The organism is Arthrobacter sp. zg-Y1219 (genome assembly GCF_030125545.1).
GTDB lineage: Bacteria > Actinomycetota > Actinomycetes > Actinomycetales > Micrococcaceae > Arthrobacter_B.
The window spans coordinates 57,672-111,616 of sequence record NZ_JASKLY010000021.1; the positions used below are offsets into that span (position 1 = coordinate 57,672).

Annotated in this window: 43 protein-coding genes, 1 tRNA gene, 1 pseudogene and 2 riboswitches (1 of these 47 only partly in view); of the genes and pseudogenes, 20 read left to right on the forward strand and 25 right to left on the reverse strand. The window is 66.6% G+C overall.

Going from position 1 to position 53,945, the window contains the following annotated elements:
• The 3 genes from QNO00_RS16145 to speB all read right to left on the reverse strand — a co-directional run.
• Nucleotides 1-81, reverse strand: the 5' end (the start) of a protein-coding gene (locus QNO00_RS16145) for a MarR family winged helix-turn-helix transcriptional regulator (RefSeq protein ID WP_229968151.1). Its footprint begins 414 nt before the window's first position; the window shows 81 of its 495 coding nt (coding positions 1-81); the start codon lies at nt 79-81; its stop codon lies off the left edge, out of view.
• 875 nt (nt 82-956) lie between these two features.
• A complete protein-coding gene (locus QNO00_RS16150; RefSeq protein ID WP_284025277.1) occupies nt 957-2,636 on the reverse strand; it encodes a thiamine pyrophosphate-binding protein in 1,680 nt (559 codons plus the stop codon).
• A gap of 98 nt (nt 2,637-2,734) precedes the next feature.
• Nucleotides 2,735-3,703 carry an agmatinase gene (gene speB / locus QNO00_RS16155; protein ID WP_229968149.1) on the reverse strand — a complete coding sequence of 323 codons (969 nt, stop codon included), beginning with the start codon at nt 3,701-3,703 and terminating at the stop codon, nt 2,735-2,737.
• 165 nt (nt 3,704-3,868) lie between these two features.
• Here speB and QNO00_RS16160 point away from each other — a divergent pair, with 165 nt between their 5' ends.
• The gene (locus QNO00_RS16160) at nt 3,869-5,554 is read left to right on the forward strand and encodes an FAD-dependent monooxygenase (RefSeq protein ID WP_284025250.1); all 1,686 of its coding nucleotides are present in this window, start codon (nt 3,869-3,871) and stop codon (nt 5,552-5,554) included.
• Nucleotides 5,555-5,582: 28 nt separating this feature from the next.
• Here the strand turns inward: QNO00_RS16160 and QNO00_RS16165 are convergent, their stop codons facing one another.
• The gene (locus QNO00_RS16165; protein WP_229968145.1) at nt 5,583-6,158 is read right to left on the reverse strand and encodes a helix-turn-helix domain-containing protein; all 576 of its coding nucleotides are present in this window, start codon (nt 6,156-6,158) and stop codon (nt 5,583-5,585) included.
• A gap of 197 nt (nt 6,159-6,355) precedes the next feature.
• On the opposite strand from QNO00_RS16165, the gene QNO00_RS16170 reads away from it, so the two are divergent.
• The gene (locus QNO00_RS16170) at nt 6,356-7,936 is read left to right on the forward strand and encodes a sodium:solute symporter family protein (protein WP_284025251.1); all 1,581 of its coding nucleotides are present in this window, start codon (nt 6,356-6,358) and stop codon (nt 7,934-7,936) included.
• A gap of 90 nt (nt 7,937-8,026) precedes the next feature.
• Here QNO00_RS16170 and QNO00_RS16175 read toward each other — a convergent pair whose 3' ends face one another.
• Both QNO00_RS16175 and QNO00_RS16180 read right to left on the reverse strand, forming a co-directional pair.
• Nucleotides 8,027-9,181, reverse strand: a complete 1,155-nt coding sequence (locus QNO00_RS16175) for an AI-2E family transporter (protein WP_284025252.1) — start codon at nt 9,179-9,181, stop codon at nt 8,027-8,029.
• 50 nt (nt 9,182-9,231) lie between these two features.
• Nucleotides 9,232-11,067, reverse strand: coding sequence for a long-chain-fatty-acid--CoA ligase (locus tag QNO00_RS16180; protein WP_502863491.1), 1,836 nt, complete (start codon nt 11,065-11,067; stop codon nt 9,232-9,234).
• Between the two features lie 285 nt (nt 11,068-11,352).
• On the opposite strand from QNO00_RS16180, the gene QNO00_RS16185 reads away from it, so the two are divergent.
• The 6 genes from QNO00_RS16185 (at nt 11,353) to QNO00_RS16210 (ending at nt 19,091) form a co-directional block, all read left to right on the forward strand.
• On the forward strand, nt 11,353-12,477 hold the full coding sequence (locus QNO00_RS16185; RefSeq protein WP_284025254.1) for a VIT1/CCC1 transporter family protein: 1,125 nt from the start codon (nt 11,353-11,355) through the stop codon (nt 12,475-12,477).
• 99 nt (nt 12,478-12,576) lie between these two features.
• Nucleotides 12,577-13,404 carry an aldo/keto reductase gene (locus QNO00_RS16190; RefSeq protein ID WP_229968137.1) on the forward strand — a complete coding sequence of 276 codons (828 nt, stop codon included), beginning with the start codon at nt 12,577-12,579 and terminating at the stop codon, nt 13,402-13,404.
• A 194-nt stretch (nt 13,405-13,598) separates the two neighbouring features.
• Complete coding sequence (locus QNO00_RS16195; RefSeq protein ID WP_284025255.1) at nt 13,599-14,558, forward strand: DUF6507 family protein; 960 nt, start codon at nt 13,599-13,601, stop codon at nt 14,556-14,558.
• Nucleotides 14,555-15,112 carry a hypothetical protein gene (locus QNO00_RS16200; protein ID WP_284025256.1) on the forward strand — a complete coding sequence of 186 codons (558 nt, stop codon included), beginning with the start codon at nt 14,555-14,557 and terminating at the stop codon, nt 15,110-15,112. The genes QNO00_RS16195 and QNO00_RS16200 overlap by 4 nt, the downstream gene beginning before the upstream one ends.
• 290 nt (nt 15,113-15,402) lie before the next feature.
• Entirely contained in the window at nt 15,403-17,376 is a 1,974-nt protein-coding gene (locus QNO00_RS16205; RefSeq protein ID WP_229968132.1) for a BCCT family transporter, read from the forward strand.
• A 167-nt stretch (nt 17,377-17,543) separates the two neighbouring features.
• Nucleotides 17,544-19,091 carry an alpha/beta hydrolase gene (locus QNO00_RS16210; RefSeq protein ID WP_229968130.1) on the forward strand — a complete coding sequence of 516 codons (1,548 nt, stop codon included), beginning with the start codon at nt 17,544-17,546 and terminating at the stop codon, nt 19,089-19,091.
• A gap of 118 nt (nt 19,092-19,209) precedes the next feature.
• On the opposite strand, the gene QNO00_RS16215 is transcribed toward QNO00_RS16210, so the two are convergent.
• The 5 genes from QNO00_RS16215 to QNO00_RS16235 all read right to left on the reverse strand — a co-directional run bounded on the left by QNO00_RS16215 (nt 19,210) and on the right by QNO00_RS16235 (nt 26,426).
• Nucleotides 19,210-20,619 carry a sugar porter family MFS transporter gene (locus QNO00_RS16215; protein WP_229968128.1) on the reverse strand — a complete coding sequence of 470 codons (1,410 nt, stop codon included), beginning with the start codon at nt 20,617-20,619 and terminating at the stop codon, nt 19,210-19,212.
• Nucleotides 20,620-20,704: 85 nt separating this feature from the next.
• The gene (gene sucD / locus QNO00_RS16220) at nt 20,705-21,607 is read right to left on the reverse strand and encodes a succinate--CoA ligase subunit alpha (RefSeq protein ID WP_229968126.1); all 903 of its coding nucleotides are present in this window, start codon (nt 21,605-21,607) and stop codon (nt 20,705-20,707) included.
• 38 nt (nt 21,608-21,645) lie between these two features.
• Nucleotides 21,646-22,815: an ADP-forming succinate--CoA ligase subunit beta gene (sucC, locus tag QNO00_RS16225; protein WP_229968124.1), complete on the reverse strand. Its 1,170-nt coding sequence runs from the start codon at nt 22,813-22,815 to the stop codon at nt 21,646-21,648.
• A gap of 210 nt (nt 22,816-23,025) precedes the next feature.
• A complete protein-coding gene (pcrA, locus tag QNO00_RS16230; RefSeq protein WP_284025257.1) occupies nt 23,026-25,569 on the reverse strand; it encodes a DNA helicase PcrA in 2,544 nt (847 codons plus the stop codon).
• 56 nt (nt 25,570-25,625) lie between these two features.
• Complete coding sequence (locus tag QNO00_RS16235) at nt 25,626-26,426, reverse strand: inositol monophosphatase family protein (protein ID WP_284025258.1); 801 nt, start codon at nt 26,424-26,426, stop codon at nt 25,626-25,628.
• A gap of 108 nt (nt 26,427-26,534) precedes the next feature.
• Between QNO00_RS16235 and QNO00_RS16240 the strand changes: the two genes are divergently transcribed.
• Entirely contained in the window at nt 26,535-27,167 is a 633-nt protein-coding gene (locus QNO00_RS16240) for a hypothetical protein (RefSeq protein WP_284025259.1), read from the forward strand.
• A 219-nt stretch (nt 27,168-27,386) separates the two neighbouring features.
• On the opposite strand, the pseudogene QNO00_RS16245 reads toward QNO00_RS16240, so the two are convergent.
• Nucleotides 27,387-29,399 (reverse strand): annotated as a pseudogene (locus QNO00_RS16245) (MMPL family transporter); the annotation flags it as partial.
• Between the two features lie 83 nt (nt 29,400-29,482).
• Between QNO00_RS16245 and QNO00_RS16250 the strand changes: the two are divergent.
• The gene (locus QNO00_RS16250) at nt 29,483-30,046 is read left to right on the forward strand and encodes a MarR family winged helix-turn-helix transcriptional regulator (RefSeq protein ID WP_229968114.1); all 564 of its coding nucleotides are present in this window, start codon (nt 29,483-29,485) and stop codon (nt 30,044-30,046) included.
• A 29-nt stretch (nt 30,047-30,075) separates the two neighbouring features.
• Nucleotides 30,076-30,152 (forward strand) — tRNA-Arg (locus QNO00_RS16255).
• An 18-nt stretch (nt 30,153-30,170) separates the two neighbouring features.
• Here QNO00_RS16255 and QNO00_RS16260 read toward each other — a convergent pair.
• Nucleotides 30,171-32,117: an ABC transporter ATP-binding protein gene (locus tag QNO00_RS16260; RefSeq protein WP_284025260.1), complete on the reverse strand. Its 1,947-nt coding sequence runs from the start codon at nt 32,115-32,117 to the stop codon at nt 30,171-30,173.
• A 255-nt stretch (nt 32,118-32,372) separates the two neighbouring features.
• On the opposite strand from QNO00_RS16260, the gene QNO00_RS16265 reads away from it, so the two are divergent.
• Nucleotides 32,373-34,046 carry a sensor histidine kinase gene (locus tag QNO00_RS16265; RefSeq protein ID WP_284025261.1) on the forward strand — a complete coding sequence of 558 codons (1,674 nt, stop codon included), beginning with the start codon at nt 32,373-32,375 and terminating at the stop codon, nt 34,044-34,046.
• Nucleotides 34,047-34,069: 23 nt separating this feature from the next.
• Here QNO00_RS16265 and fdhD read toward each other — a convergent pair whose 3' ends face one another.
• The 9 genes from fdhD to QNO00_RS16310 form a co-directional block, all read right to left on the reverse strand.
• Nucleotides 34,070-34,897, reverse strand: a complete 828-nt coding sequence (gene fdhD, locus QNO00_RS16270) for a formate dehydrogenase accessory sulfurtransferase FdhD (protein WP_284025262.1) — start codon at nt 34,895-34,897, stop codon at nt 34,070-34,072.
• Between the two features lie 111 nt (nt 34,898-35,008).
• Nucleotides 35,009-36,307 (reverse strand): molybdopterin molybdotransferase MoeA, encoded by a 1,299-nt coding sequence (locus tag QNO00_RS16275; RefSeq protein ID WP_284025263.1) that lies wholly within the window; start codon nt 36,305-36,307, stop codon nt 35,009-35,011.
• Complete coding sequence (locus QNO00_RS16280; protein WP_229968104.1) at nt 36,297-36,587, reverse strand: DUF6457 domain-containing protein; 291 nt, start codon at nt 36,585-36,587, stop codon at nt 36,297-36,299. Before QNO00_RS16280 ends, QNO00_RS16275 begins: the two co-directional genes overlap by 11 nt.
• Nucleotides 36,588-37,394 carry a molybdenum cofactor guanylyltransferase gene (gene mobA / locus QNO00_RS16285; RefSeq protein ID WP_229968102.1) on the reverse strand — a complete coding sequence of 269 codons (807 nt, stop codon included), beginning with the start codon at nt 37,392-37,394 and terminating at the stop codon, nt 36,588-36,590.
• Nucleotides 37,394-37,894, reverse strand: coding sequence for an HNH endonuclease (locus tag QNO00_RS16290; protein ID WP_229968100.1), 501 nt, complete (start codon nt 37,892-37,894; stop codon nt 37,394-37,396). The genes mobA and QNO00_RS16290 overlap by 1 nt, the downstream gene beginning before the upstream one ends.
• Before the next feature lie 254 nt (nt 37,895-38,148).
• Entirely contained in the window at nt 38,149-38,985 is an 837-nt protein-coding gene (locus tag QNO00_RS16295; RefSeq protein ID WP_284025264.1) for an NlpC/P60 family protein, read from the reverse strand.
• A 33-nt stretch (nt 38,986-39,018) separates the two neighbouring features.
• Nucleotides 39,019-39,888 (reverse strand): NlpC/P60 family protein, encoded by an 870-nt coding sequence (locus QNO00_RS16300; RefSeq protein ID WP_284025265.1) that lies wholly within the window; start codon nt 39,886-39,888, stop codon nt 39,019-39,021.
• A 3-nt stretch (nt 39,889-39,891) separates the two neighbouring features.
• Nucleotides 39,892-40,054, reverse strand: a riboswitch (cyclic di-AMP (ydaO/yuaA leader).
• A 120-nt stretch (nt 40,055-40,174) separates the two neighbouring features.
• Nucleotides 40,175-40,948, reverse strand: coding sequence for a M23 family metallopeptidase (locus QNO00_RS16305; protein WP_284025266.1), 774 nt, complete (start codon nt 40,946-40,948; stop codon nt 40,175-40,177).
• A 2-nt stretch (nt 40,949-40,950) separates the two neighbouring features.
• Nucleotides 40,951-41,162, reverse strand: a riboswitch (cyclic di-AMP (ydaO/yuaA leader).
• Between the two features lie 65 nt (nt 41,163-41,227).
• A complete protein-coding gene (locus QNO00_RS16310; protein ID WP_229968092.1) occupies nt 41,228-41,926 on the reverse strand; it encodes an iron-dependent transcriptional repressor DtxR in 699 nt (232 codons plus the stop codon).
• A gap of 244 nt (nt 41,927-42,170) precedes the next feature.
• On the opposite strand from QNO00_RS16310, the gene serC reads away from it, so the two are divergent.
• Nucleotides 42,171-43,298, forward strand: coding sequence for a phosphoserine transaminase (gene serC / locus QNO00_RS16315; RefSeq protein WP_284025267.1), 1,128 nt, complete (start codon nt 42,171-42,173; stop codon nt 43,296-43,298).
• Between the two features lie 139 nt (nt 43,299-43,437).
• Here serC and QNO00_RS16320 read toward each other — a convergent pair whose 3' ends face one another.
• From QNO00_RS16320 to QNO00_RS16330, 3 genes are read right to left on the reverse strand one after another with little or no spacing between them, the layout of a single operon-like run.
• A complete protein-coding gene (locus QNO00_RS16320) occupies nt 43,438-44,712 on the reverse strand; it encodes an MFS transporter (protein ID WP_229968088.1) in 1,275 nt (424 codons plus the stop codon).
• Nucleotides 44,713-44,767: 55 nt separating this feature from the next.
• Nucleotides 44,768-45,373 carry a DUF3027 domain-containing protein gene (locus tag QNO00_RS16325; RefSeq protein ID WP_284025268.1) on the reverse strand — a complete coding sequence of 202 codons (606 nt, stop codon included), beginning with the start codon at nt 45,371-45,373 and terminating at the stop codon, nt 44,768-44,770.
• Nucleotides 45,374-45,393: 20 nt separating this feature from the next.
• Nucleotides 45,394-45,777 (reverse strand): cold-shock protein, encoded by a 384-nt coding sequence (locus tag QNO00_RS16330; RefSeq protein WP_284025269.1) that lies wholly within the window; start codon nt 45,775-45,777, stop codon nt 45,394-45,396.
• Between the two features lie 259 nt (nt 45,778-46,036).
• On the opposite strand from QNO00_RS16330, the gene QNO00_RS16335 reads away from it, so the two are divergent.
• The 7 genes from QNO00_RS16335 to QNO00_RS16365 all read left to right on the forward strand — a co-directional run bounded on the left by QNO00_RS16335 (nt 46,037) and on the right by QNO00_RS16365 (nt 53,796).
• Complete coding sequence (locus QNO00_RS16335; RefSeq protein ID WP_229968081.1) at nt 46,037-46,300, forward strand: hypothetical protein; 264 nt, start codon at nt 46,037-46,039, stop codon at nt 46,298-46,300.
• Nucleotides 46,301-46,339: 39 nt separating this feature from the next.
• Nucleotides 46,340-48,772 carry a helicase-associated domain-containing protein gene (locus QNO00_RS16340; RefSeq protein WP_284025270.1) on the forward strand — a complete coding sequence of 811 codons (2,433 nt, stop codon included), beginning with the start codon at nt 46,340-46,342 and terminating at the stop codon, nt 48,770-48,772.
• Nucleotides 48,765-50,411, forward strand: a complete 1,647-nt coding sequence (locus QNO00_RS16345) for a DNA repair helicase XPB (RefSeq protein WP_284025271.1) — start codon at nt 48,765-48,767, stop codon at nt 50,409-50,411. Before QNO00_RS16340 ends, QNO00_RS16345 begins: the two co-directional genes overlap by 8 nt.
• Before the next feature lie 131 nt (nt 50,412-50,542).
• On the forward strand, nt 50,543-51,097 hold the full coding sequence (locus QNO00_RS16350) for a hypothetical protein (RefSeq protein ID WP_284025272.1): 555 nt from the start codon (nt 50,543-50,545) through the stop codon (nt 51,095-51,097).
• Nucleotides 51,094-51,807, forward strand: a complete 714-nt coding sequence (locus QNO00_RS16355; RefSeq protein ID WP_229968073.1) for a response regulator transcription factor — start codon at nt 51,094-51,096, stop codon at nt 51,805-51,807. The genes QNO00_RS16350 and QNO00_RS16355 overlap by 4 nt, the downstream gene beginning before the upstream one ends.
• A gap of 3 nt (nt 51,808-51,810) precedes the next feature.
• Nucleotides 51,811-53,262 carry a sensor histidine kinase gene (locus QNO00_RS16360; protein WP_284025273.1) on the forward strand — a complete coding sequence of 484 codons (1,452 nt, stop codon included), beginning with the start codon at nt 51,811-51,813 and terminating at the stop codon, nt 53,260-53,262.
• Between the two features lie 243 nt (nt 53,263-53,505).
• A complete protein-coding gene (locus tag QNO00_RS16365; RefSeq protein WP_229968070.1) occupies nt 53,506-53,796 on the forward strand; it encodes a WXG100 family type VII secretion target in 291 nt (96 codons plus the stop codon).
• The last annotated feature ends 149 nt before the right edge of the window (nt 53,797-53,945 follow it).

Below are 53,945 nucleotides of genomic sequence, written 5' to 3' on the forward strand. Positions count from 1 at the left end.
TTGTGCCACACAGCGCAGCTGACGCTGCAGCCGGAATATCTGGGTGATCAATTCTTCAGCGGTCTGCTGGTCTACTGCCACGAAACACCTGTCGGGGAAATTGGTTGTTTGCCTTAGGCAACAATAAACCTGTTGCTTGCCTCAGTCAACCAATTACTCGACTACTTGACCGCCCAGGGAAATCGTCCAGGGCAAATCGTCCAGGGAAACCAGAGGCCTGCAGGCGTCCCGGGGTCACATTCAGTGTGCCCGTGGTGGGATCTGGGGTGCCTCTGTGGGCGTCCGGAACCGGGGTGCCTCTGTGGGTGGGCGGAACCTGAGCGACTGCAGGCGACCGGAACCGGGGTGCCTCTGTGGGTGGGCGAGCCGCGCCTCCAACGCGATGCCTGGCACCCTCGACGATTCTCTCGGGCAGATAACGGCCCCTAACGACCCCGGAGAAAAATCTCTCGTGCAGATAATGCGCTCAAAAGGGCTGATTTCGAGGGTTGGACGACCTGATCTGCCCGAGAGAATTCCACCGAGGCTGCGCGCCCCCTCGGCTCCTCTGCGCACCCCCTCGGAGCACCCGAAGTCGTTCCTAGGGTTTCGCAACTGCCGGAAAATCGTCCGTTTCGGGCAGATTCTTCCGTTCCGGGCATTTCCTGCCGCTGCGGACCGGCAGTAAATGCCCGAAATGGCAGTAAATGCCCGGAATGGCGGCAGAACCACGACCAACGCGCTCAGGCCGTCCGCACGAAGGATCAGCCAAGGCCGCGCCATCCCGGCACCAGCGAACGCCAACGCCGGCCGAAACAAAGGCGCACCATCCCGGGACCAGTGAACCCCGGCCGGAGCACAGGGTACGGAGGAACCTCGGAACCAGCGAACGCCGGCCGGAAACAAGGAGTGCGGGGGAACGGCGGCGCCGAGAAACGGTCGAAGCTGCCCGAAACGGACGATTTTCCGCCAGGGCCTTAGACTCCCAGATGCGTCGGCGCAAACAGGCCGATCGTGGCTTCCACCACCACGACGTTGGGCCCCTCGGCGGCGAGCGATTCCTCCAAGGCCTGCCGGACGCCGTCGGGCGCCGTCCGGCGTGCCGGAACGCCGAACGACTCGGCCAGCTTCACGAAGTCAGGGCCGGCAAGTTCCGTGGCGGTGGCCTTGCCGAAGGCCTCGACCATGTACTCGCGCAGAATCCCGTAACCGCCGTCGTCCACGATCAGCCAGGTGACCGGAAGGTTGTGCTGCCGGGCGGTGGCCAGTTCGGCAATGGAGTACATGGCCGAACCGTCGCCGGAGACGGCCAGCACCCGCTCCCCCAGACCCACCGCACCGCCAATGGCCCCCGGATAGCCGTAGCCCAGCCCGCCGGCGCCCTGGGCGGAATGGAACTGGCCGGACTTCGCGTCCCAGCAGCTCCAGGCCCAATACGCGGAGATGGTCATGTCCCAGAAGGTCTGCATACCGGCCGGAACCGCGGCCCGGATGTCAGCCATGAACCGGCGTTCCATGGCCAGGTCCTGGGCGTCCAACCGTGCGGCGACCTTGGCCAGGGTTTCCGCCACCAGCTGCTCCGGACCCTGCCCGTGCCAGTCCGGTTCGTGCCAGTCCGGTTCATGCCAGTCCGGAGTCGACCGGGGCGAAGCCGTGAGGGCTTCACCCAGTGCTTCATTGAGGGCCGCGAGCGCCTGGCCGGCGTCGGCACGGATGCCCAGCGCCGGCTGGTTGGACTCCAGCACCCGCGGCTCGGCATCGATCTGGATAATCCGGCCCCGCGGCTGGAGCGTGAAGTAGTTGGAAGTCACCTCACCCAGCGAGGAGCCGACGACGACGAGGACGTCGGCATCTTCGAGAACCTCGGTGGTGTGCCGGTCTTCGATCCAGGACTGCAGGGACAGCTCATGGTTCCAAGGGAAGGCTCCGTTGCCGCCGGGAGTGCAGATGACCGGTGACCGCAGCGTTTCGGCCAGCGCCAGCAGGTCCGCCTCCGCCCCGCCCCGCCGGGTGCCGCCACCGGCAATGATCGCCGGCCGCTGTGCGGCGGCGAGCCAACGCACGGCCTCCTTGACCAGTTCCGTGCGGGGCGGATTGTCGTAAGGCTCGGCCAGGGCGTCCTCGACCGCCGGCACCATCACCGGGTTCAGCAGGACATTCTGGGGAACTTCCAGCCACACCGGTCCCATCGGCGAGGAGATGGCCTCGGTCCAGGCGTCCTGAATGGCCGAGGGAATGCCTGAGGCGTGCTGGATCAGCCGCTGGCTCTTGGTGACATTCGCTGCCGAGGCCTTCTGGTCGTCCAACTGGTGCAGCATGCCGCGGCGCCGGGCTCCGAGGCCCTCGATCGGGATCTGGCTGGCCACCACCACCATCGGCACGCCGGTGGCGTAGGCCTCCTGCAAACCGGCCAGCGCAGTCAGGGCGCCGGGGCCGGTGGACAGGAACAGCACGCCCACCTGCCCGGTGGCCCGGGAGAAGCCGTCAGCGGCGAACGCCGAGTTGTTCTCCACCCGGGAGGAGACAAATCGCAGGTCGGAGCGGGACAGGGCATCAAAGAGTCCCAGCGCATGCTGGCCGGGGATGCCGAAGACGGTGGTGGCGCCGAGCGCGGAGAGGGTTTCGACCACCAAGTCGCCGCCGTTGCGCACCGCCATTCCGACAACCGGAGGCACAGCGTTCGGGATTTCTTCGTCCCGGATCCTGCCCGTCGGGGTTCCGGCGCCGGGCACGGCGTCCTGTTCCGCTCCGGCGCTCACTCCGAGAGTCCCATCAGGGTGATCAGGTCGTAGGCGACATGGGAGGCCGCAACTGCGGTGATGTCGGCATGGTCGTAGGCCGGCGCCACCTCGACGACGTCGGCGCCCACCAGGTTCAATCCGCGCAGGCCGCGAAGGATTTCCAGCAGTTCGCGGCTGGTCATGCCGCCGGCTTCCGGAGTGCCGGTTCCCGGCGCGTGCGCCGGATCCAGGACGTCGATGTCGACGGAAATGTACAGCGGGCGGTTTCCGATCCGGTCGCGGAGTTTCGCCACCACCTCGTCCACGCCCTGCCGGAAGACGTCGGAGGACGTAACGATGCCGAAGCCGAAGCGGCGGTCATCCTCCAGATCCCGCTTTCCGTAGAGCGGGCCGCGGGTCCCCACGTGGGAGATGGCCTCGGTGTCGAGGATGCCTTCCTCCACAGCGCGCCGGAACGGGGTGCCGTGGGTGTACTCGGCGCCGAAGTAGCTGTCCCAGGTATCCAGGTGGGCGTCAAAGTGCAGCATGGCCACGGGTGATCCGGCGCGCTCGGTGGCGGCACGCAGCAGCGGCAGGGCGATGGTGTGGTCCCCGCCCAGGGTAAGCAGCTTGGTGCCCTTTTCGGTGAGGTCCAGCGCGTTGGCCTGGATGGTTTCGATGGCCTCGTTGATGTTGAAGGGGTTGACCGCCATGTCGCCGGCGTCGGCCACCTGCAGGTTTTCGAACGGCGAGGTGTCCAGTGCCGGGTTGTACGGGCGCAGCAGCCGGGACGCTTCCCGGACGTGGTTCGCGCCAAAACGGGCGCCGGGGCGGAACGAGACTCCGGTGTCAAAGGGAACCCCCACCACTGCGACATCCGCGCGCTGCACCTCGTCCAGGCGAGGCAGCCGCGCGTAGGTGGCGGGTCCGGCATAACGGGGCACCTGCGCCGCGTCAATGGGTCCAAGGTTGCCGTTGGCGGTGATCCGCGGGGGGTTCTGCATGGTGGTTTCTCCAGTTCCGGTTCCGCCGCTGTGCGGCGGGACCCTGCAAACGCGTCCGGAAAGGCCGGCGGACCGGCCCCCTCACAGGCGTTGCCTAATAGGCATCAAGTGTTTCCCCTGAGGCTAAAGTGGAACCGGGGCTCACGTCAAGACTAGGCTGTCACTATGGCGGCTTATCAGCACAGTGCGGACAGTAACTTCGACGTCGACGTCCTGATCGTGGGCGCGGGGCCCACGGGACTGGCCCTTGCGGCCCAATTGCAGAGTTTCGGCACCAGTTTCCGCATCATCGACCGCCAGTTGGCCCGGTCAAACCACTCGCGGGCGCTGGCCCTGCAGCCGCGCACCCTGGAAGCCCTTCGGCCGTTCGGCCTCAGCGCCGCCCTGGCCGCAGCCGGCCATCCGGCACGCGGCCTGCACCTGCACCTGCCGGAGCAGACCATCCCGGTGGATCTGGCCGACGTCGGCAGCGAAGACTCCGAGTTCCAGCACCTGCTCTTCCTTTCCCAGGCGGACACCGAACACGCCCTGCTTTCCCACCTGCAGGCGCGGGGCGTCCGGGTGGAACACGGCGTCGAATTCCAGGATCTGGCACGGCTGGATCCTGAAGATCCCTTCGCCGGCATGGAGGCCAAGATCCAGCGCCTGGACCGGGGCATCGAACGTGTCCGCGCCCGGTACGTCGTCGGCGCGGACGGCGCAAACAGCACCGTACGCTCCAAGGCGGGCATGGACTGGCGCAGCAGCGGCTACCCCGGAGACTTCGTGCTTGCCGACCTCGAAGCCGACGGCGTCGAGCCGGGCCTGATGCACTCCTACATCAACGAGGACGGCTTCATGCTGCTGTTCCCGCTGGGCAGCCCTGCCACCTGGCGGCTGGTTGGCATGAAGGAGCACGGAGACACTTCCGACGCCACCCTCGAATCGCTGCAGGCCATCGCCGACAAGTTCACCGGAGGCACGGTCACACTCAAGGATCCCGAGTGGATCAACACCTTCAAGCTCTCGTCCCGGATCGCGGAGTACTACCAGTCCGGCTCGGTGTTCCTGGCCGGCGACGCCGCGCACGTCCACTCCCCCGTGGCGGCACAGGGCATGAACACCGGCATTCAGGACGCGCTGAACCTGGGCTGGAAACTGGCGCTGGGTGCCCGCGGCTTGGCCTCCGATGAACTGGTTGACAGCTACGACGCCGAACGGCGGCCGGTGGGCCAGGGAGTCCTCCAGTTCACCGACCGGCTCTTCCGGCTTGCCTCCAGCCGCAGCAACCTGCTGAAGCTTCCCCGCACCAAGCTGCTGCCGGCCCTCGCACCGAAGGCTTCCGGGTCCAAGGCCCTGCGCGCCCGGCTGTTCCGCACGGTTTCCCAGCTGGACACCCAGTACCGCGGCAGCGACATGGTGGATACCGGCGACGCCCGCCTGCCGGCCTTCATCACCGCCGGGCCGAAGGCCGGAGACCGGCTGCCCGACGCCGTGGTCCGGGACAACGGCCGGGAAATGCGCCTGCACGAAATCCTCGCGACCCCGGGATTCCACATCCTCCTGTGCGGCCGGGGCTGGCCGGCCGACACGCAGCTTCGGCTGCACAACGCCCTGGGCCGCCTGTCACCGTGGCTGAGCGTCCAGCGCCTGAACGTCGGCAGCCGGCTGGCCGCCGACAGTCCCAATGAAATCCAGGACATCAGCGGACTGGCCTTCGAGCGCCTGGGACTGAGCGTCCGGCGTCCCGAGCTGCTGGTGGTCCGCCCGGACGGCCACATTGGCTTCCGCTCCAAGGGGATCGACATCACCGGAGCCGTGGACTACCTCAACCGGATCACCACTCCGACGTCCATCCACCAGCCAGCCTAGCCGCTTCTGCTCATCTGGTCCCGGCGGCTCAGCTGGCCGCCGGGCTGACCAGCGTCCACAGGACCACGGCCTCGTCATCGGTGGGATTGCTCCACGAGTGGGGCTCCTGGCCGGGAAACGTCACCGTGTCGCCTTCGGAAAGTTCCATCGACTCACCGGCGAACACCAGGACGAAGCGGCCCCGGGCCACATGGAGCACCTCGACGTCGCAGTCCACCGAGTAGAGGTCCGTCTCGCCGGAGCCGCGCGGCGCAATGACGGCGCGGATCACCTGCACCCGGCGCTCTGTCCGCGGAGTCACCAGCCGCTCGGTAATTCCCGTTCCGCCCAGATTCACCGACGGGGCATCATTCCACCGCGTCAGTTCGGTGGCCGGGGCCGTGAAGAGGTCCCCGATGGAGATGGACAGCACCTGGCACAGCGTCAGCAGGGAAGCCACCGACGGCGAGGTCAGATCCCGCTCCACCCGGCTCAGGAAGCCCTTGGTGAGGCCGGTTGCCACGGCTACCTGCTCGATGGTCATCCGGCGTGCCTGCCGCGCGAGGCGGATCCTCGGGCCGATGGCCACCGGCGCGTTCGAGGGCTCTACGGGCAAGGCCTTCATGACAACAATCGTCCTCTCATATGTGGCTTTCCCGCCGCGAAGTCGCGGGGTATCTTTTCAGAGCATATCGAGAGCGGCCAAACCGCCGGCAGCGGCGGCAGTCATCATTGACGGCGGACCTTCACTGAATTAGCCTACGGGACAACAAATGTTTACTTGGGAGCATACTCTCAAGCCCGGCTTACGGCAGGAATCTCATGGAACACCTCAATACCGCCATCGTGGTGGCTTACCTCGTTGGCATGCTGGCCTTCGGCTGGTGGGGCAAATCCCGAACCAAGAATGTCAGCGACTATCTGGTGGCCGGCCGCAGGCTGGGTCCCCTCTTCTACACCGGCACCATGGCCGCTGTGGTGCTGGGCGGCGCGTCCACCGTCGGCGGTGTGGGACTTGGATACACCTACGGCATTTCAGGCATGTGGCTGGTGGTGGCCATCGGAGCGGGCGTCCTGCTCCTGAGCGTGCTCTTCGCCTCCACACTGCAGAAACTGAAGATCTACACCGTTTCGCAGATGCTCACGCTGCGCTACGGAACCCGCTCCACCCAGGCGTCCTCGATCGTGATGCTCGCCTACACACTGATGCTGTGCGCGACGTCGACCGGCGCCTACGCGACCATCTTCGTGGTCCTCTTCGGCTGGGAGCGCTGGGTCTCGATCGCAGTCGGCGGCGCCGTGGTCCTGGTCTACTCGACCATCGGCGGAATGTGGTCCATCACCCTGGCGGACATGGTCCAGTTCGTGATCAAGACGGTGGGCGTTTTTGCCCTCATGCTGCCGTTCACCATCAACGCCGCCGGCGGCTGGGACGGCATTCGGGACCGGGTCGACGCCGAGTTCTTCAGCCTCACCGGCATCGGGGCGCAGAGCATCATCACGTACTTCGTGGTCTACACCCTCGGGCTGCTGATCGGGCAGGACATCTGGCAGCGCGTCTTCACGGCACGAACCCCGCTGATTGCCCGCTGGGGCGGCACCGCGGCCGGCATCTACTGCATCCTTTACGGCGTGGCCGGCGCAGTGATCGGCATGGCCGCAAGCGTGGTCCTGCCCGCCGTCGCTTCCAAGGATGACGTGTACGCCGACGTGGCCATCAGCATTCTTCCCGTGGGACTCGGCGGCCTGGTCCTCGCCGCGGCAGTGGCCGCCATGATGTCCACGGCGTCCGGCGCGCTGATCGCCGCCGCCACAGTGGCCCGGGCCGACGTCGTGCCCTTCGTGGCCGGCTGGTTCAAGGGGCGCAACACTGCCGGTTCCGGCACGCAGCAGGCCGCTGCCAGCCCGGAGACCGCGGAGAACCCCGAGCACTCCGTGGCGCAGAACCGCGCCTGGGTCCTGGGGCTGGGCCTGGTGGCCATCGGCTTGGCGATCGCGGTCCAGGACGTGGTGGCGGCCCTGACGATCTCCTACGACATCCTGGTGGGCGGGCTGCTCGTCAGCATCCTCGGCGGACTGGTCTGGAAGCGGGGAACCGGATTCGGCGCCGCGCTCTCCATGGCCGCCGGCACCGCGGTGACCCTGGGGACCATGGCCGTCCTGGAGATCACCGCCGAGCAGCAGTACGACGGAATCTACGCCAATGAGCCCATCTACTTCGGGCTGCTGGCCTCCGCCGCGGCGTACATTGCCGGCTCGCTGCTCACCGCGCGCACCGACGCCGGCGTCATGCGGGCCTGGGAGGACCGGGTCGCCGGCCGCGGGATCCCGGCTGAATCCGGTCCGGCTGAACCCACGCCGGCAGGTCCGGCCGCATCAATCCCGGCCGGCCAGGAGCGTTAAGACAGCTAGGGCCCTAGTCCGTTTTCGGCTAGGGCCCTAGTTTTTTCTGCAACGTCAGTTCTTCGGCGACGTCAGTCCTTCTCTGTGCCGTCAGTCGTTTTTGGCGACGTCAGCGGACTCGGAATCCTCGGGTTCCGGAAGTTCGGCGACGTCGTCGGGGTCGCCTTCATCCTCTCCGGTCCACACCTTGATAATCGCCCAGGACACCGCGGCAATCGGAACGGAGAGGATGGCGCCGATGATGCCGGCCAGGATGGTTCCGGCGGTCAGTGCCAGCAGGATCACCAGCGCATGGATGCTCAGCGTCCGGCCCATCACCACCGGCTGCAGGAAGTTGCCTTCGAGCTGGTTGACGGCGATGATCACGATCACCACGATCAGGGCCACCAGGGGGCCGTTGGCGACCAGGGCGATCAGGGCAGCCAGCACTCCGGCCGCCGTCGCGCCGACCAGCGGAATGAACGAACCGACAAACACGATCACTGACAGCGGCAGCGCCAACGGCACCTGCAAAATGAACAGGGCGGCACCGATGCAGATCGAATCCACCGCTGCCACAATGGCGGTTCCGCGCACGTAACCGCCCAGCACCTCCATGGCGCGGGCGCCGGACAGGCGGGCCTTCTCCTGCTTTTCGCCGTGGAACCAGCGCAGGAAGAACGCCCAGATCTTGTCGCCGTCCTTGAGGAAGTAGAAGAGCACCACTGCCATCAGGAGGAAACCGGTCACGAAGTTCGTCGCCGCTCCGATGCCGGCCAATGCGCCGCTGCCGGCCGTGGAGCTGGTCGCGAAGCCAATCGCTGCATCGCGGGCGTTCTCGATGGTGGAGTTGTCCACCGGAATCGGCCCGTCCTGGATGAGCGTGTACAGCTCATTGAAGCCGTTGACCGCTTGGTCCACCAGCGAGCTCCACTCGCTGCGGATGGCAAAAACGATGCCGGTGACCAGGCCGCCGAACGCTGCCAGCAGCAGCAGGAAGGAGACGCCGGTGGCCAGTGCGCTGGGCCAGCCCTTGCGGCGCAACCAATTCACGAACGGTGAGATGGCCGCTGCCAGAATCAGGGCCAGCAGCACCGGAATGACCACCAGGGTGACCTGCATCAACCCGTAGATCGTCACGCCCGCCAGGATCAGCACCAGCAGGATCTGAGCCGAACGCTGCCCGGCATGGCCCAGGGCGCCGCTCCAGTACCGCTGCGGGGAATCGGCGGCCTGACGCTGTTCGGGTAACGGTGTTCTGGGCATGTGCCTGGTCTTCCTGTTGGCGAAGCGGTTGATGAGTATGGCGGAGCGGGTTATGACTTGCTCTCGGGAGGGACCCCGGTGCTGCCCGTGACGGTTCCGGGCCCGGTGATGTGGTCGCGGACGTGCCGGCGCATCACCTTGCCGATCAGCGAGCGCGGCAGGTCCTGGATCTGCACGATCCGGCGCGGAACCTTGTAGGCCGCCAGCTCGCTGCGGACGTAGTGGCGGAGGTCCTCCGGGTTGAAGTGGGAGTCCTTCTTCAGGACCACGGCGGCCACCACGTCCTCGCCCCCGCCCTCCTTGCCAATGCCGACGACGGCGGCGTCCGTCACGCTTTCGTGCCGCTTGAGCGCCTCCTCGACCTCGGTGGGCGACACGTTGAAGCCGCCGGTGATGATCAGCTCCTTGATGCGGTCCCGGATCGTGACGAAGTGATCATCGTCCACGGACACGATGTCGCCGGTGCGGAACCAGCCGCCGTCGAGCAGTACCGCCTCGGTTTCGGCCGGCTTGTTCCAGTACCCCTGGAACACCTGGGGGCCCCGGATCAGGAGTTCGCCCTGTTCACCCTGCGGGCGGTCAAGGTACGGATTCTCCGGATCCACTACCCGGATGTCAGTCAGCGGAAACGGCACGCCGACGGTTCCGGGCTTGCGGGTGGGGCCCATGGGATTGCCGAGCGCCACCGGAGAGGTTTCGGTAAGCCCGTAGCCCTCGATCAGATAACCGCCGGTGGCTTCCTCCCATGCCTCCACGGTCTCCACCGGCAGGTTCATGGCACCCGAGATCGCAAAGCGCACACCCTTCAGGGAGATACCGCGCTCCTTTGCCTCGGCTGCCAGGCGCTCATAAATCGGCGGCACCGCGGGCAGGAACGTGGGCGGCGTCTTCTTCACGGCTTTGAGCACCAGGTCCACATCGAATTTGGGAAACAGCACCAAACGCGCGCCAAGGCTCATCGCGAAGGTCAGGCAGAGCGTCAACCCGTACGCATGGAACATGGGCAGCACCGCGTAGAACGTCTCCTTGCCCGGGCGCAGCCCCGGCACCCACGCGCGTCCCTGGGCAGCATTGGCCATCAGGTTGCCGTGGCTGAGCATGACCCCCTTGGGGGAACCCGTGGTGCCGCTGGTGTACTGGATGACCGCCAGGTCCGAGGCCTCCGGCCGGGGATGCCGGCGGCGCAGCGGCCGGTGATCGAGCAGCTTCTTCCAGGGAATGACGGTTCGGGTGCCGCTGCGCGGAGCCTTGGCGACGGTCAGGGTGGCACGGAGCTTGCGGACGGCGGGCACGGGCAGCTTCAGGGCGAGGCGGTTGGCCAGCGGCATGCTGTCGACGAGGTTCACGGAGATGATGCTGCGCAGCGGGATGTCGCCCGGCAGCGACTGCAGGCGGTCCGCTACCTTGTCCCACACCACGGCCACTGTGGCGCCGTGGTCCTCGAACTGGTGGCGCAGCTCCCGGTCGGTGTACAGCGGGTTGTGCTCGACGACGACGGCGCCCAGCCGCAGGACGGCATAGAACGCCACGATGTGCTGCGGGCAGTTCGGCAGCACCAGGGCCACGCGGTCGCCTCTGTCCACGCCGAGTTTCTTCAGGCCGGCGGCGGCGCAGCGGATCTGTTCGCCAAGGGCTTGATAACTGGTGACGGCACCGAAGAACTGAAGCGCCGGTTTGGACCCGAATTTGCGGATGGATTGCTCCACCATGTCCACCAGGGAACCGTCGGGAAGGCGCAGATCGGCGGGAACACCGTCACCGTAGTGACGCGTCCAGGGACGCATCTGCTCGGCCGGGACTGAGGAGGCATGTGTACTCACGTCCTCGACTTTAGCCGCTGGACGGAGTGCTTCCTGCCGCGTCCCGCCGGGTCCGGCACCGAACATACCTCCTGCTGGCTGCATGCTGCCTTTCTCAGGTTTCACATTGATCTCCGCTAGACTGTTGGCTCGAAGGGGAGTAGCTCCGGCCCTCCCGCAGATCCATATTAGTGAACGCTGACGGCGCGCACTTGTTCTGCGGATGCGGCCGAGGTCTGTCGACATACTGGCCGCCGTGCGGCCCGGCATTCCACCCGCTGTGCGCAGTGCAGGGGCGAGCGAGACCTTCGGTCAGTTTCGCCAACAGCTGACCGGAGCCCCAAAACCGCTCCGGTCCCCACCAGGAGCATCGTGAACACCCAACCTGCAGACGCACGGTCCGAACAACCGGAACCGCCGTCGTCGTCCGACCTAAAGCGCTGGCGGCAGTATCTTGCCGACGAACGCGCGGAGGCCGACACCTACCGGTACCTTGCCGAACGCCGCGACGGTGAAGAGCGCGACATCCTCCTCGCCCTGGCAGAAGCAGAAGGACGCCATGAAGCCCACTGGCGCGACCTGCTGGGCGAGGATGCCAACCGCCCGGCCAAGGCATCCCTGCGCAACCGGATGCTCGGAGTCCTGGCCCGCCGTTTCGGCTCGGTGTTCGTCCTCGCCCTGGCGCAGCGCGCCGAAGGACGCTCCCCCTACGCGCAGGATCCGAACGCCACCAGTGCCATGGCCGCCGATGAGCAGATCCATGAAGAAGTGGTGCGCGGACTCGCAACCCGCGGCCGGACCCGGCTCTCCGGCAACTTCCGGGCAGCGGTTTTCGGCGCGAACGACGGCCTGGTGTCCAACCTCGCGCTGGTCATGGGCATCGGCGCCACCGGAGTGTCCAGCGGGTTCATCCTGTTCAGCGGCCTGGCCGGTTTGCTGGCCGGCGCCCTGTCCATGGGTGCCGGGGAATACGTATCAGTGCGGTCCCAGCGGGAGCTGCTGGAAGCATCCCGGCCCACCCAGATCACACTGGCGGCGGCAAAATCCCTGGACATCGACGCCAATGAACTGGTGCTGGTCTACCGGGCACGCGGCATGTCCCGCGAGGCGGCCGAACACCGGGCCGCCGAACGCATGGGACTGTACAGCTGCGACTGCGACCCCAGCCTGTCCCTGAATCCGGAAGCCACAGCGGACGGCGCCGATGAACACGAAAGCGTGGGCACCGGACTCGGTGCTGCGGTGTCCAGCTTCTGCTTCTTCGCCTCCGGCGCCATCATCCCGGTCCTGCCGTACATTTTCGGCTTCACCGGGCTGGCTGCCGTCATCATTTCCTGCGTGCTGGTGGGGCTGGCGCTGCTCATGACCGGCGCCGTCGTCGGCCTGCTCTCCGGCGCCTCGCCGCTGAAGCGCGGCCTGCGGCAGCTGGCGATCGGGCTCGGCGCGGCCGGAGCCACGTATCTGCTGGGCCTGCTGTTCGGCACCGGCGTGGCGTAACCCTTCGGTTGCGTTGGCGGGGTTGCGTTGGCGGGGTTGCGTCGGCGGGCTCCTTGGAGAACGATGCGGAGTTCACGACACCTTCTGTGAGGACTTTCCATGAGCATCCTTTCTCCTGTCCTGCCACTGCCCAGCGGTGCCCAGATTCCGCAGATCGGACTGGGCACCTGGCCGCTGGACGACGGCGAAGCCGCCAGCGCCGTCGAGACCGCCATCGGCCTGGGCTACCGCCACTTCGACACCGCTGAGAACTACCGCAATGAAAGAGGTGTCGGCGAGGGGCTGCGCCGCAGCGGTCTGGACCGCGGCGAAGCCTTCATCACCACCAAGTTCAACAAGGAATGGCACAGCTTCGACGGTGTGCGCCGGGCCGCTGACGCCGCCCTGCAGCGGCTCGGCACCGACTACGTGGACCTGCTGCTGATCCACTGGCCCAATCCGGGGCAGAACCGCTATGTCGAGGCCTTCCGCGGTATGCGGGCCGTGCAGGACGACGGCCTGGTGCGCGCCATCGGGGTGTCCAATTTCAAGCCCGCGCACCTTCAGCAGCTGGCCGACGCCGGCCTGGTTCCGGAGGTGAACCAGGTCCAGCTCGATCCGTACCATCCGCGCCGTGACGTCAGGGAGGCCCATGCCGGCCTCGGCATCGTGACCGAGGCGTGGAGTCCGCTGGGCAAGGGCGGAGAGCTGCTGAACGATCCGCTGATCACGGCCTTGGCCGGCAAATACGGCAAGACCCCGGCCCAGATTGTCCTGCGCTGGGACCTTCAGTCCGGCATCGTCACCATTCCCAAGTCAGCCAATCCGCAACGGATGGCGGAGAACCTGGACATCGTCGGCTTCACCCTCGAGGCGGAAGACATGTCGTCCCTCGACGGGCTGGAAACCGGCGGCCCCATCTCTGATTCGGATGTTTTCGGCCACTAGCCGCGGGCACCCCCAACTTGTCCACAGGCACAACACCTCGGTATCACCGCTTCTCCGACTCGGTTAGATTGAGCGGACCGGCCGGGATCCGCACCGCGGATCCTCTCCGGCTCGCCTGATCAGCTGCCGGGAGGGCCGTCTTTGAACCGATCATCTGTGTGGCGTAGGCCTGCGTGGCAAGGAAGGGATCCATCATGGTTGCCTACGACATCGACACCGCTGCGGCGATGGACGCGGTCCGGAAAACGGAGGCAGAGCTTGCGGTTCTGGCCTCCGTTCCCGCCGAGTTCCAGCGCAGTGTGGACACCGTTGCGACCGCCCTGGGTTCCAGCCGGGTGGCCCGTGCCTTCACCACCCTGGGCGCGGGGGAAATCCTTCCGAACCTGCAGTCGGTCCTGAGCCGTGCCGAGGATGCAGTGCAGGGCGCCAACCAGGCAGTCGCCGAGTATCTGCGCGCAGACGAGGAGATGCAGGCGCGGGCTGAAGCCGCCGCAGCCGCCGTCCCGGACGCCTCAGGACATCGCGCGGAGTCAGCGCTCCCGCCTGCAGCTCTTCCCATTGTTCCGTCGGCACCGCCGGCGCCGTTGCCGAAATCCGGAGGGCAGGACTCAGGTTCTGCACGCGCACTGCCTGCTCCACGGCCGAAGCCGCTGCCGCAGAAGCCGGAGCCGGACCCCGATTCCGGAACCGTGACACCGCTGCCGGGTCCGCCGCCCTGGTGTCCGGCTTGGCTCTTCCGGCCGGCGCTCCCGGGACGCCCGCCCATCGTCGTGGCACGGGACTTGATGCTGCGGCTGTACTACCCCTGTCCGGGCAGCTGGCCACCCCATCCTGGCTGCCTCGGGCCGTGGTGGCGCGGCCCCGCTTATCCGCCCGGCGGCTGGTATCCCCGGTGGCCGGCCCGGCCCGGTCCCGCCTATCCGCCCGGCGGCCGGTTTCCCCGGCCCGGCCCCGCCTATCCGCCCGGCGGCTGGTATCCCCGGTGGCCGCCCCGGCCCCTGCCCGCGTTGTTCCCGAATCCGCGGATCACGCCGCCGCCCGGTCACGTTCATGCCTGGCCGTTGGAGGCCAAGCGGCTGCCCCTGCCCGTGGCCCCCGGCGGACCGGAAGCTGTTTCCGGCGAAAATTCCAGCGGAAAGTGGGGCCTGACATGAGTACCTTCATTGATCTGAGCGGCACGGCTGAACTGCCGGCCATACCGGAGCTTCGGGAAGGGGCAGCCATGCTCCTAAAGTGCAGTTCCCGCGCCGGTGAGTCCATTCGACAGGCCCACTCCCACTGGTCTCTCCTGGCGGCGGCCTATGCCGCCCCCGAGCAGCATCTGGTCCACGCCGCGCTGGACGGGCCACGGGTTGCCGGGGAGTCCGTTCTGGAGTCTGCGGTCCGTGCAGCTGCGGCGTTGGAGACCTTCGCCGCTGCCGTCGACGGAATCCGCCGGAAACGGCTCGCACTGCAGGGCGCTGTGGAGGATCTGCAGGCCGAAGAGCGGCTCGCTGCCGGTCCGGTCCTGGCCTTGTTGGGTGAAAACAGCCCCAAAACTCTTCCGGGGCACCTCCTGCAGGCCGAAGCCGACCGGCTCGCCGCCGATCTGGCCAGCGCCGAAGACGAGTGCATCCGCATCCTGACCCTGCTGGCCGGGTGGACAATCGACTCGACGACGAGCGGGGCGGGTGTGTACTCCGACACTCGTGTTTCCGCAATGCCCTAGGGCCACGGCGTTGTAGCGTGCACGGTACCGTTCAGGACCGCCCCGGCGATTTGACTTGCCCTGCCATGCGGGAAACTCTAATAAGGACTACGCATCACCAATACCAGGTGCGGGAGAAACGCAGAAGAGGGGCAGCGTCGCTTTCATCACCCGGTAGAGCCATGCCCGCAGACGAATAATCCTGCGAATCCGGGTCCCGGCCGCCGCCTCCCATGCTTGCCCGACGACTCCCCTTTGGGAGCCGGGCGTTTCTTCCGTTAACACCAAGGAAGCAACACCAAGGAAGGCCTATGGCTAACATCACTGAGCCCGCCCCCGTTCCGGGGCAGGATCCGGACGCACGCAGCGGAGCAATCCTCCATGGCGCGGACGCCGGAACGGCATCATCGAACGGTCGCCATCTGCAGGCAGAGACCCTGCAAGCGGATTCCGACCCGGATCAGGAACTGCTCCAGCAGCTTCGCGAAACCGAACGCGCACACGAAACCGCCCGCACCACCGAGACGCCCGCCAAGCTGGACAAGGTCCTCTTCGGCGTGACCGGCGCCCTGGCTGTCGCCTTCGTTCTGTGGGGCTTCTTCGGGCGCGAGTCGCTGGCGACCTCCTCGCAGACGGCGCTGGACTGGGTCATGAAGAACACCGGCTGGATGTTCGTCCTGCTGGCCTCCTTCTTTGTTGTCTACGTCCTGTGGCTGGCGCTGGGCCGGTTCGGCAACATTCCGCTGGGCAAGGACGATGAGGAACCGGAGTTCAAGACACTCTCCTGGATTTCCATGATGTTTGCCGCGGGCATGGGCATTGGCCTGATGTTCTACGGTGTGGCCGAGCCGGTGTTCCACTTCATCTCGCCGCCGCCGGGGACCGTTGACGGGGAAACCCCGGAAGCCATCCGCACGGCAATGGCCACCTCGATCTTCCACTGGGGCCTGCACCCCTGGGCCATGTACGCCATCGTGGGCATCGCCATGGCGTACGGCACCTACCGGCTGGGCCGGAAGCAGCTCATTTCCTCCACCTTCACTTCCCTGTTCGGCAGGGCACGCGTGGACGGTCCGCTGGGCAAGGTCCTGAACGTCTTCGCGATCTTCGCCACGCTGTTCGGCACCGCGGCCTCCCTGGGCCTCGGCGCACTCCAGATCGGCAGCGGCCTGGAATCCACCGGCTGGATCGGCACTGTCGGCACACCCATCCTGGTGGCCATTGTGGCAATCCTGACCGCCTGCTTCGTGGCCTCGGCCATGTCCGGGATTTCCAAGGGCATCCAGTGGCTCTCGAACATCAACATGGGCTTGGCACTGCTTCTGGCGGTCATCGTCTTCATCGCCGGACCCACCCTCTTTATCCTCAATGTCATTCCCTCCGCCATCGCTGACTACGCGGGGAACATGGCGGAGATGGCCTCACGGACCGAAGCTGTCGGGGACGAGACAATGCGCGACTGGCTCTCCGGCTGGACCATCTTCTACTGGGCCTGGTGGCTGTCCTGGACGCCGTTCGTGGGCATGTTCATCGCCCGCATCAGCCGCGGACGCACCATCCGGCAGTTCGTGACCGGCGTCCTGCTGGTTCCGTTCGTTGTCACCGTCCTGTGGTTCTCGATCTTCGGCGGAGCCGGCATCGGCGCTGCGCAGAACGCGGGGCCGGGTGAGGCCGACGCGCTGATTGCGTCGGCAGGCACCGACGCAGCGCTCTTTGAGCTGTTCGCCATGCTGCCCCTGCCCAACCTGATAGCAGCGGCCGTCGGGATCCTGGCCATGGTGCTCGTGGGCATCTTCTTCATCACCGGAGCCGACTCCGCCTCCATCGTGATGGGCTCCCTCAGCTCGAACGGAGCCGAGCATCCCGCGCGCGGCATCATCATCTTCTGGGGTGTCCTCACCGGAGCCGTTGCCGCAGTGATGCTCATGGCCGGCGGCGACGATCCGTCGCTGGCACTGGGTGCGCTGCAGCGCATCACCATCGTGGCGGCCCTGCCGTTTGCGCTGGTGATGCTCCTGATGACCGTGGCCCTGGCGAAGGATCTGGCCCGCGATCCGATCGCCCTGCGGCGCCAGCTGACCAAGAACGTGGTGGAGCGCGCCATCGCCTCCGGCGTTGACGAGCACGGCGGGTCGACCTTCGATCTGGCCACTCAGGAACACGACACCACGTCGCAGGATGCTCCGGCACCGGCTTCCGTTCCGGGCGCCGCCTCGCAGGCCGCAGCCGACTTCCGGGAACCCCGGAGGGGCGCCGACGGCGGCAGCCTCCGCCCGCGCCGCTAACACCGGTTTCATCAAAGGGATCCCCGGGCTTGCCCGGGGATCCCTTTTTTGCTGCCCGGTGGAACCCCTTCTCTTTCCGCCCTTGTGCGACTTCCTGCCGCCCAGTAGCCTGCCGAAAGTTACCGCCCGGTAACTGGCTTTTCCTCGCACTCGACAATGGGGTCACTATGAGAAAGCACGTTCGCATCCTGGCGGTTGCCGCGGGGCTCCTGAGCTCGTCCCTGGCCGCAGCCCCCGCCGCATTAGCCGCACCGGCGCCCGCACCGGTGTCCCGCACCGACGTCGTCGTTACCAGTTTTGACGGCACACCGATCCACACCAACTTCTTCCCGGCCACCGGCCTGGCCGCCGGGCAGCAGGCGCCCACCGTCATGGTGGGACCCGGCTTCGGGCTCCCGGGTGCACGGATTCCGTCAAGCACCACCAGCACCCTGATCGGCTCCATCGGCATCGCTCCGCTGCGCGACGCAGGCTACAACGTGGTGACCTGGGATCCGCGCGGCTTCGGCCTCAGCGGCGGCGAGGCCTACGTCAACAACCCGGCATACGAGGGCCGGGACGGCGAGGCGCTCATCGATTTCATCGCCGCCCAACCCGAAGCCCGGCTGGACGCGCCGGGCGATCCGGTGCTCGGCATGGCAGGCGCGTCCTATGGCGGAGGCATCCAGTTTGTGCTCGCCGCCCAGGACCAGCGGGTGGACGCCATCGCCCCCACCATCGCCTGGAACGACCTGACCACCAGCCTGTACAAGGCGGGCTCCTTCAAGACCGGCTGGGGCGCCCTGCTTTGCGCGGAGGGAACCGCGCTGGGCCAGCTCGGCTCACTGGTCGGCAACCAGGGTGCGCTGGCCGCCCCCGTGCGCAAGGCCTGCACGGAGGGCCTGACCTATCCGAACCGGCTCAGCGCTGAATCGGTGGCCTACTTCAGCTCGCTGACGTCCGAGGAGATGTTCACCTCCATCACCGCCCCCACCCTGATCATTCAGGGGACGGCGGACACCCTGTTCACCCTGAATGAGGCCACGCGCAACTACGCCCTGATCAGCGGCACCGGCACCCCCGCGAAGATGCTCCAGTTCTGCGGCGGGCACGGTCTGTGCAACTCGACGGCAGGCCCGGACCGGATCACCCCGGCCGTGCTGAACTGGTTCGCCAAATACCTGAAGGATCAGCCGGTGAGCACCGGCCCAGCGTTCGAGTTCATTGACCAGGCGGGCGTGACGCGCGGCGCTCCGGGTTACCCCGAAGCCACCGGCGCCCTGGCCGGCACCGGCAAGGGTTCCCTGCTGCTCTCCCCCGTTGCCGTCAGCGGCGCCGTCGTGGCAGCAGCCGTAGCGCCGGCGGCACTCAACGTGCCGATCACCGCGCCTGCGGTATCCACCTCGGTCTTCGGTGCCCCGCAGCTGACGCTGACCTACCGGGGATACGCCCGGCAAGGCAGCACCCACGTCTATGCGCAGATCATCGACAGGGCCCGGGCCTCACTGGTGCTGGGCAATCAGGTTACGCCGGTGCCGCTGGTACTGGATGGCAAAGAGCACACGCTGACCATCCCGCTGGAAGAGGTCTCCTACACCGTGACCGCCGCCAGCAGGCTGGTGCTGCAGGTAACGCCGGCGTCATCCGTGTACGCCCCGCCCAAGGCGACGGCGCTGACCAGCTTCACCGCTGCGGTCAGCCTGCCGACCGTGGCGGCATACCCGGCTGTTCCCTAGGCACCGGCCAGACAACGGGCTAAGAACCTACTGGCAGAAACGACGAAAGGGAACCTGCAACGCCGTTGACCGCGGCGGGCAGGTTCCCTTTCAATTGGGGCGCCTATCCGGATAGTGCCTACTTGGTTCCGGCGGCCTTCAGCTCCGCTTCCACCTGCTCCAGGCTCTTGCCCTGTGTCTCCGGCATGAACCGCTTCACGAAGAGAATGGCGCAAATCCCCAGCGCCACGAAAATGAAGAACGTGCTGGAAATTCCCAGCCCGGCCATCAGCATCGGGAATGAGAAGCCGACGGCGAAGTTGGCCATCCACTGCACGAAGACCGAGAGCCCCATGCCGAGCCCGCGGACCCGCAGCGGGAAGACCTCGGCGATCATCAGCCAGGTGACCGGGGAGATGGAGCCCTGTTGGAAGGCCAGGAACAGGACGGTCAAGGACAGCACCACAAACCCTCTGGCTGTGCCTTCGGCCATGGTCAGGGAGGCGACGCCGATCAGCAGCAGCGTCGTTGACGTACCGATCAGTCCGGTGATGAGCATGGGCCGGCGGCCCACCTTGCCCAGCAGCCAAATCCCCAGGATCGCCGCGGCTACCGACACCACGCCGTTGGCGATGTTCGCGGTCAGCGCGGCCTCGGTGCCGAAACCGGCGTCGGCCAGGATCTGCGTGCCGTAGTACACGATCGCGTTGACGCCGGTGATTTGCTGAACCACCGACATGCCCATGCCGATCAGCAGCACCCGGAACAGCCATGGTTCGGCGAAGTCCTTCAGCGACCCGTGGCGGGTGGTTTCATGGCTGGCCAGGGCACGGACGTCGTCGTACTCCGTTTGCGCGTCCTCCGAGCTGCGGATTTTCTGCAGCACCGCCATCATCTGCGGGTACCTGCCCTGCGCGGCGAGCCAGCGCGGGCTCTCCGGCACAAACTTCATGCCGATCCACAGCGCGATGGCCGGGAGCGTGGCGACCGCCAGCATCCAGCGCCAGATATGGTTCTCGTCGCCCCACACATTGCCGATCACGGCATTGGTGGTGAAGGCCGCCAGCTGGCCGGTGACGATCATCAGCTGGTCCCGGGTCACCATTTGTCCGCGCCGGGCGGCGGGCGCAATTTCGGACAGGAACATGGGCACGACGGCGGACGCGCCGCCCACGGCCAGGCCCAGCACCACGCGAGCGACGACCATCAGCCCGATGGAGGGAGCAACGGCGGTCCCGAGGGCTCCGGCCAGGAAAACCACGGCCAGCGCCATCAGCAGCCGGCGGCGGCCGAAGCGGTCGGCGAGGTGGCCGGCAACCAGCGCGCCGAAGGCCGCCCCGAAGAGCAGGCTGGAGGTGATCAGGCCTTCGGTGAACGGTGTCAGCCCGAGGTCCGCCTGCATGAAGGGCAGCGCCCCGTTGATGACCCCGGTGTCATAGCCGAACAGGAACCCGCCCAGCGTGGCAATCCAGGAGGCGCGGCCCAGCGCGCCGCGGTGGCGGTTCCCGACCGGTTTCGCAACCGTCCCGGGGGAAAGAGTTGGAGACATCAGTTTCTTTCTGCTTATATCCAAGCGCGCAAAAACCCCCGTCGTCCGGAGGAATTCCGGCCGACGGGGGCGTTGCGTGCGTGTACTAGAGGGCTGCGTAGACTTCGCGCAGCAGGGTGGCGGTCTCGGACGGCGTCTTGCCGACCTTGACGCCCGCAGCTTCAAGGGCTTCCTTCTTGGCCTGCGCGGTTCCTGCGGAACCGGAGACGATGGCGCCGGCGTGGCCCATGGTCTTGCCTTCGGGAGCGGTGAAGCCGGCCACGTAGCCCACAACGGGCTTGGTGACGTTGGCCTTGATGAACTCGGCCGCACGCTCTTCGGCGTCGCCGCCGATTTCGCCGATCATGACGATGGCCTTGGTCTCGGGATCAGCTTCGAACGCAGCCAGGGCGTCGATGTGCGTGGTGCCGATGACAGGGTCCCCGCCGATGCCGATTGCGGTGGAGAAGCCCAGATCCCGCAGTTCGTACATCATCTGGTAGGTCAGGGTGCCGGACTTGGAGACCAAGCCGATCGGGCCCTTGGAAGTGATGTTGTTCGGGGTGATGCCGACGAGGGCTTCGCCCGGGGTGATGATGCCGGGGCAGTTCGGGCCGATGATGCGGGTGACCTGGTTGCCGTTCTCGTCCACCTTGGACTGGGCGTGGGCCCAGAACTCGGCGGAATCCTGCACGGGAACGCCCTCGGTGATGACGACGACGAGGCCGATGCCGGCGTCGATCGCTTCCATGACGGCATCCTTGGTGAAGGCCGGCGGCACGAAGACGATGGAGACATCGGCGTTCGTCTTGTCCATGGCCTCGGTGACGGTGCCGAAGACGGGCAGTTCGACGTCGCCGTGCACGACCGTGGTTCCGGCCTTGCGGGCATTAACGCCGCCGACAACCTGGGTTCCGGCCTTGAGCATCAGGGCGGTGTGCTTGGTTCCTTCGCCGCCGGTGATGCCCTGAACGATGACCTTGGAGTCCTTGTTCAAAAAGATAGACATAAGGGGATTCTCTTTCTAAAAGGTTCGACAGGCTGGGGTCAGCGAGCGGCGTAAGCGAGCTCGGCAGCCTTGTCGGCGCCTTCGTCCATGGTGGTGGCCAGCGTGACCAGCGGATGGTTGGCCTCGGCAAGGATGCGGCGGCCTTCTTCGACGTTGTTGCCGTCCAGGCGGACGACCAGCGGCTTGTTGGCTTCGTCGCCGAGGATTTCCAGGGCCTTGACGATGCCGTTCGCGACGGCGTCACACGCGGTGATGCCGCCGAAGACGTTCACGAACACCGACTTGACCTGCTCATCGTTGAGGATGACGTCCAGGCCGGCGGCCATGACGGATGCCGAAGCTCCGCCGCCGATGTCCAGGAAGTTGGCCGGCTTCACGTTGCCGTGCTTCTCGCCGGCGTAGGCGACGACGTCGAGCGTGGACATGACCAGGCCGGCTCCGTTGCCGATGATGCCTACCTGGCCATCAAGCTTGACGTAGTTGAGGTCGTTGGCCTTGGCCTTGGCCTCCAGCGGGTCAGCAGCGTCCTTGTCTTCCAGCTCGGCGTGGCCGGGCTGGCGGAAGTCTGCGTTTTCGTCCAGGGAAACCTTGCCGTCGAGGGCGACGATGTCGCCGGCGCCGGTCCGAACCAGCGGGTTGACCTCCACCAGGGTGGCGTCTTCCTTGACGAAGACGTCCCAGAGCTTGAGGATCGCGTTGACGACGCCTTCGCGCAGTTCAGGGGCGAAGCCTGCGGCGTCAACAATCTCTTCGGCCTTGGCGGAATCGATGCCGACGGCGGGATCAACGGCAACGCGGGCCAGGGCATCGGGGCGCTCAACGGCGAGGACCTCGATCTCCATGCCGCCTTCCACCGAGCACATGGCCAGGTAGTTGCGGTTGGCACGGTCCAGAAGGACCGAGAAGTAGAACTCCTCGGCGATGTCTGCGCCCTGGGCAATCATCACGGTGTGAACGGTATGGCCCTTGATGTCCATGCCGAGGATGTCGGAGGCGTACGAGAACGCCTCGTCAGGGGTCTTCGCGACCTTGACGCCGCCGGCCTTGCCTCGGCCACCGACCTTGACCTGTGCTTTGACGACGACTACGCCGCCAATCTTCTCGGCTGCAGCTTTTGCTTCTTCAGGAGTGTGCGCCACGATTCCGGCAAGCACGGGTACACCGTGCGCCTCAAACATATCGCGCGCCTGATATTCAAACAGGTCCACGGGCTAGTGTCCTTCTACGTCGAAGTAGGTTTACGTTCGATCAGATGATCGCCGAAGCAGATGCGTCATGCCGGTCTGCCCCACTGGAACTTTAGTCGCTCGGCATCGAACGCCGTCCCCAGACTACCTCTTTAGTGATTAAGCGCACAGTTCTATGGTTTGTAGAAATCGAGGCGGGTGGGTTATTGCGGACGGCAGCCGGTCCGGGGGTCAGGACTCCTTGGTCAGGGGCGCGTAACGCAGCAGCAGGCGCTTCTCGCCGACGTCGAACTTCACCTTGGCGACGGTCTTGTCGCCGCTGCCCTCCACCGCGAGCACCGTCCCGGAGCCGAAGGTCGTGTGGTTGACCTTGTCGCCCACTCCCACGGAGATGACCTCCTTCTGCGGCTGCACCCGGCCAATGGCCTTGGACACGGGGGCGGCGGCGATGCTGCCTCCGGTGCCGTTGCCCGACGACGACCCCGCACCCCAGGAGGAGCCGCCGTAGCGGCTGGACGTGGAGCCGGCGTTACCGCCCCACGTGGGCCGGTCCATGCCCTCGCGCTTCCACTCAATCAGGTCCCCCGGGATCTCCCCGACAAACTGGCTGGCCGGGTTGTACTGGCTCTGCCCCCACATGCTGCGCACTTCCGAGCGCGTGATGTACAGACGCTTGCGCGCCCGGGTGAGCCCCACGTAGGCGAGCCGGCGCTCCTCGGCCAGTTCCGCCGGATCGGTGGCGGATCGCTGGTGCGGGAACAGCCCCTGTTCCATGCCGGTCAGGAAGACCACGGGGAATTCCAGGCCCTTGGCGGTGTGCAGGGTCATCAGGGTGACCACGCCCTGGCGGCGGGATTCCTCAACGGCAGCGGCAACTTCCTCCGCCGAGCCCTCCGGGGCGTCCGGTATGGAGTCGGCGTCGGCCACGAGGGAGACCTGTTCGAGGAACTCCCCCAGGGACCCCTCCGGATTGTCCTTTTCGTATTCGCGGACCACCGCCACAAGTTCTGCGAGGTTCTCCACCCGGGATTCGTCCTGCGGGTCCGCCGAGGAGCGCAGCTGGGCCAGGTACCCGGTCTGTTCGAGCACCGCTTCCAGCGCGGCGGCCGCACCGGAACCGTTGGCGACTTCGGCGAGATCGTCAATGAGCTTGACGAACCCGTTGACGGCATTCAGCGAGCGGGTGGCCAGCCCGGGGGCCTCGGCCGCCCTGCGCAGGGCAGCCATGAACGAGATGCGCTCCCGTTCGGCCAGCGCCGCGACGGAATATTCGGCGCGGTCGCCGATCCCGCGCTTGGGTTCGTTCAGGATCCGGCGCAGGTTCACGACGTCGTCGGAGTTCACCAGCACCCGAAGGTACGCCAGCGCGTCCTTGATTTCCTTGCGCTCGTAGAACCGGGTGCCGCCCACCACCTTGTAGGGAAGCCCCACCCGGACCAGGACGTCTTCGAGGGAACGGGACTGGGCGTTGGTGCGGTAGAACACCGCCACATCGCCGGGACGCAGGTTTTCCTCGTCCTGCAGCCGGTCGATTTCCTCGGCGATGAACCGGGCTTCCTCGTGCTCGTTTTCACCGACGTAGCCGATGATCTTCTCGCCGCTGCCCTCCGCCGTCCACAGCCGCTTCTCGGGCCGGTTAGGGTTGCGGGAGATCACCGCGTTGGCCGCGTTCAGGATGTTCTGCGTGGAGCGGTAGTTCTGCTCCAGCAGGATGGTCCGGGCCGACGGATAGTCCTTCTCGAAGTCCACGATGTTGCGCACGTCGGCGCCGCGGAAGGCGTAGATGGATTGGTCCGAGTCACCGACCACGGTGAGTTCGGCCGGAGGGATGTCGAGCGTGCTGCTTTCCCCCGGCACCCCCACCAGCTCGCGGACCAGGGCGTACTGGGCGTGGTTGGTGTCCTGGTACTCGTCCACCAGGATGTGGCGGAACCGGCGGCGGTAGTACTCGGCCACTCCCGGGAAGGCGCGGAACATGTACACGGTCTGCGCGATCAGGTCGTCAAAGTCCATGGCGTTGGCCGAACGCATGCGCTCGGTGTAGCCCCTGTACACGTCAGCGACGGCCTGCTCGAACGGATCGGCCAGGTTGGCGGTGGCGGCGTAGGTCTCGTCGTCGATCAGTTCGTTCTTCAGCGCCGAAATCTTGTGCATGATCATTTTGGGCGTGAACCGCTTGGGATCCAGGTCCAGGCCCTTGGCCACCAGGGTGATCAGGCGCAGCGAGTCCGCGGAGTCGTAAATGGAGAAGTTAGAATTCATCCCCACCGATTTGGCCTCGCGGCGCAGGATGCGCACGCAGGAGGAGTGGAAGGTGGAGATCCACATGGTCTTCGCGACCCCGCCCACCAGTGCCTCAATCCGCTCGCGCATTTCCGCGGCGGCCTTGTTGGTGAACGTGATGGCCAGGATCTGGCCGGGGTTGGAGCGTCCGGTAGCCATCAGATAGGCGATCCGGTGGCTGAGGACGCGGGTCTTGCCGGACCCGGCCCCGGCAACGATCAGCAGCGGTGAACCGCCGTGTTTGACCGCTTCCTCCTGCTGCGGGTTCAGGCCCTCCAGCAGTTCCGCTGCCCGGTGTTCATTGACGCGGGAAGCCCTCGGGTGCTCCGCCCCGTCGCGGGCGGCGTCGGCCGAGGAACCGGTCCGGGCAGAGCCAGTCCTGGCGGACTCCGTCTGGCCGGGTTCGGCTTGGGCGGTGCCCGTTTTAGCGGTGCCCGTTTTGGCGGTGCCCGTTTTGGCGGCTGAAAAGTACGGATCAAAAAGATAGTCCATGGTGTTCTTAAGTCTAGGTGCTGCCGCTGACCATTCCGGCGGATCCACACCGCCGGCTAAACCGAAGCCAGCGCGCCGCCGATTTCGCGCACTGCCGAGGCGGTTCCCGCGATATGCCAGCGGAAGCCGTTGATGACCGCGACGGCGGTGCTGCCGCCGGCGGCCCGCACGATTGCCTTGCCCGGCAGCCAGTCCCATTCCGGGCAGCTGTGCTGGAACCAGGCCCCGAGCCGCCCGGAGGCGACACCGCCAAGGTCACAGGAACCCGACCCCAGCATGCGAATGGTCGCGGTCCGGGACGCGGCAGCAGTCCACGGACCGGCCACCTCCGGACGCATCAACCAGGTCGGATGCAGATAGGTCCCGGCGCTGAGGCGATCCAGCGGGACATCCTCGAGCCGGGGAAGCAGCGCCCCGTTGAGGGTCGCCGGATGGCCTTCACCGCCCAGCCACAGCCGGTCTTCCTGCGGTTGGTAAATGGCGCCCAGCAGCACCTCAGGATCTCCGTCCACGGCTTCCGGATCGTCTGCTTTCAGGGCAAGAGCGGAGCACCAGTACGTGGAGCCGGCAAAAAAGTTGTAAGTGCCGTCCACCGGATCAATCACCCAGGACCGGCCGGACGTGCCCGTGACGCTGGCGCCTTCCTCCCCCACGATCCCGTCATTCGGACGCAGCCGGCGAAGCCTGTCCACCACCAGCTTTTCCGCGGCGTGGTCGGCGGCCGTCACGACGTCGGACACAGTGGTCTTGGCAGTGGCCGTCAGGCCCTGCGAGCGCATGCGCAGGGCCAGCGCACCGGCGTCGCGCACCAGGTTCGCGGCCAGGGAAAAGTCGTCTTTTGCGGCGTGAACACTCATGCAGCCACCCTAGCGGGCGGCAGCGGCCTCCCGGCAAGCGCAGCGGCGGCGAGCCCCGGAGGCCGCCGGATCGCGGCCCTGAACCATGCAGCGGCCATACTGTTAAGCATGGGAAAAACTCCGGCACAGCGGGCAGCGAAACACGGTGAGAAAGCCGTCCAGCCCCCGCACCTAGCGAAACTGACCACTGCCCGCGCTCCGCAGCAGCCCAAGAGCAACGCCAACCTGCTCCTGGTGGCGGCGGTGGCGACCACGCTCTTCATGTTCTTCTACCTGCACATCATGGTGCTGGACCAGATGACCCAGCTGAGCAACGGCATGGCCATGCCAGATTCGCTGGTGGGCGGCTACAGCTCGGAGTACCTGGCGGACCTGCGCTCGGTGATGGACGCCGATGCCCTCGGCCAGCTCAGCTACGTGCACAAGACCGCCGGCACCATCTTCCCGCTGATGTTCGGGTTCACCTGGCTGCTGATCATCGGCCTGAACGCCCGCGGCCGGGTCAAGCGCTGGGTGTTATGGGCCGCGCCCATCCTCTTTGTCATCGTGGACCTGTGGGAGAACGTCGCCATTGATGCCGCTCTGGGCTCTGAAGCCCTCTCGAACGGAGACGCCGCCCTGGCCAGCACCCTGACCATAGCCCGCTGGGTGCTCTTCGGGCTGAGCCTGCTGGCGGCCGTGGTTGCCGTGTTCAGCAAACGCACCGGGCCCAGCCAGAGCACCCCGAAAGCTACGCCGTAGGGTTCCTCCCCCGATGCAGCCAGACCCAGTGAGGGCCCGGGCCCCGGGGGAAGGCGGGCGCGGGCCCGCCCCGCGGGGGTGCCGGGGGGCGTACGGCGTGGGCGCCCGGTGCGCGCCGGCGGGTGCCGCGTCCAGCACCGGACCCGAATCGTCGCCCGAGGTCCGGGCCTCGTGCCGGCCGCCGGTGCCGCCAGGCGCGGCAGGCTTGGACGGCCACCAGAACTTCTCGCCCAGGATGAAGGCCAGCGCCGGAACGATGACCGTCCGCACCACCAGGGTGTCCAGCAGGACACCGATCGCCACGGTAATGCCAACCTGGGTCAGGGTAACCAGCGGCAGCACGCCGAGGACGGCGAACACCGCGGCCAGCAGGATGCCGGCACTGGTGATGACCCCGCCGGTGGAGCGCAGGGCACTGAGCATGCCCTGCTTGGTGCCCATGGTCATGGCGTTCTCCCGGGCCCGCGTGGTCAGGAAGATGTTGTAGTCCACCCCCAGGGCCACCAGGAAGATGAAGCTGTACAGCAGCGTGAGCGTGTCCAGGGCCGGGAAGCCAAGCACGTTCACGAACAGGAACCAGCTGATGCCGGTGCTCGCGACGAAGGTCAGCAGCACGGAGGCGACCAGCAGCACCGGCGCCACGAGGCTGCGCAACAGCACCAGCAGGACCAGGAAGACCAGGATGATCACCGAGGTGACCACCAGGGTGAAGTCGTGGGTGTTCGCCGCGACCTGATCCACGCGCTCGGCGGCTTCACCGCCGACCAGGGCCCCGTAGTCCGGATTGGCGGCCAGATCCGCGCGCAGTTCCTCGATGAAGGCATTCGCCTCGGCGGTGCCGGGTTCGTAGCTATCGATGACGTCGATGCGGGTCATCCCGTTGTGCTCGGACGCCACGTCCGCTCCGGAGACGCTCTCCCGCTCCGCGAGTTCGGCCACTGCCGCATCGGCACTGTCCGAGTTGACCAGCACGATCACCGGCGAGGAGGACCCGGCGGGGAAGCCTTCGGCGAGTGTTTCAGCGGCGGTGACAGCCTGCGGCTTCTCCGTGAACTGTTCGTTTTCGCTCAGGCCGATCTGGACGTTGAGCAACAATCCGCCTGCGGCCAGCAGCACGACGACGGCCGCGCCGGCAATGCGCTTGGGTGCACGTGCCGTGGCCTCGCCGAGCTTGCCCCAGAACTTTCCTTCACGGGCGGCGTCGCCGACCTTGGGCACGAACGGCCAGAACAGTTTCCGGCCGAGCAGTACCAGCGCGGCGGGCAGGATGAAGAGGGCGCTGAGAATGGCCAGGACAATGCCGGTCGCTGCCGAGAAGCCCAGGCCGCGGTAGCTCATGGTGTCGGTAAAGAGCAGCACGAGCAGGGCGAGGATCACGGTGCCGCCCGAGGCGATGATGGCTTCCCTGGTCCGGGAGAGCGCCCGGCCCATGGCCGAATACTTGGATTCATGGATGCGCAGCTCTTCGCGGTAGCGCGCGATCAGCAGGAGCGCATAGTTGGTGGCGGCACCAAACACCAGCACGCTGGTGATGCCCACCGCCGAGGGGTCCACATCGATGCCAACCACCGGGGCCAGCAGGTCAACCACTTTCAGGGCTGCCTGCTCAATGGTCCCCACTACCGCCAGCGGCACCAGCCAGAGCCACGGCGAACGGTAGGTAATGAGCAGCAGCAGGGCCACCACGCCGGCCGTGACGGTCAGCAGGATGAAGTTGGCGCCGGAGAACACGCCGGCCAGATCCGCCGTGAAGGCGGCCCCGCCGGTCAGCTCGGCGGTGAGACCCTCCGGAGCGGCATCGGAAATGCCCTGGCGCAGGCTCTCCACTTCAGCCGACACGGCGTCACCGTCGTCGGCGGCAGCCTGGAGGGTCACCGGAACGAGGGCCACCAGCTTGTTTTCGGAAACGATCGGCGGCACCTGGGGCGGCGGACCCACAGCGCCGAGCTCAGTGGCAGCCGCGTTGATGCCGGCGATCGCGGCCTGGTCGGCGTCGGTCATTGCCGCGCCGTCGGCCCGCGAGACGACGATCAGCGCCGTGGATTCCTGGGCATCCGGAAATTCTTCCAGGAGTTCGTTGACCTGCGTGGTTTGGTACTTGTCGCTGAGGCCGCCGACAGTGGACGCCTCGTTTTCCTGCGCCGGCAAAGCAAAGAGGCCAATGATGACCGCAAGGCTCAGCAGCAGCGTAATCCAGGCCGCTTTGGCGGATTTCACTATCCCTGCGTACATGCTCGCTCCTGGTGCACTAAAGTATCTCCGAAGTAAAGTATCTCACTTTTAGAGACATTTCAATATCGAGCTACTATAGGACCGTGGAGAAGAATCTCAAGCGGGATATCGTCAACGCGATCCGCGGCATGGCCGTGGACGGACAGCGGGTGGCGGATACTTTTGCGCACCGTCACGGGCTCAACGCCACTGACATGCGCGCGCTCACCCTGATCATGGAAGCCGAAACCCGGCACGAGGCCCTCACGGCCGGCCGGCTCAGCACCCTGCTCGGCACCTCCACCGGTGCGACGACGGCGGTGATCGACCGGCTCGAGCGGATCGGACACATCCACCGCAACCGGGACCATGCAGACCGGCGCAAGGTGACCCTGCATTTCGAGCCGCTGGCAATGCAGCTGGCCGGGGCCTACTTCGGCCCTCTCGGCAAGCTCACCGACGACGTCATGAGCGGCTACTCCGCCGAAGAGCTTCGAACCGTCCACCGGTTCATGGAAGACATGCGGGGGGCCTACGCAGCACATCAGCTGGCGCTGCAGACCACGGAGCCGGCAGCCTCTGATGCGTCCTCAGCGGCTGCGGCGGCGCCGGCAGGCAACACGCGCGGTAACGCGTCAGCCCGCCAAGCGCAGAAACAGGTAAGCTGATAACCGCCTGCCGGCCAGACCGGCGGCACGCCCTCGTAGCTCAGTAGGATAGAGCGGCCCTCTCCTAAAGGGCAGGTCGTCGGTTCGATTCCGGCCGGGGGCACCAACTTTGCAAAGCAGCGGCCTAGCGCAGCGGCGCCCGATGCCCGGCGCCTGCCCCTGCCTCTGCCTCTGCCGCACTCTCCGTCAGCGGGGCAGGCTCCGCGGTTTTCCCCACGGCAAACTGGGTATCGTGCAGTTCGGCATATCGGCCGCCCATGGCGATGAGCTCGGCGTGGGTTCCCTGCTCAGCGATGCGTCCGCCCTCAATCACCAGGATTTTGTCGGCATTGCGAATCGTCGAGAGCCGGTGGGCGATGACGACGGCGGTGCGGCCCTCCAGCGCCTCGCCCAATGCCGCCTGAACGGCAGCTTCAGAGGTGGAGTCCAAGGCAGCAGTGGCCTCATCCAGGATCACGATCCGCGGCTGGGCAAGCAGCAGCCGGGCAATCGTCATCCGCTGGCGTTCGCCTCCCGACAGACGGTAGCCGCGCTCCCCCACCATGGTGTCCAGCCCGTCCGGCAGCGAACGGACCAGGTTCTCCAGCCGGGCGCGGCGCAACGCGTCCCAAACCTGATCTTCGGAGGCTTCGGGGTTGGCCAGCAACAGGTTGGAGCGGATGCTCTCGTGGAACAGGTGCCCGTCCTGGGTCACCATGCCCAGCGCCTGGCGCATCCCGGCGAAGCTGACGTCCCGCACATCGGTGCCGGAGAAGCGCACCGCTCCGGAGTCGACGTCGTACAAGCGCGCCAGCAGCTGGGCAATGGTGGACTTGCCGGCGCCGGAGGTGCCGACCAGAGCGACGGTCTGGCCGGGTTCCACCCGGAACGAAATCCCATGCAGCACCTCCTCGCCGCCGCGGGAATCAAGCACCGCCACGTCCTCCAGCGATGCCAGCGAGACCTTGTCCGCCGTCGGATAGGCGAACCGGACGTCGTCGAACTCCACGCCCAGCGGGCCGTCGGGGACCGGCAGGGGCTGGTCCTTCTCGCGGATCAGCGGTTTCAGATCCAGGATTTCAAAGACCCGCTCAAAGCTCACGACGGCGCTCATGATCTCCACCCGGGCGTTGGCAAGCGAAGTCAGCGGCGCATACAGCCGGGTGAGGAGCAGGGCAAGGGTGACGACGTCGCCGGTGTTCAGGCTCCCGGACAGGGCCAGATAACCGCCCAGGCCGTAGACCAGGGCCAGCGCGAGGGCCGAAACCAGGGTCAGTGCGGTGACGAACACCGCCTGCATCATGGCCATCTTCACCCCGATGTCGCGGACTCGGGCGGCGCGGACGGCAAACTCGACGGACTCCTGCTCGGGCCGGCCGAACAGCTTGACCAGGGTGGCTCCGGGCGCCGAGAACCGTTCGGTCATCTGCGTTCCCATGGAGGCATTGTGATTCGCTGCTTCACGCCGCAGCGAAGCCAGCTTTCCGCCCATGCGGCGGGCCGGAATAAGGAACACCGGCAGCAGCAGCATGGCCAGGACGGTCACCTGCCAGGAGGTGTTGAGCATGACGATCAGCGTCAGGATCAGGGCGACGAGGTTGCTCACCACGCCGGAGAGGGTGCCGCTGAAGGCCTGCTGCGCACCAATGACGTCATTGTTGAGCCGGCTGACCAGGGCGCCTGTGCGCGTGCGCGTAAAGAAGGCGATGGGCATTTTTTGGACATGGTCAAAAACCGCTGTCCGCAGGTCCAGGATGACTTGCTCACCAATCCGGGAAGAGAACCACCGGGTGGCCATTGACACCCCGGCATCCGCCACCGCAACCCCGGCGATCAGCAGTGCCAGCTGGATCACCCGGCCCGCTGCCGAACCCGCGACGATGGAATTGACCACCTCACCGGCCAGGACCGGAGTGGCCACCGCCAGAAAAGCTCCGAGCGTGGACAGCAGGACGAAGCCGATCAGCTGCTTTTTGTAGGGAGAGGCGAAAGCAATAATCCGCCGAAGCGTCTCCTTGGAAATCTTGTTGTCGCTGCCCCTGGCGGTGGAGATCTTATGAAGAGAGCTCCACGCCGCGCCTTCCATGCTCATATTGCCGCCTCCGTTGTTTGCACTCTCCAGTTTATGCCTCGGCACTGACACTCCGGTCCGGCAGCATTCCGCCTCGGCTCCGCACCTGCACCGCGGCCGAGGGAGATGGCCGGCAGCACCGGCTGGCCGCATGTTCTGGCCGCAGATTAAGGAATCGCGCAGCGATGTGTTCCCGGACACTTCCAAAGCTGAGCGCGCTGGTACACTTCCATTCGCTGCACCCTCCCCGGATTCAGCAGTTGACGAAAGGCCTCCATGCCCACGGCGCTACAACCGGTGCAAGCGCCGTCCGGTGACCCCGGCGAGCAGTTTGCCGTAGTAGCCGTCCGGGTCCACGATTGCCGGGCCTCCACTGACTCCGTCCTGCGCGCGGCAGGCCTGACGCCGCTGCATGTCAATAACGAGTCGGACGCCGTTCAGGCGATCTCAGAGCAAGACGTCATGCTGGCCGTCGTCGACTCGGTGATGCTCGCCGCTGCCCGGCCCGACCAGCTCCGCCGGCTCCGGCAGGAACCGGCCGTGGCCGAACTGCCGGTCATTCTGTTGTCCGGTGACGGCAACCTGGATATCGAGGGCATGGTGCAACTCGGCATCACGGAATTTGTGGTGGGCCGGGTGCAGGAAACAGATTTGGCCGCCCGGGTGGCCCTGGTCCTCGCCGGGAGCCAGGCCACCCGCCGCCGCAAAATCGCTGCTGCGCGGCTGCGGGACGATACCCGGGCAATCTCGGCGGCTTTGCGCAGCACCAATGATCCGGAACAGATGGCCGCGCTGGTGGTGCGGGGGCTCGGGGAGACCTTTGCTGCCTGCCAGGTCCGAATGGACACGTTTCCCGATGAGCGCGTCCCTGAACTGTCGGCGTCCTGGAGCCGGAAGCCCTCGGGGAAGGGCCTTCCCCGGATTCCAATGCCGGAGGCGGCGGATCTTTGTGCCTCTCTTTGGGACCAAGAGACGGTGCTTCGGGTTGAAGACCACCTCATCCTCAATGAACCTGACGGCAAGGTTCTCTCGGCAACCATCCCGGCAGAGCTGCGGACGTCGGTTTTGGCCCCGCTGGCCCACGGCGACAAGGTGCTGGGCTATATCTGGATCGCCGGTACCGCCCCGCGGCACTGGAGCCGGACAGAGCTGTCACTCATTCAGCACGTCTGCGGAAACCTTGCCCACGGCCTGGTGCAGGGGCATCTCATCACCGCCCAGCGCGAGGTGCTGTCCCGGTTGCGGGAACTGGACCAGGCCAAGACCGATTTTGTGGCCACCGTGAACCATGAGCTGCGGACCCCGCTGACCTCGATCACCGGCTATCTTGAGCTGATCCTGGACGGTTCCGCCGGGGAGGTTCCTCCGCACATGGTGCAGATGCTGGAAATTGTGGGGCGCAACGCCGCGCGCCTGAACCAGCTCATTTCCGACCTGCTCACCATTTCCCGCAGCGATGCCCATGCCAGTCTTGCAGTGAAGGAAATCGATCTGGCCGGCCTCCTGGAATCCGTGGCGGCGGCGCTGGCACCGGCTGCCGCAGCGAACGACATAACCCTGCAGCTGGGGCCGGTGACGGCACCGCTCCTGGTCGACGGAGAAGAGGCGCAGCTGGAACAGGTCTTCACGAACCTGCTCTCCAACGCCGTGAAGTTCACGCGCCCGGGCGGAACGGTGGATGTCCTGAGCGATGTCATCAGCACGGATTCCGGCCCCCAGATCCGGGTCAAGGTAGTGGACAGCGGCATCGGAATCCCCGAGGGCGACATTCCCAAGCTGTTCCGGCGGTTCTTCCGCGCTTCCAATGCCACGGCTGCCGCGATTCCCGGCACCGGTCTCGGCCTGGCCATTGTGCAGGACATCGTCCACCAGCACGGCGGGGAGCTGGCCATCGATTCGGCGGTGGGCCGGGGTACCACGGTCACCGTGCAGGTTCCGGCGCGGCGCTGATCGTTTCGCTGCCCCAGCTGCGGTCAGACCGAAATCCGCTCCGGGAACGCGTAGCAGTTCAGCGACGTCCCGCGGCTGAAGCCCACCAGCGTCATCCCGGCGTCCTGCGCCAGCTCCACCGACAACGACGACGGCGCGCTGACGGCCGCCAGCATCGGGATGCCGGCAAGCTGGGCCTTCTGCACCAATTCAAAGGACGCCCGGCCGGAGACCTGGAGGACGGTTCCCCGCAGCGGCAGCCTGCCCGCGCGCAGGGCCCAGCCCACCACTTTATCCACCGCATTGTGGCGTCCCACGTCTTCGCGCAGGCACAGCAACTCGCCCTCGGCGCTGAACAGCCCGGCGGCGTGAACCCCGCCGGTGCGGTCGAAGACCTTCTGCTGCTGCCGCAGCTGGTCCGGCAGTGCCGCCAGTACCGGGAGCGGAACCCGCACGTCGTCGTCGCCCAGCGAGAAGTGGGAGGACTTGCGCACCGCATCGATGGACGCCGTCCCGCAGATGCCGCAGGAACTGGACGTGTAGACATGGCGCTCCATAGCCGTGTCCGGGAGTGCGGTGCCCGGTCGCAGCTGCACATCCACCACGTTGAAGGTCTGCTGTCCGGACTCGTCGACGCCGGCACAGTAGCGCAGGCTGATCAGCTGTCCGGGCTCCCAGATGATGCCTTCCGAGACCAGGAACCCGGCGACAAGGTCAAAGTCATCGCCGGGCGTCCTCATCGTGACGGTAAAGGAACGACCCTCGACCCGGATCTCCAGCGGCTCCTCGCCGGCCAGTACGTCTTCGCGCTTGGTAACTGTTCCGTCCGTCCGGAATTTCGTGATCGATCCGCGCCGGGTAACCCGTCCCATTCCGTCTCCTTAAAACTCCGTCTCCGTGAGACACGGTGCCCCTTCACCCAGTGCGGCTGGGCTGGAGCAGCGCCTCATCCGAGCCTAGCCGACACCGGCCCGGACGGGCACTCAGTGAGCCGGGGGCTCGTGCACCGTCCAGGGCAGCGGCAGTGCGGTAATCGCTTCATCCTTGGTGCATCCGGATTCCGGGATGACCATGATGGCATCGGCGTCGGCAATTCCGCGCAGCATTCCCGACCGGAAATACGGCGAGGGCAGCGCCCGCCCGTTCTCGATCCGGCAGGGAACCAGCCGGGTGCGTCCGGGCAGCGGTTCAATATCCACGCCCACCAGGACGTGGCGCTCCGGCGACAGCGGCGCTCCCCGGAGCCCGTCCAAAAGCGGTGAGAGGACGGTGAAGACAGCCATCATGGCCGCCAGCGGATTGCCGGGCAGAGCCACAAGCAGCCGGCCGTCGGGAAGACGGGCCAGCATGGTCGGGTGCCCGGGACGCATCGCGACGCCGTTGATCAGCATTTCCGCGTCCATGTCCTCCAGCGCCTGGCGCAGGTGGTCGGCCTCGGAGCGGCCGGTGCCGCCGGTGGTGATGAGGACATCCCCCGAGGACATGGCGATGGAGGTCTCGTCGGAAGCATCAGTGCTCAGGGCCGCCACCACGTCCTCATAGCGGTCGGACAGGCGGCGGACCACGTCCATGCGGCCGCCGAGCATGGTCACCAGCTGCGGAAGCTGCGGGCCGAAGGTGTCCCGCACCTGGCCGGACTCCGGCAGCCCGTATTCGATGACTTCGTCGCCGGTCAGCAGAAGCGACACCCGGGGTGCGCGGAGCACCGGCAGGGTATCGTGCCCGCACACTGCGGCAAGCGCGATGTGTGCCGGGTTCAGCCGGGTGCCGCGCCGGATCGTGACTTCGCCTGCGGCTGCTTCCTCTCCCGCGGGCCGGATGTGTTCGCCGGCCCGGGGTTCTTCCCCGCGGGCATCGTCGCTGAGGGCGAGCACCGGGTTGTCGCCGCCGGTGAGCACGCCGCTTTCGGAGCGCAGCACGCTGTGGGCGCCCAGCGGGATCATGCCGCCCGTCAGGATGGCAACGGCCTGGCCCGGCTGCAGCGGGCGGCGTCCGGACTCCTTGTGGATCTGCCACCGCTCCGTTTTCGGCTCCTGATGTGACACCAGCTGCCACGGCGGCGGACCGGAGACGGCCCAGCCGTCCATCGCCGACGACGCATAATGCGGAATGGGCTGCAAGGCGGTTACGTCCTCGGCGAGGACCTGGCCCAGGGCCTCGGCCAGGGGCACAGTTTCATAGGGCAGCGGGCGGCCCGCTGAGAATGCCAAGCTGCGCGCCTGCTCCCAGGGCGCGTTGGGCTGAAGCGGGAGTATTACGGGGGTGGAATTGTCAGTTGTCATTGGAGTCTCCGGTTTCACCGTAGTTTTTGCATTCACGGGCAGCCGCGCGCATCGCTGCGCCCATGGCGACGTCGTCGTCCGCCTGTCCGCTGCCTGCCGCCAGCCCTGCAGCAAATCCGGCCACAAACGTGGTCAGGGGTGCGGCGGGCCGGACCACCGAGTGAGCCGCGTCTGAGGCCAGCTGCAACACTGCGCCGATATCCACGGCGGTTCCCTCCAGCTCCAAGGCGGTCAGCAGCCTGCCGCACCACGCTTCGAGTTGTTCTTCCTGGCTTGCCATTTACTGCTCCTCTGCTGGCGTTCGCTCGGACGCTGCGGACGCTTCCACGTTACCGGCGCGCCCGGTTCCCACCGACCAGCGCCGGGCATCCTCCCACGTATCAATATCCGCCGTGCTGTGGGCGGGCACCGCAACGCCCCTCCATTGCACCTTAGCAAGGAGCCTCCTCATCGAGAGGTTTTCCAAGCCGCCAGGCCTGTCGGGCTGGTGCACCGCAGCTCCCAGGTGAGCGGTCCGGTACAGGGCCGCCAGCGGCTGCGCCCTGCCGGTTTCATCAAGCGCCAGCAGCGATTCATACCGGTCCACGCGTCCCGGCGCAACCTCCGCTTCGGTGCTCCGGGCGGCGGCCAGGAGCGCCGCGACGGCCCGGGAGATGAACGGCATGTCGCAGGCCAGGACCAGCGTCCAGCCCGGTTGCAGGTGCCCTGCGTGACTGTCCCGTTCCGCCAGCGCTGTCCAGGCAGCCGCCAGGGCTGCCGCCGGCCCGGAGAACGGCGGATCTTCCCGGACCAGCAGCGCGGCACCATGTCCGGACTCCTCCACGACTGCGGACAAGGACGGCGGACCGGCAACGGCGCAGGCGCACGCCCCCGCCGCAGCGTCCAGTGCGGCCGCCAGCAGCGTCCGGCCGGAGGCCTGCAGCAGTGCCTTTGGTGTTCCGTCCAGCCGCGAGGAGCGCCCGCCGGCCAAGATAACGGCGTTGAAGCGCGGACGGTCACCGGTGCGGGAAAGGTCCTCCGAGCTGGAAAGCTCTTTCGAGCGGGGAGAATTGTTGCAGCGGGAAGAGCCGCCGCGCGGCAGGGGCATCACGCGGCGGTGCCGGCGTCAAGGAACTCGTCCCACTGCGGTGCCGGGCGTTCGAGTTCACGGATTTGCCAGCGCGCTCCGCGCGGCGGCTGGGGAAGGAAGCGCAGCTGCCAGCCCAGCTGGTTCAGGGTCCGGTCCCCCTTGGCGTTGTTGCAGCGCAGGCAGCACGCGACCATGTTCTCCCAGCTGTCGCCCCCTCCGCGGGACTTGGGCAGGACGTGATCGACTGTCGAAGCGGCCTTGCCGCAGTAGGCGCACTGATGTCCGTCGCGGCGCAGTACGCCCCGCCGGGTGGCTGACGTGCCTTCCCGATACGGAATCTTCACGTATCGATGCAGCAGGATGACCGACGGGCGGGGAAGGATCTCGGTGGGGCCCACCACGGGATCGCCGCTTTCCGCGACAACACTGGCCTTCCCGGACAGCACCAGTACCAGTGCCCGGCGGAAGGTCACCACGGCCAGCGGCTCGTAGCCGGCATTCAGGACGAGAGTGCGCATGCACATTCCTCTCGCATGCCCGTCGGCGGTGCCAGCCCGTCGGCGGAGGACGGTACTTCGGATGATCTATGGAAAAGAGTATGCCCCGATCCGGATCTTGGCCATTTTTCTGCGGCGGCCAGGAGTCAAAGCGGCGGCACTCAGTTAAAGGCACTCAGTTAATAAAGGCACTCGGTTAAAAGAGTCAAGGGCCCTTCCCGCGGGAAGAGCCCTTGATCACCGGTCAGAACCGGCGGAAATGCAGTGGTGCGGTCCTAGCCGACCCGGATGTAAACTCCGCCGGAGCCCAGCTCAGCCGGCGCAACAACGGTGGAACCACCGTTGTATCCGCCGTGGATGGCCTGGCCGTTGCCAATGTAGACAGCAATGTGAGCCATGCCCATGCCGCCGTCGGCGTAGTAGATCAGGTCGCCGGCAACGGCCTGCGAAGCGCTGACGGTGCTGCCCAGGGACAGGTAGCCGGCGGGCCAGTCGTGGAAGCTGATGCCTGCTGCAGCCAGCGAATTGGTTACCAGCATGGTGCAGTCCTGCGAGACGCCCAGCTGTGCGTAGGCGGCCGCTGCGATAATCGCTGCGGTGCCCGACGACGCAGCAGGGGCTTCCTGCCGGGCGGGAGCAGCCACAGCCGGAGCAGCCGCACCCGCGGCCGGCACGGCTGCGAGTGCTTCACCCGGCTGGGCTGCGAGTGCTTCACCCGGCGCGGCTGCGGGTGCTTCACCCGGCGCGGCTGCGTCCAGCGTTGCCGCCGGCCGGGCCTGAACGGCAACCTGGGCCTGCGGCGCAGGCTCGGGGGCCACGATGACGCCGGCCACTGCCGGTCGGTCAAAGTTCACCGTTGCGGTTTCCGGAACTGTCAGCGGAGCAGCCGAGGACAGGTCCAGGGTGCTGGTCTGGACGTCGCGGACCAGGTCTGATCCGGAAGCATTGGCGGCGACGCCGGTGCTCAGGACAAGTCCCGAGGCGGCGACGACGACAGCGGCCTGGCGTCCGACAGTTCCCGCGTTGGCGGTCATTGCCTGGGCCAGCGCGGTCAGCGGTGCGGTACGTTTCACCGGCGCCCGATGGCGGGCGCGCTCAGTTGTCGATGTCATGCGGCTGCGATCTCCGTTAGGTGACAACTGGGCTTAGCTGACGCGGACGAAGCTTGCGCCGCCGAGGTAGGACAGCGGGTGCAGCACGGTGTTCATGCCGTCGAAGCCGCCGCTGATGACCTGGCCGTTGCCGACGTAGATCGCTACGTGGCCGGAAGTGATGACGAGGTCACCGGGCTGGGGAGAGCCGACAACCGAGCCGTAGGCGTAGAACTGTGCCGGTGCAAGGTCTCCCACGGACTTACCGATGGAACGAAGCGCCTTCTCAACCATGGCGGTGCAGTCCTGCGCAACGCCGATCTGGCTGTAGGCGGAGGCCACGAGGGCCGCGCCTGCTCCGCTAGAGGCGACGGGGGCCGGAGCCGGCGTCGCTGCTGCGGGGGCGGCCTGGCCGGCGGAAGGTGCCGCAGCGGGGGCTGCGGCTGCCGGGGCTGAGGCTGCAGAGGCTGCGACTGCCGGGGCTGCGTAGGCCTTGGTGCTCGCGGCGACCTGCTGGGCCTGAAGGGCGGCAGCCTGCTTTGCCTGCGCTGCTGCCTGCTCCTGTGCAACAACTGCGGCTGCGGCGGCGGCTTCTTCTGCTGCAACCTGCGCGCGGTAGTCGGCTCCGGAAACCGAGGAAACGGATTCCAGCGTTGCCAGTTCAAACGGCGCCTGCGCGGAAACCGAAACGGCTCCGGTGGAGGTCACGACGCTCAGCGGCGTGGCTTCCAGTGCCTGGCGATCGGTGTTGGCGGCTGCCTGGGCGGGAAGGCCCGCGGCCAGTACGAGGCCGGAAGCGGCGACGACGACTGCGGCCTGGCGGCCAATGGTTCCAGCGTTGGAGGTAACGGCCCGGGATAGTGCTGAAATTGGGCTCGTCTGGGTGGTGGCCGCGCGACGACGGCCATGAGCTACTGATGACACAAGTTTGCCTCTCCCAATGCCTACGAGGTGAGCTGTCGGATTCGGATGGGAGTCACCCGGTTGCTGGACCGCCAGGCCCGTGCAACTTAACCCCTAGGGTTTCTTGCGAAACCCGAATGTGGTTCCCCCGCCTCTGCCATGCGATGTTGCGAACGGATCTCAAACAGTGGCAGAGCTCGGCGATCTGTTCGAGAGTGCCCGATCTTTGGCCGATCGGGCACGAGGAAGAGCGTACAACAACATTTGACCAATGTCACGTTCCGGTCACGGAATGGTTTACCTGCGGTTACAGCCAGCCCAACGGGTCCACTACGTCGCCGTTAACCATGACCTCAAAGTGCAGGTGGCAGCCGGTGGACGCGCCCGTGGTGCCGCTGGCACCCACCAGGTCTCCGCGCTCCACCGTGGCGCCAACGCCAACCGCAAGGTTGGACATGTGGTTGTAGGTGGTCTCCACGCCGTTGCCGTGGTCCACGACGACGCGGTTTCCGCCGCCGCCGCCGTGCCAGCCGGCAAAGGTCACCGTTCCGGAGGCAGCGGCCGTAACATCGGTGCCGCAGGCCGCGGCGAAGTCCTGGCCGCGGTGCAGTTCGCCGGCGCTGCCGGTGATGGGGCTGACCCGGTAGCCGAACCCTGAGGTCTGAACCAGATCCGAGGCCAGCGGTGTGGCCAGGGTCCCCTTGGCAGCGCCCGCGGCAACTTCGCTGCCCGCAGCCACGACGACCTGGCGCAGCTTCGCATCCGGATCGGACTTGCTGGTCAGCGCGGCGCGTTCGAACTCAACGGTTGCATTGGGGTCAGCGGAAACCACCACTGCTTCCTCAACGGCTGCGGTCTGCATCTCTTCGATCGGCTCAGGGACCGCTGCAGTAGTGGGGAGGGCGACGGTAAGGATCAGGCCCGACGTCGCGGCGGTGATGGCAACTTTCTGGGCTGCACCACCGAAGGAGCTGGGTTTTGTTTCGGCCCGGCGGCGGCCCGATGGTTGGCCGTTCCGTGGGCGCGGGGCCGTAACCGGAGCGGACGCGCGGCGCCTGCCCGGGGCAGCATGCTTCGACAAGGTATACCTCTCTCATATGCCTGCGAAGTTAGCTGTCGGATTCGAGTAGAGAATACTCGGCCCCCACTCACCACAGGCCGCGGCGTACGCGGCGGTGTGCTGATGCTGGAGGCTTCACCCCAAGGCAGCTGTGGCTGCCAGTTGATGGGTCCTCCGCCCCTGCCTGAACGGTATGCAATTCCGGGCCAGTGGCAGGGTTCGGCGTAAGGCCCGGATAACGGTGTTATTTCAACGTCAGTTAGTCACTATAGGGGAAGCCCGACAAAAGAGACCATTCCGTTATCCTGCTGTGGACACAAAGACGTGCGCGGCCACCTCTGGAGGCAGTTCCAGGGCACCTTCGATGCCGGGAACGCGCACGGAGATGTAACCCGCCACGACCTCCGCCGTCAGCTCGGCGCCGGGGCGCAATCCGGCCTCGTCCAGCTGGGTCAGCAGTTCCGGCTCCACCTGCACCGGCTCCGCCAAGCGGACCAGCTTCAGCTTGGTTCCGGGATCGGCGGCAGCCACGGCCGCCACGAGGTTGGTGACTCCGTGGTGAAAGAGTTCAGCAGGCACGCCGCCGATCTGTTCGAGCCCGGGAATCGGGTTGCCGTACGGCGACTCGCTGGGGCGGCCCAGGAGCTCATAGAGGCGGCGCTCAACCCGCTCGCTCATGACATGCTCCCAGCGGCAGGCTTCGTCATGGACGTAGGCCCAGTCCAGGCCAATCACGTCCGACAGCAGCCGTTCGGCCAGCCGGTGCTTGCGCATCACCTCGGTGGCACGCCGGCGTCCCAGCTCGGTGAGCTCCAGGTGCCGGTTTCCCGAGACCACCACGAGCCCGTCCCGTTCCATGCGGCCGATGGTCTGGGACACCGTCGGGCCGGAATGCCGCAGCCGTTCGGCGATCCGCGCCCGGAGAGCGACAATGTTCTCTTCCTCGAGCTCCAGGATGGTGCGCAGATACATCTCGGTAGTGTCGATGAGGTCCGTCATGGCAGGCCGCTCCTATTACTCGTGCGGAAGATTACTCGTGCGAAAGGTTCAGGAGAACAACGGCGGACGCCCCCGCCCGTGGTCATTATTGCCCCTTACGTTAGCTTATTTGTACAGAGTGCAGATAATTCCGCGAGTCGCCGCACTCCCGCTGCCGGCGGTAACGAATGGCTGGGAGCCGGGGCGGTGGGGCAGAATGGAAAAGCACATCAGAGCACCCTGCCTACCGCTTGGAGCGATACCCATGGGCGAAACCGCCGCACTCAAGATTCCCGCTGAACTCCTTCCCCTGGACGGGCGGTTCGGTGCCGGCCCCTCGAAGGTGCGTCCGGAGCAAATTGAGGCCCTGTCCCGCGCCGGTGCCAACCTGCTGGGCACCTCGCACCGGCAGGCTCCCGTGCGGAACCTCGTCGGCAGCATCCGTGAAGGACTCTCCAGCCTGTTTGGCGCACCGAACGGGTATGAAGTAGTTCTCGGTGTCGGCGGATCCACGGCATTCTGGGACGTTGCATCCTTCGGCCTGGTGGAAAACAAGGCCCAGCACCTGTCCTTTGGCGAGTTCGGGTCCAAATTCGCAGCCGCCACCAACAAGGCGCCCTTCCTGGCCGGCTCCTCCATCATTAAGGCAGAGCCCGGTACGCGGCCCGAGCCGGTGGCCGAAGCGGGCGTGGATGTGTACGCCTGGCCCCAGAATGAGACCTCCACCGGTGTCGCCGCCCCGGTGCATCGCGTGCAGGGGGCCGACGACGGCTCCCTGGTCCTGATCGATGCCACCTCTGCCGCGGGCGGCCTGCACGTGGACCTGGCCGAATCCGACGTCTACTACTTTGCGCCGCAAAAGAACTTTGCCTCCGACGGCGGTCTGTGGCTGGGCATGTTCTCCCCCGCGGCGCTGGAACGGGCCGCACGGATCAATTCCTCGGACCGCTGGATCCCGGACTTCCTGAACCTGCAGACCGCCATCGACAACTCACGGCTGAACCAGACGTACAACACGCCGTCGTTGTCCACGCTGGTGACCCTCAACGCACAGATTGAATGGCTGAACGCGAACGGCGGCCTGAAGTTCGCCACCGACCGCACCGCCGATTCGGCGGGCAGGATCTACTCCTGGGCGCAGGCCTCACCTGTGGCCACACCGTTCGTGGCCCGCCCCGAGGACCGGTCGAACGTCATCGCCACCATCGATTTTGACGACAGCATAGATGCCGCAGCCATCGCCAAGACGCTGCGCGCCAACGGCATCGTGGACGTGGAACCGTACCGCAAGCTCGGCCGCAATCAGCTGCGCATCGCCACCTTCGTGGCCATCGAACCGGATGACGTCAGCGCGCTGCTGAAGTGCATTGACTTCGTGATCGAGAATTCGTAGCTCAAAGACATCCCGGCCCAAGAACTCCAGGCCCAAGAACTTCCGGCCCAAATGAAAGGCCGGCCGCTTCCGCGGCCGGCCCTTTGCTTGCCCGAACCGGCACCGCGGTTCAGCAGGGCAGGACACTGCACCGTGTCAACTACACCGTGTCCGGGTCAGGATCCGTTTCACGAGTGGTCAGATGCAGCCGGCGGGGCCGCGTGCGGTCATAGGAAATGCGCAAGTGATGTGACCGCCAGGCCCAAATAAAGCCCAGCAGCGCCGCGATCAGGCCCGAAGCCGCAGCGACCCCCAAGCTCCAGCGCGGGCCAAAGCTGTTGGACACCCAGCCCACCAGCGGGGCACCGAGGGGCGTGCCGCCCATGAAGATGGCGAAGTACAGCGCCATGACTCGTCCGCGCATCACCGGTTCGGTGGTTGTCTGGACATAGGCGTTGGCACTGGTCATCAGCGTCAGGGCAAAAAGACCCACCGGAATCAGGGAGAGCGCAAACCACAGCAGCGTGGGAGCTGCGGCGGCAAGCAGGCAGGCCAGCCCGAACGCTCCGGCCGCTCCGAAGATAAACCGCAGCCGGGGCTTGTCCCTCCGGGCCGAGAGCAGCGCCCCGGACACGGATCCGATGGCCATCACTGAGTTCAGCAGCCCGAAGACTCCGGCGTCCTGCCCAAACTCGGTGCGGGCCATGGCCGCGATGTAGACCGCGAAGTTCAGTCCGAAGGTGCCGACAATGAAAATGGCCAGCAGCACCATCATCAGGTCGGGGCGGTAGCGGACATACCGCAGCCCAGCCCTGATGCGGCCCTTCCCCGGAGGCGACTTGGGCAGGACGCGCAGTTCGCTGCTGCGCATCTTGAGCAGCGCCAGGACCATCGCCGCAAAGGTCAGGGTATTGATGAGGAAGACCCAGCCCGGCCCCACGGCGACCGTGAGCAGGCCGGCCACAGCCGGACCAACCATGCGTGCACCGTTAAAGGAGGCGCTGTTCAGTGCGACGGCGTTGGGCAGGTCAGTTTCTTCGACGACTTCCGAGACGAAACTCTGCCGTGCCGGTGCATCCACTGCCGAGACCACGCCCAGTGCCAGGGCAAAGGCGTAGACATGCCACAGCTGGGCAGCCCCGGAGAGCACCAGCACCCCCAGCCCCAGGCCCAGTGCGGCCATGGCCACCTGGGTGAAGAGCAGTACCTTTCGCCGGTTGTAGGTGTCGGCGATCAGCCCGGCCCACGGTGCCAGCAACAGCTGCGGGCCGAGCTGCAGCGCCATGACGATGCCCATGGCGGCCGCATCCTGCTCCGTGAGGATGTCGTAAACCAGCCAGTCCTGGGCGGTCCGCTGCATCCAGGTGCCGATGTTCGACACCAAGGCGCCCAGGAACCAGATGCGGTAGTTAAAGAGCCGAAGCGAACGGAACACCGTTCACCACCGGCCTAAGGAATTGTGGATGACGCCTGCCCCCGGACCCACTGGACTAGTAGTCCTCCCGGGTTCCTGCCTTGTCGCGGCCGGCAGGGGGTTCCGCACCGCCGTCGTCATTCGTGTCGTCATTCCCGGAATGATTGTCCGGTGCGCCGTCGTTCCCGGAATGATTGTCCCCGGCTTCAGCGAGCGCAGCGGCGCGCTCCTGCGCCTGGGCAGCTTCCTCCGCCGCGACGTCTTCCGGGCGCAGCCGGTCCGACCACGGCACCCATTCCGGGGCCAGGACCGCGTTTTCCGACGGCAACAGCCCGACTTCGCAGACCGTGGCCACCTTGCCGCGCGGCACGCGCGCTACCGTGGCGTACCACTGCCAGCCGTTGTACCCCGGACGCAGCGCCTCGAAACGGTGCGTGACCAGGCGTTCGGCGTCGGGGAAGGCCCCCGCGTAGGTGCCGATCTGCTCAGCCGGAACCACTTCCAGGAGCCCGGCCCGGGCCGTCTCGACTGCAGCGGCCAGCAGGGCATCAGGTTTGGACGGACGGCGCACCGCGCGCCTGGGTGCCTTCGCCGGAGCTGATTCAGCCTGCTCAGCCGAGGAGGCTGGTTCATTCCGGGAGGTTTGCTCAGTAACAGCTTCAGAGGATGATGTTGCGCTCATGGTCATGCAGCGGCTCCGCCTTATACGTCCAGATCATCGGCAACGGCGCGCAGAACGGCCGCAACCTTGGTGGCATGCTTCTTGTCGGGGTAACGGCCCTTGCGCAGGCCGTTCGAGACTGCATCCAACAGTTTAATAAGGTCTTCAGTAATAACAGCCATGTCGTCGGCGCTCTTGCGCGTGGCCCGAGCCACCGACGGCGGGGCCTCCAGGATGCGGGCCGAAAGCGCCTGCGGTCCCCGGCGGCCGTCGGCTACGCCGAACTCCATTCGGGTACCCGGCTTCACCTCGGTCACACCGGACGGAAGGGCCGAGGCATGAAGGAAAACTTCCTGTCCCTCGTCCGTGGCCAGGAACCCAAAACCTTTACCAGTGTCGAACCACTTGACCTTGCCGATGGGCACTTCGGTTACCTCGTTCTTAGCTAATGAGTGCGGCAGCAGAAACTGCCGCAGTGTTCCGCAACCCGCAGTGCCAGCCGTGTGCCGGAGTCCACGGCCCGGTACTCCCAGAGGTACTGGGTTCGTCCAGATGCTGTTCTTCCAGATACTACGGGAGAGATACTACGGGGAAGTCTGTTTCCTTTAGAATATCCCGCCCGGGTATTCGTTCCCGGTGCCGCGCCTTTGGACCGGCTCATTTCCGCTGTTAGCGTTAAGCGCCATGGACACCAGCACACCTTCCCCCGGACGGGCACCGCACCGAACTGCACCGGAAGGGCCGCGGTGGCGCCGGATCCTGACCGGAGCGGCGGCCCTGATCGCGGTGGCGGGATTGCTCTGCCTCTGTGCCGTCCTGCTCTCGGGACTGCGCGGAGAGAGCGTCTGGCCGGGCTTCGCCGCTGGCGCCTTTTACGGCCTCCCCGTCGCATTCCTCCTAATGGCAGGCCTGGTAATTGATGGAATCCGCCGCAGGCGACGCGGCTGATCCGTCCATTTTGCTGCCGCGTCGGGTAACGTGGAGACGATGTCCGCGATCCGAGCTTTAGCCGAAGATCTAGCTGCACGCAGCGATGACCAGCTGCGTGAATTGCTTGCGGCCAGACCGGATCTGATCCTGCCCCCGGTTCCCGATTTTCAGGCCCTCGCCGCCCGTGCCTCCACCCGGATCAGTGTCCAGCGGGCGCTGGAAAAACTCACGTCTCCGGAGCTGCAGGTTCTCGAGGCCGTCGACCTGACCACCAACGAGGACTCCCACCTCAGCACCACCGCTTCATGGCTGAAAAGCGCCATCGCCGGTTCGACCATCAAGTCGCTGGATTCCATCCTGAATCACCTGCATGCCCTGGCACTGCTGCGCCGTGCCACACCCCATCCCGGCGCACCCAAGGCCGACGCGGGCCGCCGGTTCTATCTGCCCGTCGCGGTCCTCGGTGAAGCGCTGGGCGCGTATCCGGCGGGCCTGGGCCGCCCGTATTCCACCCTGGCAGTGCAGCATCCGGAATTCGGCCAGCGCCTGGTCGGAATCGTGGAGGGACTGCGCCGGAGCGGCATCGCGATGGAGCGGGCCGACACCCCCATCACCGCCGCACACTCCCTGCACCATCTGGTGTCGGACCCTGCCGGCTGGGCAACGCTGATGGCCGACGCCCCGGCCCAGACCCTGGACCTGCTGCGGCGCTTCAAATACTCCCCCGTCGGCGCCATCCCGAAAAAGGCCGCCATGGGCCGTGCCGTGCTGGACAACCCCTCTCCCACCCCGGTGGAGTGGCTGATGGCCCGCGGCCTGCTGGTTCCCTTGGATGCACTGCACGTCGAACTTCCCCGTCCGGTGGGGCAGGCGTCCCGCGGCCATGTCATCGTCTCCGATTTCAAGCTCCAACCACCGGCTCCGGTGACCCGCCGGGTCGCGGACAACGTCCGTGACAACGCCGCCTTCGGCGCAGTGGCGGAAACCCTCCGCCTGGTCACTGAGCTCGTGGCGGTCGCGAAGTCCACCCCCGTCGGCACCCTCCGTTCAGGCGGCGTCGGGGTGCGGGAAGTGCGCCGCGTTTCGGAGGCCCTTCGCATCGACGCCCCCGCCACCGCATGGCTGCTGGAACTTGCCGCCCTGGCCGGGCTGCTGTCCCTGGATGTCACGACGTCGCGGTGGTGCGCCACGGAAGGCAGCTGGCTGACCTCGGACCGGCAGGACCAGTGGAAGCAGCTGGTCTCAGCCTGGCTGGATGCAGATCGTGCCCCCTCGCTGGTCGGCAGCCCGCTCCCCGGCGGCGGAGCGATCAATGCCCTGGCCGCCGAGGCGTCCCGGCCGGACGCTCCGCTGGTGCGGCAGCGGGCCCTGGAAATGCTCGCCCAGCTGGCCGACGACGACGTCCGCGAGGAAGGCACTACCGGTGCCCTCGACGCCGAGGCACTGGTCAGCGCCCTGACCTGGCACCAGCCGCGGCTGCAGCGGCGGTTCGCACGGTTGGTGCCGGGAATCCTGAAGGAGGCAGCCCAGCTGGGTCTGCTGGGTTCCGGGGCCCTGACCGATCTGGGGGCCGCGGTCGCCCGCAGTGACTGGGACGGCGCACTGGAGCGTCTGCGCGATGCCCTTCCGGAGCCGCTGAACGCGTTCCTGCTGCAGGCGGACCTGACTGCGGTGGCCCCCGGCTATCTGGAACCCGGCGTCGCGCGCCGGTTGGCGTCCATCTCCGACGCCGAGGGCCAGGGGCCGGCCGCGATCTACCGGTTCTCAGCTGATTCCATCCGCAGGGCTCTGGACGCCGGGCAGGACGCCGCCGGAATCTTGGATTTCCTGCGCCGGCATTCCGCCACGGAGGTTCCCCAGCCGCTGAAGTATCTGGTGGAGGACACTGCTTCCCGCTACGGACGCCTGCGGGTGGGCGCCGCGGCGTCCTACCTGCGCAGCGACGATGAAGACGGCCTCACCGGGCTGCTTGCAGACCCGCGCACCGCTTCCCTGGGCCTGGTGCGGCTGTCGCCCACCGTCGTCGGGTCGGTCGCCAGCGCCCAGGAACTCTCCTACACCCTGCGCGAGCTCGGCTATTCACCGGCGTTGGAGGGGCGTGCCCGGCCGGTGGCCGGGTCCCACGCGCATCCCCCGGTGACTGTGGCACCGACGTCGAAAACCCGGCTCAACCCCTGGGAACTGACCGACGACGACGTCGCGAACCAGCTGGCAGCCCTCCGCGGCGAGGGGCCGCCGGTGGCCGGCCGCAGTGAAAGCGAGCCGCTCGTCGGCCTGGAGATCCTGCGCGAGGCCATCCGGACCCGAAGCTCGGTCCGGATGGGCGTGGTGGACGGCCAGGGGAATCAGCGGCAGGAAATCTTTGTTCCTTTATCAGTCACCGACGGCCGGGTGCGGGTCTTTGACCCCCGCCGGGACGTAGAGAGAGTGGTGTCGGTGCACCGAATCATGGATGTGGAAATAGTGGAGGATACCCCGGCGCATGGCTGACGGACCGTTGATTGTCCAGAGTGACAAAACCATTCTGCTGGAAGTGGACCATCCCCAGGCGACCGAGGCCCGGCATGCCATCGCGGCCTTTGCCGAGCTGGAGCGCGCCCCGGAACATATCCACAGCTACCGGCTGACCCCGCTGGGATTGTGGAACGCCCGGGCCGCAGGGCTCGACGCCGAGCAGGTTCTGAACACGCTGCTGAGCTACTCCCGTTTCCCGGTTCCGCACTCGCTGCTGGTGGACATCGAGGAAACGATGTCCCGGTACGGGCGGCTGCGCCTGGAAAAGGATCCGCAGCACGGCCTGGTGCTGCGCACCACCGACTATCCGGTGCTGGAGGAAGTCCTGCACGCCAAGAAGATCCAGCCGCTGCTGGGCCCGCGGATCGACGGCGAAACCGTGGTGGTGCAGTCCTCGATGCGGGGCCAGCTCAAGCAGCTGCTGCTCAAGCTGGGCTGGCCGGCTGAGGATCTGGCGGGCTACGTGGACGGCGCTCCGCATCCCATCCTGCTTAACGAGGACGGGTGGGCGCTGCGCCCTTATCAGAAGCTGGCCACTGAGAACTTCTGGGCCGGCGGTTCCGGCGTCGTCGTCCTGCCCTGCGGTGCGGGCAAGACCCTGGTCGGTGCCGCCGCCATGGCCACCAGCTGCACGACCACCCTGATCCTGGTGACCAACACCGTTTCCGCCCGGCAGTGGAAGGATGAGCTGCTCAAGCGCACCTCCCTGACCGAGGACGAAATCGGCGAGTACTCCGGCGCGGTCAAGGAAGTCCGTCCGGTCACCATCGCCACCTACCAGGTGCTGACGCTCAAGCGCGGCGGGCTGTATCCGCACATGGAACTGCTGGATGCGAACGACTGGGGCCTGATCATCTACGACGAGGTGCACCTGCTGCCCGCGCCGATCTTCCGGATGACCGCAGATCTGCAGGCGCGCCGCCGGCTCGGCCTGACCGCCACTCTGGTGCGGGAAGACGGCCGCGAGGGCGAGGTCTTTTCGCTGATCGGTCCCAAGCGCTACGACGCACCGTGGAAGGACATCGAGGCACAGGGTTACATCGCGCCGGCCGAGTGCGTCGAGGTCCGGGTGGACCTGCCCCGGGACGAGCGGGTGGCCTACGCCATGGCCGAGGACGGCGACAAGTACCGGCTGTGCTCCACCTCCGAGACCAAGTCCGCCGTCGTCGAACAGTTGGTGCGCCGGCACGCCGGTGAGCAGACGCTGGTGATCGGCCAGTACCTGGACCAGCTGGACGAGCTGGCCGAACGGCTGGACGCCCCGGTGATCAAGGGCGACACCCCGGTCAAGGAACGCCAGCGGCTGTTCAACGAATTCCGTGAGGGGCGCCTGACCACGCTGGTGGTGTCCAAGGTCGCGAACTTCTCCATCGACCTGCCCGAGGCCTCGGTGGCGGTGCAGGTCTCCGGCTCCTTCGGCTCCCGGCAGGAAGAGGCCCAGCGGCTCGGGCGGCTGCTGCGGCCCAAGGCCGACGGCAAGTCAGCCCACTTCTACACCGTCGTGGCCCGGGACACCCTGGACCAGGACTTCGCGGCGAAGCGCCAGCGTTTCCTCGCGGAACAGGGCTACGCCTATTCCATCCTGGACGCCTCGGATATCGAAAAGCCCGTCTAGCGTTCCGGACGCAGCTTCAATTCTTTCGGCACGGCACCATCCCGGCTCTGGAGTCGGCAGTATCGTGGGGCTCCTGCGCCGGGGCAGCGCAGGATGCCCAGTGACGCTGCAAAGGAGTTCTGAAGTTCTCAATGGCAAGTGAGATTTTGGTCTGGCTGGGAATTTATGCGTTGGCGGCAGCCATGCTGGTCCCTGGTATCGCTGCCTACCGGGGCATCTGGCGCCGGTGGGCCCCGCAGCAGCAGCCCCACGAACTGGGTAAACACTCCTACTTCGGCTTCACCATGTTTTATGGCGGGCTGCTGATTGCGATCGGCATGACGGGAGCCATATTCACCGTGCTGGGGGCACCTCAATTCGTCAGCGATGTCCTCCTCCTGGCGGGAGCGCTGGTGCTGATGCTGGTTGTAGCCTCGGTGATCCATCTGCCGCGGGTTCTCTTGCCGTCCTGGTACTGCCAGTGGGTGGACGCCGGTGCCCGCGAGGACGATGTGCTGCTCGCCGGCAGCAATCCCTATACCTGGGTGTTTCGCAGTCGTGCCGGAAGGCAGGACACGAAACGCGCCGCTCCTGCGCCCGACGGTTCCGCAAACCGGCAAACCGGACCGGTTCACTGGACACTTTCAGTATCCATCGTGCGTCCCTACAGACAACGCACAGCTAAATGTAAGAAACTGGGGAAGTGAATAAATCATCCGGACCTGAAGCTCGTCTCCTCGTAGTGGATGATGAGCCCAATATTCGCGAACTGCTGTCCACCTCGCTGCGCTTCGCCGGCTTCGACGTCGTCGCCGCAGCCAACGGCCGCGAGGCCCTGGCCGCCGTCGACGCCCACACCCCGGACCTCGCTGTCCTGGACGTGATGCTGCCGGACATGGACGGATTCACCCTGACCCGGCGGCTGCGCGCGGCCGGCCAGCACTTCCCGGTGGTCTTCCTGACCGCGCGCGACGACACCGAGGACAAGGTCACCGGCCTGACCGTGGGCGGCGACGACTACGTCACCAAGCCGTTCAGCCTCGACGAAGTGGTGGCCCGAATCCGCGCCGTGCTGCGGCGCACCCAGCCGATGGACGACGACGACGCCGTCCTCCGCGTGGATGACCTCGAGCTCGACGACGACGCCCACGAGGTGCGCCGCGGCGGCGTCACCGTTGACCTCTCCCCCACCGAGTTCAAGCTGCTGCGCTATCTGATGCTCAATCCCAACCGGGTGCTGTCCAAGGCCCAGATCCTGGACCACGTCTGGGAATATGACTTCAACGGCGATGCCTCCATCGTGGAGTCCTACATTTCGTACCTGCGCCGCAAGATCGACCGCAGTCCGGATGCTCCGGCTTTGATTCAGACCAAGCGCGGCGTTGGCTACCTGCTGCGCACGTCGGAGAAGCGCTAAGCCTTGCTCCGCCGCTGGAAATCGGCCTCGCTGCGATCCCAGCTCGTGGCCATCATGGCCGTCCTCATGGTTGTCACCGTAACCATTACCGGGCTGGCCACGATTTACGTGCTGCGGCAGATCCTGGTGACCCGTCTGGACGTCGAGATTGCCGAAAATGCGCCGGCCGTCTCGCGCTACCTCGTGTCGAACGGACCGCCGACCGATACCTCGCTGTTCCAGTTCTACGGCCTGTACCTGGCCGATGACGGCAGCTACGGGCCGGAAACGCATTCCGATCCCGGCGTGGACACCCCGGTAGTCCCGCACTACACCGCAGAAGAGGTGCGGGAACTGGACCAGCAGGGCAAAACCGTCGCCGGCACAATGCCGGGCAGCAAGGGCTGGCGGGTAAAGGTGTTCGCCCTGGAAAATTCAGGCGCGGTGGCAGTGGCCCTGCCGCTGGACTCCGTTGCTGCGACAGTGGACGAGGCCGCCTCACTGGTCTTCTCAGTGGGGCTGCTCGGTACCCTGGGCGCCACGGGCATTGCCTATTGGGCCGTCACACGCCAGTTCCGGCCGCTGAGCCAGGTGGAGAAAACCGCGGCAGCCATTGCCGCCGGCGACCTCTCCCGGCGCGTCGACCTTGGCAATCCCGCTACTGAAATCGGCCGGCTGTCCCGGTCGCTGAATGCCATGCTGGCCCACATCGAAACCGCTTTTGCCGCCCGGACCAAATCGGAGCAGAAAATGCGCCGCTTCGTTCAGGACGCCTCCCACGAGCTGCGCACACCGCTGGTGACCATCCGCGGATTCTCGGAGCTGTACCGCCACGGAGCACTGCAAAAACCCGAAGAGATTTCCGCCGCCATGGGCCGCATCGAGAGCGAAGCCAAACGGATGGGCCAGCTCGTCGAAGACCTGCTCACCCTGGCGCGGGTGGATGAACAGCGGCCGCTGGAATACGAGCCGGTGGACCTGATGCTGCTGGGCAATGATGCCGCAATGGACGCCCGCGCCAGCTCTCCCGGACGGGAGATCCGGGTTGTGGGGCTGGACGGCCAGCAGCCCCGGCCGGCGCCCACCGTCGGTGATGAGGCCCGGCTGCGGCAGGTCGTGGCGAACCTGATCACCAATGCCCTGCGCTACACGCCCGACGGGTCCCCCATCGAGATTGCCGTGGGAGTGGCCCCCGTCATCCACAACCGCTCAGACGCGGTTCTGGAGGTGCGGGACCATGGCCCCGGCATCTCGGAGGAAGACGCCGCGCGGGTCTTTGAACGCTTCTACCGTGCTGACTCCTCCCGGTACCGAGAAACCGGGGGCACCGGACTTGGCCTTGCCATCGTCGCGGCGCTGGTGGCCCAGCACGACGGCACTGTCCGCCTCTCGGACACCGAAGGCGGCGGCGCCACGATGTCCATCCGGCTGCCCTACCGTGCCCCGGAAGATTTCGACGCCGACCGGAGCACCTAGCCGGGGAAGTCTTCCCGGCGGTCTTGCCGCACGGTCCCGTCCTCCTCCACAGCTCTGCGGTGCTCCTCCACCTCTCTCATGTGCTCCTCCACAGCTCCTGTCCTCCACAGCTTTCGTCCTCCACAGGGCTGCTCACGAGCCGTTTTCGCCGACGTTGTCCACGGCCGTCGGCTCCGAGGCCGAAAGTGCCGCCCCCTGGCCTAGCGTCGAAGGCTCAATGACCTTTCGAAGGGAGCTAGAACAATGGCAATAGTCTCAGTGGACAGCGAGGCCCTGGATGCAAAAAGCGCCGAGGTCCGAGGCACGATCGATCGGTTGCAGTCGGATATCAACCGGATGCAGTCCGGGCTGCAGTCACTCAGCGAGTCATGGCAGGGGCAGGCCTCGGCGAACTTCCAGTCGCTGGTCGCGGAATGGCGCAGCACGCAGGCCAAGGTGGAGGAATCCCTGACCAACATCAATCAAGCACTGGGCTATGCCTCGGTGCAGTACGCCGAAACTGAGGCCGCCAACGTCGCACTGTTCCGCCACTGAACCGCGGCCAAGGCGCGCGGGCAGAACACGCACTGGACGCCGCAGACAGAAGATAGCAGGCAGCCGGCAGCACACGGAACGCAAGAGGCGGGGGGGGGGGGGGGGGGGGGGGGGGGGCGGGGGCGCGCCCCGAGGCGGGGGGAACTGCG

Coding starts and splice junctions, on each gene's coding strand:
- QNO00_RS16235 (WP_284025258.1), bottom strand. CDS start 26,426: ATGAGTGTTCACGCCGCAAAAGACGACTTTTCCCTGGCCGCGAACCTG.
- QNO00_RS16180 (WP_502863491.1), bottom strand. CDS start 11,067: ATGTTCGGTGCCGGACCCGGCGGGACGCGGCAGGAAGCACTCCGTCCA.
- QNO00_RS16280 (WP_229968104.1), bottom strand. CDS start 36,587: ATGGCAAGCCAGGAAGAACAACTCGAAGCGTGGTGCGGCAGGCTGCTG.
- QNO00_RS16210 (WP_229968130.1), top strand. CDS start 17,544: ATGAGAAAGCACGTTCGCATCCTGGCGGTTGCCGCGGGGCTCCTGAGC.
- sucD (WP_229968126.1), bottom strand. CDS start 21,607: ATGTCTATCTTTTTGAACAAGGACTCCAAGGTCATCGTTCAGGGCATC.
- fdhD (WP_284025262.1), bottom strand. CDS start 34,897: ATGGGACGGGTTACCCGGCGCGGATCGATCACGAAATTCCGGACGGAC.
- QNO00_RS16175 (WP_284025252.1), bottom strand. CDS start 9,181: ATGCCCAGAACACCGTTACCCGAACAGCGTCAGGCCGCCGATTCCCCG.
- QNO00_RS16160 (WP_284025250.1), top strand. CDS start 3,869: ATGGCGGCTTATCAGCACAGTGCGGACAGTAACTTCGACGTCGACGTC.
- QNO00_RS16350 (WP_284025272.1), top strand. CDS start 50,543: ATGGCAAGTGAGATTTTGGTCTGGCTGGGAATTTATGCGTTGGCGGCA.
- mobA (WP_229968102.1), bottom strand. CDS start 37,394: ATGCCCCTGCCGCGCGGCGGCTCTTCCCGCTGCAACAATTCTCCCCGC.
- QNO00_RS16205 (WP_229968132.1), top strand. CDS start 15,403: ATGGCTAACATCACTGAGCCCGCCCCCGTTCCGGGGCAGGATCCGGAC.
- QNO00_RS16240 (WP_284025259.1), top strand. CDS start 26,535: ATGGGAAAAACTCCGGCACAGCGGGCAGCGAAACACGGTGAGAAAGCC.
- QNO00_RS16195 (WP_284025255.1), top strand. CDS start 13,599: ATGGTTGCCTACGACATCGACACCGCTGCGGCGATGGACGCGGTCCGG.
- QNO00_RS16340 (WP_284025270.1), top strand. CDS start 46,340: ATGTCCGCGATCCGAGCTTTAGCCGAAGATCTAGCTGCACGCAGCGAT.
- QNO00_RS16290 (WP_229968100.1), bottom strand. CDS start 37,894: ATGCGCACTCTCGTCCTGAATGCCGGCTACGAGCCGCTGGCCGTGGTG.
- QNO00_RS16215 (WP_229968128.1), bottom strand. CDS start 20,619: ATGTCTCCAACTCTTTCCCCCGGGACGGTTGCGAAACCGGTCGGGAAC.
- pcrA (WP_284025257.1), bottom strand. CDS start 25,569: ATGGACTATCTTTTTGATCCGTACTTTTCAGCCGCCAAAACGGGCACC.
- QNO00_RS16170 (WP_284025251.1), top strand. CDS start 6,356: ATGGAACACCTCAATACCGCCATCGTGGTGGCTTACCTCGTTGGCATG.
- QNO00_RS16200 (WP_284025256.1), top strand. CDS start 14,555: ATGAGTACCTTCATTGATCTGAGCGGCACGGCTGAACTGCCGGCCATA.
- QNO00_RS16295 (WP_284025264.1), bottom strand. CDS start 38,985: ATGACATCGACAACTGAGCGCGCCCGCCATCGGGCGCCGGTGAAACGT.
- QNO00_RS16150 (WP_284025277.1), bottom strand. CDS start 2,636: ATGGCGGTGCGCAACGGCGGCGACTTGGTGGTCGAAACCCTCTCCGCG.
- QNO00_RS16165 (WP_229968145.1), bottom strand. CDS start 6,158: ATGAAGGCCTTGCCCGTAGAGCCCTCGAACGCGCCGGTGGCCATCGGC.
- QNO00_RS16345 (WP_284025271.1), top strand. CDS start 48,765: ATGGCTGACGGACCGTTGATTGTCCAGAGTGACAAAACCATTCTGCTG.
- QNO00_RS16335 (WP_229968081.1), top strand. CDS start 46,037: ATGGACACCAGCACACCTTCCCCCGGACGGGCACCGCACCGAACTGCA.
- QNO00_RS16325 (WP_284025268.1), bottom strand. CDS start 45,373: ATGAGCGCAACATCATCCTCTGAAGCTGTTACTGAGCAAACCTCCCGG.
- QNO00_RS16310 (WP_229968092.1), bottom strand. CDS start 41,926: ATGACGGACCTCATCGACACTACCGAGATGTATCTGCGCACCATCCTG.
- QNO00_RS16260 (WP_284025260.1), bottom strand. CDS start 32,117: ATGAGCATGGAAGGCGCGGCGTGGAGCTCTCTTCATAAGATCTCCACC.
- QNO00_RS16365 (WP_229968070.1), top strand. CDS start 53,506: ATGGCAATAGTCTCAGTGGACAGCGAGGCCCTGGATGCAAAAAGCGCC.
- QNO00_RS16190 (WP_229968137.1), top strand. CDS start 12,577: ATGAGCATCCTTTCTCCTGTCCTGCCACTGCCCAGCGGTGCCCAGATT.
- QNO00_RS16265 (WP_284025261.1), top strand. CDS start 32,373: ATGCCCACGGCGCTACAACCGGTGCAAGCGCCGTCCGGTGACCCCGGC.
- serC (WP_284025267.1), top strand. CDS start 42,171: ATGGGCGAAACCGCCGCACTCAAGATTCCCGCTGAACTCCTTCCCCTG.
- speB (WP_229968149.1), bottom strand. CDS start 3,703: ATGCAGAACCCCCCGCGGATCACCGCCAACGGCAACCTTGGACCCATT.
- QNO00_RS16275 (WP_284025263.1), bottom strand. CDS start 36,307: ATGACAACTGACAATTCCACCCCCGTAATACTCCCGCTTCAGCCCAAC.